We start from the raw sequence: 57,671 nt of genomic DNA on the forward strand, positions 1-57,671 counted from the left end.
TGCCTCATTTTTGGAGACCGCTATGTCGGATTTTGACGCGGCCATTGAGCGCGCCGTTTTTATTGTCAGCCTGAATGCTGGTGTTCGGAAAATATCGGCTTTTTCAGGGACGACGATTTAATACGTTAGATTAACGAAAAACCTGTTAGCTTGATTCTTTGTAACCGCCACTTACCTAAAGTTAATTGCCGTGTTTACTTCTAATTCCAAAATCTGTGCGACTCATCACGAAACGAGGCGATTATTTTCCCAGGCCGGGCCTATTAATTGCTGAGTGACTACTGGTTTAGTGGCGTTTGAGCCGCCAAACCAGCGACTAACTCCGCACCAGAAAAACACTAACGCTCAACATAATCTCCTTAATCTGCAAAGCCTTTTTTAATCTAATTCTAATAAAAAGCCCCCTCACTTTAGCCGATTATTAAGATCACATTAAAAGCCGTCTTTCGCCTAGCAAGGCTGACCACTTAACATATACTCATAGCGGCGGGGGGAACGTCTATTACAATCAAATTAAGGTGGTATTTATGATTAGATTCAAAAATTTTATGGCCTGTGCCGTGGTTATGCTGATGGCATATTCACCGCTAAGTCATTCGGCAATAATGAGCTTACCGGGCATCCCCGAATCCGGAAACCCTAACTTCGAAAACGATGCGCAGGTTAATTTATTTGACCTTGGCGGCGACAATTATTTATTTGCCGCAACCAACTCCGGAGCTCCTTTAACCTTTAACTTGGGCTCTGAAAGCGTTGTTTCCAGCACATCCCATCCTGCATATTTTGTGTTAACCGCACTATTTTCGGGAGATGGCTCATACATTCCCAACACTGGGGCGTTATCGATTTCCGGAGAAATTCCATATCCTTTTGCGAATCTGCCTGGAGTCTTTATTAGCGGTGACTTATTGACAGCAAAATTAGATCATTTTGCTTTTGATTCGGATACGCTTGGCTTTTCCACTAATCAAATAAGCGGCTTTGGCACATTGTTTGGTTCAGCAGAAAGCGTATATCTCTCGGCAACCGGTCTTGCTAGCGCACTTGGGTTTGGTAGCGGCGCATTAATTGCCACGAGCACGCCGCTTCACGCTAGTGCCATTACGACCGTACCCGTACCGGGCGCCGGATGGTTGATTGGTTCAGCTTTTGGTTTATTCACCTTGCTGCGCAAAAACCGGTTAAATACCGAAGTCGCTTGCTAACCTAAAGAGGCATTAACAAGGAGTTTTTGCAAGATTACAACGAGAGTTGCGCTATTGTAATCAACTAGAAAGGGCCAAACATGGCCCTTTTTTTGGCTATTAGCATCATTTTGGCATCATCCTTTTTCAGGACAGTACCTTTAAAAGCGTGCTCGTATGAATGTATAGCCAGATCAGAATAAACAGTCTTGTTTAAATAGGGCAACGGCTCTGATAATTCCAGCCCTATAATATGGGTCATTTTCGAAAACGGCTTGACCTGTTCCGGCCTTTTTTATTGGCCCACCATGCCTATACTCAGCTATCAATCTGTCTCTCCCTTCATTCCAGTAACCAATGGAAACATTTTCATAGGTTACAGCGGTGGCATCGATTCGCATGTCTTGCTGCATCTCTGCGCCGGTCAAGCCGAATTACAATCCCGCATTACCGCCGTTTACGTTCATCACGACTTGCAAGCCCAGGCGGATGACTGGGCGGCACATTGCTGTCATCAAGCTCGGACATTAGGCGTGGGTTTTCTGTGTCTCCCCGTCAATGCTAAAGCCGCTCGCGGTGAAAGCCCGGAAGCCGCGGCCAGGAACGCCCGTTACCAGGCATTAAGGAAATTAATCCAGCCGGAAGATTTGATGTTATTTGCCCAGCATAGAGAGGATCAAATGGAAACCGTACTGCTGCAATTATTTCGCGGTGCCGGTATCCAAGGCTTGGCCGCCATGCCGCTAGCCACCCCGTTTGGCCGGGGCAACTTGATAAGACCGCTGTTACACACCGCCAAATCGGCCATCCGTGATTACGCACACTTCCACGACTTGCCTTGGATAGAAGACCCCAGTAATCAATGCAGCGATTTTGACCGCAATTTTCTGCGCAACGAAGTGGTGCCGCTATTAAAACAACGTTGGCCGTCTTTGGATAAAACCGTGGCGCGCGGCGCTCAACATTGCGGTGAAGCCTCGGCCCTTTTAAACGGCTGGAGTTCATCGCAGCTCAGCCGGCTGATCAATCATGAAAGCAACCGCCTGAGTATAGCCAAACTCCAAGCATTAGAGGACGCGGAAATTAACGCTCTGTTACGGCAATGGTTCAGACTGCTGGGCTTAAAACCACCTAGCCAGGCTTTGCTGCAAACCGTCAAACAACAATTTCTCCACTCCGGCCCCGACACATACTCACAGCTATTCACGCAGGGCCATGTCCTGAAAAGATACCGGCAAACCTTGTATTGCCTGACCGAGAAATCCTTTACTCCGCTACCCAGCGCGCAGGACTGGCCGGCCCATCAATCCAGCATGCAATTAGCTAACGATAGCACCTTATCTTTAACGACCGCCGACTCGGGGATCAGTCAGGCGCTTTGGCATAGCAGTCAAATTACCTTGAGGCCTCGCAGTATTGGTGAAAAACTCAAACTACCTAACCGAGCCGGCCGGCACGACTTAAAAAAATTGTTTCAGGAAGCCGGCGTCCCGCCTTGGGAAAGACAGGCCCGCCCCCTGATTTACCTGGACAATCAACTGGCCGCAGTAGCCGGTATATGGATAGCCGAATGGGCTTTCGCGCAAATGGACGACGGCTGCTACCAGATCGCTTGGCAAGCAACTCAAAGCGTGTGATGATTGCAATCAGGCAATATTGAGGGATGCAAGATGGAATTAATTCATTCCGCGATCATCGGCATGATGATTGTGATACCAACAATCTTGATCTACAAAAAAGCCGGCCTTAATCCGATATGGGCCGTACTGGTATTCGTACCCATTGCAGGCTTGCTGGCTGTATTTATGCAGCTGTGTTTCCAAAGCTGGCCTAACAGCAAGCGGGAGGATTAACCATGACCCTGTTTTTTATTTTATTGCCGGCATATATTCTGTTTTGCTTGTGGCTAGGCTACCGGATTTTGCAAAAAGCCGGTTTCGATGGGCGCTGGACGTTGATTTTGCTGGTGCCGGTAGTGAATATCATCATGATTTGGATTTTCGCCTTTAGCCATTGGCCGAATCTAAAAGCGGGCGTCAAACAAGATTTATGAGTGACAAAAACGTCATCAGACTGCCTACCATCCTCATTCCAGTGATTTTTTTTATAGTCTTCGATAGTATTGCCCTGATACTTAATTTCTGGATTTCGGACCAACTGGAAAAAAACGCCGTAGCGATTAATTTGTCCGGGCGGCAGCGTATGCTGACTCAACGCATGGCCAAATCCCTGATGATGTTGCAAATTGCCGATAACGACATCGACAAAAAAAACGCCTTCGAGGAATTTTCCAATACCGTCGATTTGTTCGACAAAACCCTCACCGGCCTTATCAAAGGCGGCATGACCCTGGGCGGCGACGGCGAACCAATTTTTCTACCGCCTACCCAAGCCCAAAACACCACACCGATAATCGCCTCAGCCGAACAATTATGGAAAATTGTACGACAAGCTATATTACCCGCACTGTCATTCGACGCCTTAGCCTCAAAGCAAAACACCAAGCAGGCCCTGCAAGCGGTACAGACCTATAATCTCAAGTTAATGGGACTGATGAATGACCTCACCACGGCGCTGGAACAAAATGCCACCGAGGAAGTTTTTTTCCTCAGAACATTACAGACCAGTCTTTTAATATTGGCGCTGCTGAACTTCAGTTTAGTCTGCAAGCGACTGCTGGAACAGGTCGGGCAATCTCAAAATAATCTGCACGCGCTGCAAAATATTATAGATTCGATAGCAACCGGCGTTATTCTTTACGACAGTAACCGCATGATTCGTTCAGCCAACAAAACAGCGGAACAATTGTTCGGCTACGGTCCTTCTGCGTTAACCGGCAAACCGTTAGACCAACTGATAATCTCCGACCGGGAACGGACCTTGGGCATCAAACGCGACAACAGTCAGTTTGTCGCCAAAATCAATACCCAAACCCTGTTCGAAATGAATCAGAAAATCGGCTTGTGCACCATTGTCGATGTCAGCGAACAGGATCATAAAGAAAAAGCACTCATCCAAATGGCTTTTTACGACACCCTAACCGGCCTGCCAAACCGCATTTTAATGATGGAGCGCTTGCAGCAGGAATTGTTACGCAGCAAGCGCGAATCCAAATTTCTGGTGGTAATGTTTGCCGATCTGGACGGCTTCAAACCCGTCAACGACAAACTGGGCCATGCGGCAGGTGACCAGTTATTAAAACAAGTCGGCAGATGTTTCCAACAATGCTGCCGCGACGTCGACACAGTCGCCCGCTATGGTGGCGACGAATTCGTGTTCATATTGACCGGTTTACAAAATCAACAGGCAGCCACGCAAACGGCTAAAAACATCATCAACAGCATTCACCAATCATTTCAGGTCAATCAACAAACGATCAAGATCGGCATCAGCATCGGCATAGCCATCTATCCCAGCGATCATTCGGAAGCAGCATTGCTGATTAAATTCGCCGACGAAGCGATGTATTTGGCTAAACAACAAGGCAAAAACCGTTTTGCATTTGCCTCGGAATCACACTAAAAATTTTCCGCGCGGTTTCCTGGCGTTTAAATAAGCGCGCCCGGTTAAACAGCAATTAAAAAGGCATACCAACCGCAAAACTGCTAAAATCAGCGTCTTTTCCGACCCCTTGCTATTCGCTAAACAGGGCGCATAACATTCATGACAAAATTCATATTTATCACCGGCGGCGTGGTGTCATCTTTAGGAAAAGGCATCGCTGCTTCTTCTTTGGCCGCAATTCTTGAAGATCGCGGCCTCAAAGTCACCATTACCAAGCTTGACCCTTACATCAACGTCGACCCCGGCACCATGAGCCCGTTTCAGCATGGCGAAGTATTCGTCACCGAAGACGGCGCCGAAACCGACTTGGATTTAGGCCATTACGAGCGGTTTTTAAAAACCACCATGGCCAAGAAAAACAACTTCACCACCGGCCAAGTCTACGAACAAGTCTTGCGCAACGAGCGCAAAGGCGATTATCTCGGCGCTACCGTGCAGGTTATTCCGCACATTACCGACGAAATCAAGCGACGGGTTTTTGCCAGCGCCGAAGGCAAGGACGTAGCGCTGATCGAAATCGGCGGCACCGTCGGCGACATCGAATCGCTGCCTTTTCTGGAATCCATCCGCCAAATGGGTGTCGAACTGGGTCACGACCGGGCTTTGTTTATCCATTTGACCTTGGTGCCGTACATCAAATCCGCCGGCGAATTAAAAACCAAACCTACCCAGCATTCGGTCAAGGAATTACGCACCATCGGTATTCAGCCGGACATTTTGATTTGCCGCTCCGAACAACCGATTCCGGCCAGCGAACGCAAAAAAATTGCCTTGTTTACCAATGTTGCGGAAAAAGCCGTGATTTCAGCCATTGATGCCGACACCATTTACCGCATTCCGTTACTGCTACGCGAACAGGGCCTGGACGACATCGTCGTCAACCAATTACGTCTGGACGTACCGCCGGCGGATCTGACTTCCTGGGAAAAAGTGGTCGACGGTCTGACCCACCCAACCGATGAAGTGAATATCGCCATCGTCGGCAAATACGTCGATCACACCGATGCTTATAAATCACTGAATGAAGCCCTGATTCATGCCGGCATCCATACCCGGCATAAAGTGCAGATCAGCTACATCGATTCCGAAACCATTGAAGCCGAAGGCACTTCGCAATTAAAAGATGTCGATGCGATCCTGGTACCGGGCGGCTTTGGCGAACGCGGCGTGGAAGGCAAAATCTCCACCGTGCGTTTTGCCCGCGAAAACAAAATCCCTTACCTGGGTATTTGTCTGGGTATGCAGTCTGCCGTGATCGAATTCGCCCGTAACGTGGTAGGTCTGGAAGGCGCGCACAGTACCGAGTTCCTGCCAAAAAGCCCGCACCCGGTGATCGGTTTGATTACCGAGTGGATGGACGAAGCCGGCGAAATGGTGACCCGTGACAAAGATTCCGATCTGGGCGGTACCATGCGTTTGGGCGCGCAAAAATGCCGTTTGAAATCTGATTCGCTGGCGTTCCAGTTATATCAAAAAGATGTCATCACCGAACGCCACCGCCATCGTTACGAATTCAACAATCAATATTTGAAACAGCTGCAAGAGGCTGGCATGCGCTTTTCCGGCAAGTCGCTGGATGGCCGTCTGGTGGAAATTGTGGAATTGCCGGATCACCCCTGGTTTCTGGCTTGCCAATTTCACCCCGAATTCACTTCGACACCCCGTAACGGCCACGCACTGTTCTCCGGTTTCGTCGAAGCAGCAGCCAAACACAAAAAACACCCTCTCGGGTCATAAACAAGGGCACTCATGAAATTATGCAATTTTGAAGCCGGGCTGGATCAGCCGTTTTTCCTGATCGCCGGCACCTGTGTGATCGAAAGCGAACAAATGTCGCTGGATACCGCCGGCACCTTAAAGGAAATTGCCGACCAGCTGAACATTCCTTTTATCTATAAATCCTCGTTCGACAAAGCCAACCGCTCGTCGATGAGCAGCTTTCGCGGCTTAGGCCTGGAAACCGGTTTACAAATACTGGAAAAGGTCAAACAACAAATCGGCGTGCCGGTATTGACCGACGTGCACGAAGATACCCCGTTGGCCGAAGTTGCCAGCGTGGTGGACGTGATGCAAACCCCGGCGTTTTTATGCCGACAAACCAATTTCATCCAAAGCGTGGCCTCCCATGGCATTCCGGTCAATATCAAAAAGGGCCAGTTCATGGCGCCGTGGGATATGGGCAACGTAGTCGCCAAGGCCAAAGCCACCGGCAATCAGCAAATCATGGTTTGCGAGCGGGGCGTCTCGTTTGGCTATAATAATCTGGTGTCCGACATGCGTTCCTTGGCAGTGATGCGCGATACCGGTTGCCCGGTGGTATTCGATGCCACCCACTCCGTGCAGTTACCGGGCGGACAAGGCAATTGCTCCGGAGGCCAACGCGAGCATGTGCCGGTACTGGCCCGTGCCGCGATCGCGGTCGGCATAGCCGGCTTATTCATGGAATCGCACCCGAAACCGGATGAAGCGCTCAGCGACGGCCCCAATTCCTGGCCCTTGCATCGCATGAAAGAATTGCTGGAAATGTTAGTAAGCATAGACCGGGCTGTTAAATCCAGCAGCCTGATTGAAACCACTTTATAAACAATTGAAAATCAAACCAAAGGCAAGCTAATGGCAAGAATAGTAGATGTAAAAGCAAGAGAAGTATTGGATTCACGCGGCAACCCAACCGTTGAAGCGGAAGTATATTTGTCCTCCGGCATCGTCGGCAGCGCCATGGTACCGTCCGGCGCCTCCACCGGCGAACGCGAAGCGATTGAATTGCGCGACGGCGATAAATCCCGCTATTTGGGCAAAGGCGTATTGAACGCGGTTAACTTCGTCAACACCGAAATCCGCGACGCCGTGATCGGTATGGACGCCGACAACCAAGCCGCTCTGGACCAAAAAATGATAGATCTGGACGGCACCCCTAGCAAAAGCCGTTTGGGCGCCAATGCTATCCTGGGCGTATCCATGGCCGCCGCCCGCGCTGCCGCTCAAGAAGCCGGCGTACCGCTGTACAAATTCCTCAACAAATCCGGCGAATTCATCATGCCGGTACCGATGATGAACATCATCAACGGTGGCTCACATGCGGACAACAGCGTTGACTTGCAAGAATTCATGATTCTGCCTGTCGGCGCTCCCAGCTTCCGCGAAGCCATCCGTTACGGCGCGGAAGTGTTCCATAATCTGGCCAAAGTATTGAAATCTCGCGGCCTGGCGACTACTGTTGGCGACGAAGGCGGTTTCGCGCCAAACCTGTCTTCTAACGAAGAAGCCATCGAAGTGATTCTGGAAGCCATCGAAAAAGCCGGTTACAAAGCGGGTGAAGATATTTATCTGGGTATGGACGCAGCAGCTTCCGAGTATTTCAAAGACGGCAAATACGTATTGGCTGCCGAAGGCCGTAGCTTCGACTCAGCTGAAATGATCGACTTCCTGGCTGCTTGGGTGGACAAATACCCTATCATCTCTATCGAAGACGGCCTGGACGAAAACGACTGGGACGGCTGGAAACTGCAAACTGAAAAACTGGGCGGCAAAATCCAGTTGGTCGGCGACGATTTGTTCGTTACCAACCCGGCGATTTTGAAAGAAGGTATCGACAAAGGTATCGCCAACTCTATCCTGATCAAAGTTAACCAAATCGGCACCTTGACCGAAACTTTGGCGGCTATCGATATGGCTGCTGCTGCGGGTTACAGCGCGGTGGTTTCTCATCGTTCCGGCGAAACTGAAGACACCACTATTGCCGACCTGGTTGTCGCTACCGGCACCGGCCAAATCAAAACCGGTTCTTTGAGCCGTTCCGACCGTGTAGCTAAATACAACCGTCTGATGAAAATCGAAGACGAGTTGGGCGATAAAGCCAAATACGCCGGTCGTAGCGCGTTCAAAATGCTGTCTTGATCTAAAATGTAGGTTGGGTTTACCCTACGAGCATAAAGCCGTAGCGTAACCCAGCATTTTTGGCCAACGTGTTAGGTTACGGCTACCGAGCTCGGCAACTGCTCCATGCGTTGCTCTACCTCCTGCATCCATGCAGTCGTAACCCAACCTACCTATTTTGAGAAGCCGCCATTAAATCCATTTTCATCCTCATCATCGCACTGATTATCCACTTCCAGTACCGGTTGTGGCTGGGCGATGCCAGCGTTTCGCAAATCAACGCCTACCGGCAACAACTGGATGAGTTGAACAAGGAATCGCAGGAAAAGAAAGATCGCAACGATGCGCTGTATGCCGAGGTACTGGATTTGCGCCGCGGTTTGGAAACCATAGAAGAACGCGCCCGCTACGAACTGGGCATGGTCAAGGAAAACGAAACTTTCTTTCAAGTGCTTGAATAGCATGAACCAATCTTTCAAATGTTGGGCCGTGGTGCCCGCGGCCGGCGTTGGCAAACGCATGCAAGCCGACCGTCCCAAACAATATCTGCCGCTGGCCGGCAAAACCGTCATCGAACACACCCTGACCCGATTATTGCAATCCGGCGCCTTTCAAGCCGTGGCCGTGGCGATTTCTGTTGAAGACCCCTACTGGCCGGAGCTGGACATATCCAAACATCCCAACGTGATGACCGCTCCCGGCGGCAAGGAACGCGCCGATTCGGTGCTGTCTGCGTTGAAAGCCCTGGAAGGCAAAGCAACCGAACACGACTGGGTGTTGGTACACGATGCCGCCCGCCCCTGTTTAACAGCCGAAGACATTCATCTGCAAATCAATACGTTAAAGGACGACGCAGTAGGCGGCATTTTGGCCCTGTCCTCGCACGACACTTTGAAGCACGTTGATGGCGCCAGCATCACCGCCACCATAGACCGCAAACATGTCTGGCGCGCCCTGACCCCGCAAATGTTCAAATACGGCATGCTGCGCGACGCCTTGCAGCAAACCGAAGGCAACCCGGCCATCACCGACGAGGCCAGCGCACTGGAAATGCTGGGCATGCAACCGAAAATCGTCGAAGGCCGCCCGGACAACATTAAAATCACCCGCCCGGAAGATCTGGCCCTGGCGCAATTTTATATGGAGCAACAAGCATGATACGCATAGGACAAGGTTACGACGTACACCGATTCAACGACGGCGACCATATTATTCTGGGCGGGGTGAAAATTCCTTACGAAAAAGGCCTGGAAGCCCATTCCGATGGCGACGTGGTATTGCACGCTCTGGCTGACGCTATCCTCGGTGCCGCTGCTCTGGGCGACATAGGCAAACATTTTCCGGATACCGACCCCAATTTCAAAGGCGCGGATAGCCGGGTATTGCTGCGCCACGTGTATAAAATCGTGCAGGAAAAAGGCTACAACTTGATCAATGCCGACGTCACCATCATTGCTCAAGCCCCGAAAATGCTGCCGCATATAGACGCCATGCGCGCCAACATCGCCGCCGACCTGAACGTGGACATCGACTTCATCAATGTCAAGGCCACCACCACCGAAAAACTGGGCTTCGAGGGCCGCAAGGAAGGCATCGCCGTGCAGGCGGCCGTATTAATCGAAAAATAGCTGGTAGGCCAGGGTGTGCGATAGCGTTCCCTGGCAATTTCGTAGCCACAACTTTAGGAATATCACGTAACCACTATCGCGGCAACATGACCTACGTTATTTTGCATACCCAATGACAGACTTTAGTTTACCCGAATGGCCCTACGCCTACAGCGGTCCGTCCGGCACAGGTAACATCAAAACCGAACCCGAAGATTTCGTGGTCGAGGAAATATTGTCTTTCGAAGCGGAAGGCAACGGCGAACATGTGTTTTTGCATATCGAAAAAATCGGCGAAAACACCGAATACATTGCCCGCCTGCTGGCGCGGCATGCCGGGGTCAGGCAACGCGATATCGGTTACGCCGGCCTGAAAGACCGTCACGGCCGCACCCGGCAATGGTTTAGCGTCTGGTTGCCCGGCAAGCTCGATCCCGACTGGTCGGCGCTGGAAACCGACAATCTGAAAATACTGCAAAGTCTTCGCCATCCACGCAAACTCAAACGCGGGGTGCTGGCCGGCAATCGCTTTAGTTTGCGCATCCGCAACTGGCAAGGCGACCGTGAGCTTTCAGACAGGCAGTTGCAACAGATCAAAAACCAAGGCTTTCCGAATTATTTCGGCGAGCAGCGTTTCGGCCATCAAGGCCGCAATATCGACAAAGCCTTGGCGATGTTCGGCGGCGTCAGAGTCAAACCCGAGCAACGTTCGATTTACCTATCCGCAGCACGTTCGTATCTGTTTAATCTGATGCTGGCCGAGCGAGTTCAGCAGCAAACCTGGCTACGCGTGTTACCCGGCGATGTGTGTAAATTGCAGGGCAGTAATAGCCAGTTTGTAGCTGAAACGCCGGACCAAATCCTGCAACAGCGCATGGCTAGCGGCGATATTCATGCCACTGCCGCACTGTGGGGCAAAGGTCTTAACCCCGCCGGCGCCAAAGTGGCTTTTCTGGAAAATGCCATCGTTGCCGACCAACCGGCATTGGCGGCGGGCTTATTGAAAGCCGGTCTGGAACTGGACCGTCGCGCCTTACGCGTCCTACCTGAAAACTTGAACTGGCAATGGACAGACGATAGTTTACAAGTCGATTTCAGCTTGCCCGCCGGCAGTTATGCGACGGCTTTATTACGTGAACTGATCCGGACTGCGATTTAGGTCTGTCCATTCATCAAACAGCGTCGTAGGGTTTGCTGAACAACGCGCTGCGCATCCTAAGCTGGTGGGGAGCAAATCATGCAGAAAGCGCTTCGGCCAGCGCTCGAAGTAGTTTTGCCCCATCACCACGCCATGCGCTGCCGTGCATGCACGCTAGTGTTTTCGGATTTGTCGCGGCCAGCCTCTCAAGCATCACTCCTGCGTGCTTCGTGTATGAGAAGTAATCCATCGCCTGACGGAATGCCTCGCTCGGCCCAAGAATGTCCGACTCCGTGACGGGCGGGAGATCGGCGCCGCCCTGCGTGAACAAGTCGCCGCATAGTAACGTAGCGGTTCGTTCCTCCATCAGAAAACCGCATTCCCACGCGTGCGGCAGATGCGGCGCGTCCAGCCAACGCACGCAGTGCTTGCCTAGAACAAGCAACTCTCCGTCGGCAAGCGCGCGGGGTGCCCGATCAGCGAGGTCACTAATCGATACCATGGCTGCAACCGTACCGCACAATGGTACGGACTGCGGAGCAACGACAAGCCATTCATTGAGCGAGCCGCACTCATCGGCCTCAACATGGGAAAATCCAATGTAACGAAGGCTTTCGACGGGCAAAACGCTTCCCACCGCTTCCCGCACCAGCGGAAACAGCTTTCGCGGACCGGTGTGAAACAGCAATGGCTCGTCGCCCGCGATGAGGTATTGATTGAACGAAAATCCGCCCGCACCTTCGATTGAGACCGGCGTGTTAATGCGATAAATTCCGTCAGCAACCTCATGTACATTCGTACCGGACTGACTATTGGTAACGGTCATCAGACCCTCCTTTTACCCCGACTGGGTATTAATGGCGTTCAGTTGTTTATCGACCAAAACGAAAGAAATGGACCTCCCGCCCCCAAGCGGTGTCACATTGCTCCCGAGAATTTTAACGGCGCCAAAAGAAATCCCTCTCATCATCCCGGCTAGCGCCTTATTGCAGTAGCGCCGTTTCAATCGGCCTACTGCAATGCGCAAGCGCCACTAGCGCCGTCACGCACATAATAGCCGATAGATTGAGCACCGTTGGCTGCGGCAATAATGTTATTGCCGACACTTAAAAAGACCGCGGTTGATATTCGAGCGAAAGCAAAGCCAACAAACCTTGTCAAAACATCGAGACAAACGCCAGCCCTATACTATTTATTACAGCTTGTCTACTGGACAATTAGGCAAACGGTTGCTACTGTTAATTGCGTGCGTGACATCGCTCACATCTTAAATGCTATGGGTGATGACGCCCGCATTGTTATGCATATCGGCAAACAGGAAATCTGCTTTGCTTAATCAAGAACAACACAATTGCATAGCATCTCTACATTAAGTCACTCCTTAAACCCGACGGGAGGTAAACATGAGTACTTCATTCAATCTAGTACGCCCTACACATATACGCTGGCTTGCAATCCTTTCCACACTATCGTTCACGCTTGCGAATTCGGCTTACGGCATGGAGGTCAAAGCATTTGCAATCGGTGACTTTGTCCCATCCAGTTCCGGAGGCTGTGGCGGTAGCGATCGCACAACATGGCCCTCAATGGTGGATGCGTGGTATGACCATATGGCAGTGCACGGACATACCAAAGACGGCCAATACACGGACGGCAATATGACCATTCAACGCTTTTGCGATCCGGACTCGATTGGCGGTTGCCTAGATCATCTTTATTTAGACGAAGCCGACGCCGCCATGATAGCCACTCACGGCGCCGACAGTGGCGACCACTGGCAGGGAACCATGCGCTACAGTTATGCCAATAACTGTGCCTTAGACGCCGGCGGCAACGCAATCGACATGAATGTGGGAGATGTCGATCTGGAATTTTTACACTTATCCTCCTGCAACAGCGCAGATGACGACAACCTAAATCCAGCAGGCAATCTTGGAGTAAGAGAAGCTTTAACCGACCCGGTAGACGGTGGTTACGCTCATTTATGGACGGGGTTTCATGGCGTCATGTATATCGGTAGCGGTTATATCAGCGACTATTCGGATTTTGCCCACGATGCGCATTCGGTTGGAATCGCCTACTCCTGGGTTACCAATCACTATCGTCCTGATTCAGTTGACTGCGATTGGTACGACCCCTTCGGCTGGTTTGGAACCTGTCAGGACATTTGTCCGGTAGCGGTTTCGCAAGGCCAAACCAATGCTCGAGCCTGGAACGGTATTCAATACGAACGTTATAACAACGTTTATTCAGATCCAACCGGTAATAATTATTGGTATTGGATGGGATATTTGGGATGTGATTCGGTCAACGAAACAGGATTTAACCCCTAGCACCGGCTTTCACACATATTGATTACACCCATCTAAAATCAACATAGCGGAGGCAGTTATGTTTCAGAGCACACAAAAAATACTTAAACGATTGATATTCTTGATTTTTGTCTTGAGCTTCAATCAGACATACGCCCAAACAGCACCCTTATCTATCGAAGAAATCGTTGCACAGCTGGAAAAAGCGACCCCATCCATCATTGGTAACGAAAATTCCAAACTAGTCATCGACATGATGGGCGCAAGGTTAGGTAAACCCATCAGTGACGGTTTAAACATAAAAAGTTCGATTTCTAAAGTTTTCGGGCGACGCTTACCCAAATTCGACCCGGATTGTTCGCGTAAACTTACTGAAAGCGGTGATATTTCGCACGATCTTTGCACTGCATCAAGCGGCGATAAAGCCGGCGGGGGTGCCTATTTAGAATTTAGCTGGAGTAAAAGTCTTGATCTTGGCAGCGTAAAATATTTACGTCGAGATGCTGACGGCAGCATTGATCCGGCGAATATACCTCCCGTCAAACTGTCCGACGACGAGGCCTACAATAAAGCGATTACCTTCTTAAATGACGTTATGGGCGTCCCGATGGAAGAAATTCCAGTAGCGCCGACAAATGCTGTTCGCCGCTTGCCCGTCAGAACATTAGCAGTTGGTCAAATAGGACCTAAAGGCGAAAAGAACGTTGTCGGCATGGCCAAAGTTGTTAACATTCCGCGAGGCCTCATGGCCAATATCAAAGACCCGGCGAGCGGTCGAGAACTTCCGTATCTACCCGCTCCAGGCAGGGCAATAGTGGTATTAAATGATTTAGGCGTATTACAGGCCAACGTTCAAAATTGGAGCAATCTGGAAAAATCGGCCATGGTAGATCCCAAAAACGCAAAGTCAAGAGATGATTTAATTAAGGAAATCGCCGAATCGATGCTGCAAAAAAATCTAACTAAAATTGGCAAAATTTCAGTGGTACCCGTCATTAGCAGTTTAGACCCCAAACTTAGCGCATCCACCAATGACGATAAGCATTTGGCTGGGTTATTACTACCGGCGGTACAAGTATTTGTTTCAGTGACGCCTAGAGATCCCAGCGAAGATGAGCAAAATCGCTCAGGTCCGGATACTGCGGGCTTTGCCGAAACATTTGCGCTTGTCGATTTTCCTACTGAAAATGCCCCCGACGACGATGATAATTAAATTATTCGGCTCACTAAAGACTTTATTCTTACATCTGAGTATTCCAAATAGATTTTTCCAAATCAATTTTGTGGAGAGGACATAATGAAATATAAAAATCCGTTTAATCTTTTACCAATAAAAGCCCTACTAATAATCGGCAGCGTAGGCTTGGGTTCGGCTCAAGCGTCGGTGAGTCTACCTGGCGGCGATATATTTTTAAATGGCGCTTTTGATGAACTCAGTTATGGCAGTACCGGCTTGGCTTATATCACGCCATTTTTGTATACGGGCGAACTGACGGTTACCGAGAGCCCCACTACCACCGCAACTACCACTGATTTGACCTATAGTTACGCCCTCAACAATCTTGGCAGTTCCATGGCCACGATTACCTACCGGATCGGGAATACCGGCTCGGATGCTTTTACCGATCTAAGATTTATTTTAGATGCGCAAGTTGATGGTTCGGGAAGTTTTTCAGATGTTGGCGAAACTGTTCCGGCGCCATGGGGTGCTGCTTTAGCCGGCGATCCGGACCAATTTCAAATCGCCGATTTCAATGACGACTTGCCGAATACTATCGGTGCAAATAATGGCTTAAACGGTAGCGATACTTGTGGCGGCACCTGCGATGTCGATTTTGCTTTACAGTGGAATTTAGCGCAGATCAATCCCGGCGACATTTGGACTATTATTGTCGGCTTATCCGATAACGGCCAATCGCTATCCAGCCGTTCACTTAGGGCTACATCGACAGACACGGCAAACACAGCCCTCACCCTCTCTGGGCATGCCAATGTAAGCCAGGTACCGTTACCGCCAACATTCGTCCTGTATTTGCTTGGTTTGGGTGCAATGAGTTTCAGCAAGTTACGCACCGGCAGGCTCTAAAACAGGATCGCCGGCAGCATTGGTTTCAGACAAATTAAAACCAATAGCATAATTCAAACACAACGTCTTTAACCCTATTAAAGTATTCCGGTTTGTTCAACAGCAGGGACGCTGTTGCCGACGGGATCGCTCTAAAAATCACCTCAATACAGAAGATTTCTAAAAGGCTTATAACAATCTCGCCGGCAAGTGGAATGGGATATTAGTACCTTAAAATCACCTTGGGTATGGAAACCTCCAGCCGTCAAATGACCACCTAATCCATGCTTTCATAACCAAAACCAAGGCATGAATCAAGAGAAGAAGTAAAAAAATGCCGCAAATGGATCAAGTCATGCAATCAAGCAAAAGACCCAACATCCGTTGCGGCTTTCAATTTGATGCCAGCAAAATGAAAGACCCGACCCTAAAAAGCTTTAATTGGTTTGCATTTAGCTGGTAGGTCAGGGTGCAGGATAGCGTTCTTTGGTTAATTTGCGCTTTTAGCTTCGAATGTCAACTAACTGCTGTCGCGGCAACATGACCTACCTGACTGACCAAATGCCCTGTTTCACAAAGATTATTAAATCCCGAAGTCCGATCAGCTACCGGACTTCAGAGCCGATTAGAACTTAATGTCCAATAACCGCAACCTTACCCGCATCGGCTAACAACGTTTTCAACTCCGGCAAACAAGATCCGCAGCCGGTACCGGCACTCAGGCATTCGCCTATACCGGCCACGTTGTCCAGTTTATGTTTGGCTATGGCCTGTAAAATGGTTTTTTCGCCGACGTTAAAACAAGAGCAGACGGTACGCCCTACATCCTGCTCGCCTTGCGGCGGCAGGCCGCCGAGCAGGCTCAGGCGTTCCCTGCGGGTTAATTCCGGCTTGGCAAACAGGCTGCACAGCCAACCCGGTTCCGGTAGCCCGCCTTGAGCGGTGACAAACACACAGGCCGATAATCGCCCCGCTTCGATACTGGCCATTCGGTAGTCGCCGATCTCGATATCGCTAAATTCCAGGGATTCGGACGGTTCCTGTAACTCATTCGCTAACAGCGTTTTACTCCAGCTCCGCAACTCGTCGATTTCAGTCTGCCCAGCCAAGTGATAACGCCAATAGCCATCGCCTTTGACTTTGATTTGATATTCGACACCGCCAATCCGTAAGGCTTGCCGCGACAGCAGCAAGGCTTGCCAGCGCGGTTGCCAGGCTTCGATCCGTACCGGCGTTTGTTTACTTTCCGGTTGCCCGGACAACGGATCGACCACCGGATTGACTAAGGCACCCACCCTGCCCCGACTACTGAATTGTTCGGTCCAATGCATGGGCACGAATAAACTGCCGGACTGCTGCGAGACAGTGATGTCCACCCGCGCCAACATACTGCCCCAGCGACTGGTAATCAGCGCCATACCCGCATGCTTCAAGCCGGTGCGCAAGGCATCCTCGGGATGAATCTCCACCGTCGGTTCCGGCTTATGGCTGTTCAATTTGGCGGCTAACGCGGTACGGGTCATGGTATGCCATTGATCCCGCAGGCGACCAGTATTCAAGGTAAACGGATAGTCGGCATCGGTGGCATGAAACGGCACCCTTGGGCTGATTGGAATAAAACAGGCCCTGCCCTGTTCCGTATAGAATCGGCCGTCGCTAAACAACCGTGCTGTGCCGTGCATGGCCTTGGCTGTAACCGGCCATTGGATGGGCGGCAAGGCGTCGAACTGGGGTTGATTGATGTCGGCAAAGGCGGAAATATCGAAATCCCTAATGCCATGTTCGCTATCGTTTTCAAACCCGGACAAGGCCGCATGTTCTCTAAAAATTTCGGCACTGCTTTGATAGTCGAAGCCGGTAAAACCCATGCGCTGCGCAATCTGGCAAACGATCCACCAATCCGGCCGGGATTGGCCGGAGGGCGCGAATAGCGGCCGCTGCCTGGAAATACGCCGTTCCAGATTGGTCACCGTGCCGTCTTTTTCGCTCCAGCCGGTGGCCGGCAGCTTTACATGGGCAAACGCCATGGTATCGGTATTGGCGATGCAGTCCGACACCACTACCAGCTCGCATTGCTGCAGGGTGCGTTTGATCTTGTCCGCGTTGGGCATCGATACCACCGGATTAGTGGCCATGATCCATACCGCTTTGATCCGGCCGTCAGCAATGGCATCGAATAATTCCACGGCTTTAAGGCCCTGTCGATTGGCGACACGATCACTGCCCCAAAACCGCCCGACTCTATCCACATGTAGCGGATTTTCCAAATCCATGTGCGCCGCCAGCGTATTGGCCAGCCCGCCCACTTCCCGCCCGCCCATGGCGTTGGGCTGCCCGGTCAGCGAAAACGGCCCGCAGCCGGGCTTGCCGATCTTCCCGCTGGCCAGATGGCAGTTAATGATGGCATTGCATTTGTCCGAGCCGGAACTGGATTGGTTAATACCCTGCGAATAAACCGTCACTACTTTTTTTAATTTGGCGAACCAGGCAAATAACTGGGCCAGATCATGCGCAGGTAAGCCGCAAGCCGCCGCCAATTCGTCGAAAACCACGGCGCTGTCCTGGGCCGCGGCCAAGGCCGGCACGAAATCCTGGCAGTGCCGGTCAATGAAATCCCTGTCCAGCGAGCCCGTCTCGGCCAGATACGCCAACAATCCATTAAACAGCAAGGCGTCCATGCCGGGCTTGATGGACAGATGCAGATCGGCAATATCGCAGGTGCTGGTGGCGCGCGGGTCGATGACCACAATCTTCAAGCCCGGGTTGCTTTCCTTGGCGCGGCGGATGCGTTGAAAGGCGACAGGATGGCACCAGGCGGCATTGGAACCGACCAGCACGATCAGCTCGGCTTGCTCCAAGTCTTCGTAACTACACGGCACGGCATCGGCGCCGAAAGCGCGTTTGTAGCCTACCACCGCCGACGACATACAGAGCCTGGAGTTGGTATCGATGTTGGCCGAACCGATGAAGCCTTTCATCATTTTGTTGGCCACATAGTAATCTTCGGTCAATAATTGCCCGGAAACATAAAACCCCACCGCATCCGGACCGTGTTCGGCGATGATGGCGGCAAAACGTTCGGCAACATGGGCCAATGCGCTCTCCCAGTCTGTGGTCCGGCCGTTGATTTCCGGCTGAAGTAAGCGGTTCTCCAAGCTGACGGTATCACCCAACGTGGCGCCCTTGGAACACAAGCGGCCGAAATTGGCCGGGTGCTGCGCATCGCCCTTGATGCTGACAATATGCTTTTCGGGGTCGACCAGCGTGGCTTCAATGCCGCAACCGACACCGCAATAGGGACAAGTAGTTTTGATACTGGACGGACTCATGGTTTCTTCCTTAGGCGATTTCCCGAGCAAAATATACCCAACTGATTGGTGTTGTTGTCTATCTACTTAAACTCAAAAAAGTGACATCGCCCAGCTATGCGCGCTTTTTCGAACCTTATCGCCAAACAAGATTCCGCCGCGATAGGGGTGTATTTATGCCTGACATTTTCCTTTATGCCGCTAAATCAACCGGATTGAAAATCAGCCGGTCGCGCATAGCGACAACATTAGTCCGGTTTTTGACCAGATTCAAATACCAGGCGCTGCCACTGGTATCGCCGTACATAATCATGCCGGCGATGACGTTGTCTTTTAGGACGATTTTGCGATACACGCCTTGGGCATGGTCGATCAGCACCTGCCGATGGCAAGTGGAGTCGCCTTCAAAATCGCCGACCGAAAACAAATCGATCCCGGTCACTTTCAACATGGTGGCCGACAATAAAGTCCGGTAGGCGGCCGACGCGCGACCCGCCAAGTGTTGCGCGCAGACCTTGGCCTGTTCGTAGACCGGCGCCACCAGGCCGAATATTTCCCCACGATGCTCCACGCATTCGCCCACCGAATAAATATTTTCGTCGCTGGTTTGCAACGTGTCATTCACCAGAATGCCCCGTTCGCAGGCCAAGCCCATGGCTTGCCCCAGTGCGATGTTGGGTTGAATGCCGGTGGCCATTACCAAAATATCGGCCGGCAGCAAACTGTTATCGCTGAGCCGCACACTGCCGATGTGCTCATCTTGACTGATAATTTCGCTAATCGTCACACCCAGCCGAAACTCGATGCCTTTATCTTCCAGTTGCCGTTGCAGAAATCCGGCCGCCTGTTTATCCAGCTGCCGGTTCAATAAATGCCCGGCACGATTCACTACCGTAACCTGCATGCCGCGCTGCATCAAACCATTGGCGGCTTCCAGGCCCAGCAAGCCGCCGCCCAGCACCACCGCGTGCTGTTTGGTTTGGGATTTTTCTATCATGGTTTGCACATCGGCGATATCCCGAAACCCCATAACGCCTTCCGTTTCCCGCCCCGGAATGTCCAACATCAGCGGTAAGGAACCGGTCGCAATCACAAGCTTGTCGTATTCGGCGCTCGTGCCGTCCTTGGCTATTACCCGCCGGTTAGCCCGGTCGACAGCGACGACGGCCTTGTCCGTTCCGCAATACAGGGTTATCCGGTTGCGCCGATACCAGGCAAAGTCGTGAATCATGATGTCGTCTACGCTTTTGGCCCCAAACAACAACGGCGTCAGCATGATACGGTTATAGTTGCCGTGCGGCTCGGCGCCGAACACGGTAATTTCGTATCGATTCGGCGCCAGTTGAAGTAATTCGTCAACGGTGCGCATGCCGGCCATACCGTTGCCGATGACGATAAGTTTTTGTTTGTTCATGTTGGTACTCGTTGATTTAGTATGTCGCTAACGCGACGGTTTAGTTGGTAGTCGGTTTTCGGGCCGGCCTTATAACCAGTGGCGACGAAGGCGACACAATAAAATTCCTCTTTACAAAAGCAGGAAAACCAGAACTCAAAAGCTGACATTCGCCTGCAACCAGATTTTCTGGGTATCGGTATACGCGGTGTTATCGGCGTTGAAATTGGCGTATTTCGCCAACAAGGAATAATGCTTACCGAATTTTTTCAGGATGGAAAAATCCCATTCGGTACCGTATTGCACCGAGCCGGTGTCGTCCTTGAAATCGTGGAATACGCCGGTAATGATCAGACTGTCGTTCATCATTTTGTAGCTGGCAGTTGCGAATACATCGCGAATACCGTTGGCCGGCGTGGCCAGGAACAAATCCGCCCAGCCCTGGAAAGCGTGATTGGTACCCAACGGGGTTTGGAACGCTTTGGTGGAAGTGCCCACCCCTCTGCCAAGACCATTTAATTGCTCCATCGCACCGGAGACTGTCAGGTTATAAGCGCTGGCACCAGCCATCAAATTGATCCGGTCGACCTGATAGCGGTTGGGGTTGTCGCCATAATCGGACTGATTGCTCCATTCCGCGGTATATATGGCATTGACCTTGTCGAAAAATCGAGGCGATTTTCCGTCGAAACGCAACCCGTAAGTCTGCGTGGATTTAGCATAGTTCGCGCTTTCCCGATAATCCAACCAATAGCCGTATCCGACCAAATTCCCCCACTCGCCCACTTTGTAGTTCAGGTTCAAAATCGGTGCATTCAAGGTATCGGTAGTAGAGGCGACGCTTTGCACATGATCGATATAACCGGCATTGACGGTCAGGCCGAAAATCGTCTGGTTTTTGTGGGTAATCAGAATCGAATCGTAGGTTTGTTCCATTTGCCGCCAGCCGACGTTACCGATAAAACGATCATCGTCCAGCTTGATGCGTTGGCGACCGACTTTAACCAAAGTATCGGGAATACCTTTATAACTCAGCCAGAATTGATTCAATTCGCTTAAGTCAGGGTCGACCACCGTGGAATACTGAGTACGGCGATTACGGGTACTGTTGTAATCCTCCTGCAAGGCATAATTACCCTCGTATTCCGCGTAGGCCTGCAAGTCATAAAAAGTCGGCGATAACAAACCCAGCCGCAACCGGGCGGTATTGGCATTAGCGGTTTGCGGATTACCCGCGCCTTTATCCTGATCGACATTTTCCCAGCGATAGTTCAAGTCCATTTTGATGGCGCCGTTATTACCGTAGTGATAAAAATTCAAGGCATCTTCCACTTCCTTGGTGAAGTCGGCCTGCGCCGGCGTGCCCGCCAAGGACATGGTTAGCAAGGCTCCCGGCGCCAAGCGGGAAGATAACGGTTTGCTGGTTTGCGTCGGCATAAAGCCCCCTAGACTGGATGAAAAAAATCGCTTGGTTAACATAGATTGACTCACAAAGATTTAATGGGGGTGATCGCATTCCGACAGGAAGGTCAGCAGACTTTCCCGGTATTTGTAGTAATCAGGGTGCTCTAACAGTGCTTTGCGACTGCGCGGCCTGGGCAGGTCGATTTCCTGAATTTTGCCGATTTTGGCGTGAGGACCGTTGGTCATCATCACTACCCGGTCGGCCAGTAAAATGGCCTCGTCGACATCGTGGGTGACCACAATGGCGGTGACGTGGGTGCGTTCCCAGACTTCCATCAGCACTTCCTGCAATTCCCAGCGAGTCAGCGAATCCAGCATGCCGAAGGGCTCATCCAGCAACAGCAATTTAGGCGACAAGGCAAAGGCGCGGGCAATGCCCACTCGTTGCCGCATGCCGTTGGACATCTCTGCCGCTTTTTTGTACAGGGCATCGGTCAGACCCACGCGGGTCAGATAGTATTCGACGATATCTTCGCGTTCGGTTTTGGAGGCGTGCGGATAAACCTTATCCACCCCCAACATGACGTTTTCGAACGCAGTCAGCCACGGAAACAGGCTGGGAGCCTGAAATACCACGCCGCGATCCGGGCCGGCACTATCGATTTCGCGGTTATCCAGAATAATGCCGCCTTCCGAGATATCGGTCAGGCCGGCGGTCATCGACAGCACGGTGGATTTACCGCAGCCGGAGTGGCCGATGATGGAAATGAACTCGCCCTTTTTCATCTTCATATCAAAACCGTCCACCACCTTGACGGTACTATTGCCGTCCGGGGTAGGGTAGATTTTCGATAATCGGGTGAATTCCAGATAACGAGGCTTGCCCAAATCGCTGGGCTTGGGCTTTAGAGCCGTAGTATCCAGTTTCCAGTCGTTACTGGTATTGGGACGCACAGCGGGTAATTTGATTTTGTCGCACTCTTCTGCTTCGGCTTTCCGCATGCCGATGTTCATCAAATAACGGGTGATATCGGCCCGCAGGCGCTTGAACGCTTCGTTATGATTTAAGGCGGTACGATCGCGCGGACGCTCCAGATCGACATAAAAATCGGGACCGAAGCAGGCATCCGGCCCCGGATTCAGCGGTATTACCCGATCGGCCATATAGATGGCTTCGTCGACGTCGTTGGTGATCAGAATCACGGTTTTTTTGTCCTGTTCCCAGATTTGCAGGATTTCGTCCTGCAAGTTGCCGCGGGTCAGCGCATCGAGCGCACTGAGCGGCTCGTCCAGCAACAGAACGTCGGGATTAGCGGCCAGGGCGCGGGCTACATTGACTCTTTGCCGCATGCCGCCGGACAGTTCGGCAGGCTTTTTATCCATGGCCCGACCCAAATTGACCATCTTCACGTATTTTTCGGTGTGGGCGCGGCGTTGTTCCGGCGTCCAGTCCTTGAAAATCGCATCCACCGCCAGCGCCACGTTTTCGTATACGGTTAGCCACGGCATCAGGGAATAGTTTTGAAACACCACGCCACGATCGGGGCCGGGTTCGCTGATAGGCCGGCCGTTTTTCAACAACAGGCCGCTATCGGCTTGCAGCAAACCGGCAATCATGGATACCAGGGTGGTTTTGCCGCTACCGGAAAATCCAACAATGGCAATAAACTCACCGGCTTTGATCGTTAAATTGATGTTACGCAAAATCGAAGTTTTATCTTTACCTTCGCCGTAAGTTTTGCAAACACCTTTTAACGCCAGTAAGTCTGGCTGCGGGTTCTCAATCAGTTTAATCGTTGCGTTTTCCTGTTTGTGAACGGCAAGGTCGATGATTTTTGCCTGGACTGCTGCACTCATAAATTTGGCCTCAGATTTTGCTGAATGAAAACAAGGTTTGTAGCGATTGCATGATGCGATCGAGGATGAAGCCGATAATGCCGATAGTGAACACCGCCACCATGATGCGGCCCAGGGAATTGGAGCTGCCGTTCTGGAACTCGTCCCAAACGAACTTGCCCAAGCCGGGGTTTTGCGCCAGCATCTCGGCGGCGATCAATACCATCCAGCCCACTCCCAGCGACAGCCGCATGCCGGTAAAAATGTAAGGCAGCGCGGAAGGTAAAATGATGCGTTTGATTTGGGTCGACCAATCCAGCCGCAACACTTTGCCGACGTTCACCAAGTCGCGGTCGATTGACGAGACGCCGACCGCGGTATTGATCAGAGTCGGCCACAGCGAGCACAGCGTGACCGTTACCGCCGAAGTAATAAACGACTTGGCGAACCAGGAATCGTCGCTGGTGACATACACGGCGCTGACCACCAAAGTCACAATCGGCAACCAGGCCAGCGGTGATACCGGTTTGAAAATCTGAATCAAAGGGTTGATGGCGGTATTGATTAACGGGCTCATGCCGCACAAAATCCCCAGCGGTACGGCCAGAAGCGTAGCGATCAAGAATCCAGCGAATACCGTGTATAAGCTGGTGATAATTTGGTCCAGGTAGGTAGCTTTGCCGGTATAGGGTCGAAATTTGATTTCGGCGTGAGGATCTTCGGCCAGTTTTTCCTGATTACGCAGCTCCTGGCGTTTATAAAACTCGACCATTTTGACTTTTTCGGCAAAATGTTCATCCACCAAGCCGTCCACTTCATGCCAGACCGCCGCTGGCCCGGGAATAGCGCCCAAGCTGGTGTTAATACGGGATGCTGTCACGCTCCAAAGCCCCAGAAAAACCACGAAGGCTATGATGGGCACCCCCATAATCAGCCACAATTGACGCAGCTGTTGGCCGGGATTTTCGCCGGCCGCAATTTTGACCACCGGCACAAACCAGGTCAGACCGGTGATGTTGAAAAATTTGATTAGCTTGTTACTCATCGTCGTTACCTTTAATCGAAGTAAATCCGTAACCCATGGTAGATTTATCCCCTTATGCCGCGCCGAGCACCGGGGTGACTTTTATCGTTCCTACGCTCCGGGTGGGAACGCATCTTGAACCGCTTTGCAGTTCGGGACGCTGGAGCGTCCTTTACCGGGTTCCCACGCAGAGCATGGGAACCATAAAACTTGGCAACTAGCCGAAACCCATAAAAAGGACACATCCCTGTATCAAACGATTTCCCTTTCCGAGCACTCACTAGAGACTATTAATCCACCACTTTGCCGCCGGCTACGGTTTGCTTGGCTTTTAAGCCGATGGCGAATTTGCTTAGGTAATCATTCGGCTTGCTGGCGTCGTAAACGATGCCGTCGATAAACCCGGCTTGCGGCGGTTTGATACCGGTTTCGCCAGCAGCCGGAAAATCGCTGGCCTTGGCTTTGCCCTCGGCGACCAATTCCTTGGCAGCAGCCGTGTAAATGTCGGGCCGATAAACTTTCTGGGCGGTTTCCAGATACCAATTGTCGGGCTTGAATTCGTTGATCTGGCCCCAACGGCGCATTTGGGTCAAATACCAGATGGCGTCGCTGTAATAGGGGTAAGTGGCATTGTTACGGAAGAAGGTGTTGAAATCCGGCATGGGGCGTGTGTCGCCTTTTTCGTATTCGAACGTGCCGGTCATACTGTTACCAATCACCTCGGCATCGGCACCGACATATTGGCTTTGCGCCAACATTTCCACGGCCTCCTTGCGGTTCTTATTATTGTCCGCATCCAGCCACATCGCGGCGCGAATCAAGGCTTTGACTACCGCTTTATGGGTATTGGGATTTTTGTCGGCCCAGGCTTGACTGACACCGAACACTTTTTCCGGATTGTCTTTCCAGATTTCATAATCAGTCACCACCGGCACACCTATGCCTTTGAATACGGCCTGCTGATTCCACGGCTCACCGACGCAATATCCGTAAATGGTGCCCGCCTCGAGGGTCGCCGGCATTTGCGGCGGCGGCGTTACCGATAAAAGTGCGTCGGCATTGATTTGCCCGCCGATATCTTGCGGCGGTGCGTAATAGCCGGGTTTGATACCGCCGGCAGCCAGCCAATAGCGCAATTCATAGTTATGAGTGGACACCGGAAACACCATGCCCATGTTGAATGGCTTACCTGCCTTCTTATATTGCTCGACCACCGGTTTAAGCGAATCGGCTTTAATCGGATGCACCGGCTTACCGTCTTCCATCGGCACATGCGCTTTCATTTGCTTCCAGATGTCGTTGGATACTGTGATGGCGTTGCCGTTTAAGTCCATACTAAAGGCGGTGATAATGTCGGCTTTGGTGCCAAAACCGATCGCCGCTCCTAAAGGTTGACCAGCCAGCATATGCGCGCCATCCAACTCGCCGTTGATTACTCTGTCCAACAGGACTTTCCAGTTGGCCTGCGCTTCCAATTGCACGAACAACCCTTCCTCTTCAAAAAACCCTTTTTCCGCGGCCACCGCCAACGGTGCCATATCGGTCAATTTGATAAAACCGAATTTCAAATCTTCTTTTTCAAGCTTGCCTGCCGCATGCAATCCGGGGGCAACTCCCAGTCCTGAAACAACCAGGCACGCCGATAGGGCCAGCAATAATTTCTTAGAGGTAGATCTTGGAGCGGTCTTCATAACGAGTCCTATACAAAAACGACGGAAAATAAAAAAGGCGTCGCCGTGATACGGGTAAACCCCATACACGACAGACGCCTTTGTCCGGTTTGCTCTACTTCGAGCTGAAAATGCAACTCCTACATTGGAGCATTGCTTACACAACAGCAATAGCAATGCCAAGCTGCTATTTATTCTAAGAAATAATAAATAACTCTATAAAAATCAGATTGTTAAAACAGAACCGCCATTCAAGATTTCAATTATCCGACGCTGAATTTGTATCGCAACCCATCATCTGCGCACACAAATGAAACAGAACACGGATTTTTTGCACATCGGTGGTGCGACGCCTCATCGCCTGATGATCGTATGAGACTGAAGCTGAATCGGAGATCATCGGGCGAGTTGTCGCAGTTAACCCGGATAGTGGATCTTAAGGCCGTAAACCAGAAACAACCCGACCATTAATGCCTTTATCCATCTCCCTATTAGAACAACCAGCGGAAATCCCCCATGAATCCATCCACCCTAAGTCGAACCCAATGCGCCGTTGTATTGTTTATTTTGAGAAAAATAAGCATCGACCCCATCCCGATAACCAGCAGTATCTGTTTATATATGGCTATTTTTCGACCGGTTTGGTTTAAAAGACTGGTGGAAACTATCTATGCGGATATCAACGGCAAAGACTGATGCCTTAAGCATTAGAGCCGAAGAATATCGTAGAAGGCTGGATTTTCGAAGGGCAGGCAGCCGCAATTTCGGCAACTGCCCGAACTCTTAGGACAACGGCTGAAATCACTTAAACAGCTCCGCCATGGTAATCACATTTTTTGCCATCTCGCCCAGCGAAACCTTTCTATCCATCGCCAGTTTGCGCAAGGCATGGTAGGCCTGATCTTCGTTGTAGTTTTTAGACTTGATTAATATCGCTTTGGCCCGATCTACCAGCTTGCGCTCTTCGAGCTGGTTCTTGGTTTTTTGCAGCTCGTCTTTTAAGGCTTTTTGGGCCTTGAAACGGGCGATGGCCACATCGATGATGGCTTTGACGCGGCGGGGTTCCAAACCGTCGACGATATAAGCGCTGACACCGGCTTTGATAACTTTATTGATGGTCTCTGTCTGCTGATCCTCGGCAAACACAATCACCGGCACCGAGTGCTCGTGATTGATGGTTAAAATCATCTCCAAGATCTTTTCGCTGGGCGCGTATAAATTCAACACCACTGCATCCGGCTGTAAGCTTTTTACCACCTCCAACAGGTTTAAGTTCTGCAACTTTAAAGTGGCCACTTGGTAGCCATGTTGGCTCAGGCTTTGCTCCAAAACCAGGTCGGAATCGAATTCATCGACTACCAGGACTTTGAGTGGGGTCATGGCTATTCCAGTTCGATTTTAATCACAGAGCCGTCAGGCAAGATTTGGGTAATAAAATTTTTCGGCTCTTCCAGATAGGCTATCAACCCCAATAACAGTACACAACATCCTCCCAACAGTAAAAAAAAGCCGGTATAAGTGAGAAAGGTCAACAGAATCAGAAAAATGATGGCACCGGCATTACCGTACGCCCCGACAATACCGGCTACCTCCCCGATTATGGCGCGCCTGACCAACGGCACAAAGGCGAAGATGGCCCCTTCGGCGGCTTGCATAAACAAGGCGCAAACCAAGGTCACCAGCACCGCCAAACCTATCGACCATTGCGCGGATATCAGCGCCATTAACAAGTACCCGCCCGCCAATCCGCCGGTGAACAGTAAAATAGCTAATTTGCGGCCGATTTTATCGCTCAACCAGCCGCCGGCCGGGCGAGCGAAAATATTGGTCATCACAAAACTCGAGGCTAACAAGCCGGCATCCAGCATGGAGATATTTTGGCTGACGCTAAAGGTTTTAAAGAAAAACATTGGCAACATGGACAACACCGCCAATTTGGAACCGAAGGTAATCAAATAGGCAATGGCTAAAATGACCACTTGCCGGTAACGGTAATGATGAATACTCGAAATCGGCTGGCTCAAACGTTCGGCGTTGGTATTGACCAGCTGCCGGGCATGCCACAAAAACACCAGCCAGATGCAAATATGCAGCAGCAGCGGCCAGCCGCCGGCCAGGATGGGCTCGTCCGGACCGGCTAATTTCCATACCAATAACGATAGTGAACCGTACAGCGGCAACAGGCTCAATATATATAGAAATAAATCGTTGATACTCGTGACTTCCATACTGCTGGCCCGCTTGGTTTTCAAGCCCGCAAGTTCAGGTGGGAAATTCTCTACATTTCGGTAATAGACCCAGGCGAACCCCAAAGCCAGGATGCCGGTGAAGGCGATCGCGTAGCGCCAGCCATTTTCGGGGCCGAAATATAAGGCCAGTCCCGGCAGTAATATCGCCGCCGCCGCCGAACCGAAATTGCCCCAACCGGCATATATACCTTCCGCTATCCCCATCTGACTGGAAGGAAACCAATCGCCGATGATACGCACGCCGACCACAAAACCCGCCCCAATAAACCCAAGCAAAAAGCGCGACCATGCCAATTGGGCAAAATCCTCGGCCAGCGCAAACATAAAACAAGGCAGGCTACAAACCGCCAGCAGAACACTGTAACTGATCCTGGCCCCAAACCGGTCCACGACCAGCCCGATAATCACCCGGGCCGGGATCGTCAACGCCACATTCAACAGCAGTATAATTTCGACTTCGGCATCGCTGATTCCCAAATCCTGCTTAATCAGCATCATCAAAGGCGCGTGATTAAACCAGACTACAAAACTGATGAAAAACGCCATCCAACTCAAGTGCAGAATTTTGCTTTTTCTCTGCATGGTCACCAGTTTAAAGGGGGCGAAAGGCATAAAGATTCCTGAATAAACACAATGCAAATCAGCATGCAGCTTACGTGCCAACCAACCAAACCAGCCGATCTCGCTCGTTTGGCGGGTAGGTAACCCCATTCTGGTGCCATTTAGTCACAAAATTGCCTTATTTTGGTGCAATGTTTTAGGCGCCCCACAAACCGAAAACGGGCAAGCCACTGAATTTAATAGTATTTTATTTTTGGCATTCATATTGCTTTTGAAGAATTAAGTCTCCCGCTGAGCTTACCTTGTCATTGTTAGTTGGACAAAGGCGTCCTGATTGAATGAGTTCCTCATTTCAATTCAGGCCGCCTTTTTTTTTGCCCAAAATTTTGACCTAACCCAGCTGGTAAAGATTTTGCGACCCCGTCTTTCAGGCGGAGAAACACATCAATGTTTTATAAAGAGGTCAGGTATGAATACGAAACAAACCCTGGTTGTTATAGGCAACGGCATGGTCGGCCAGCATTTTCTGACCAAGCTGGTCGAAAGCGCAGCCAAAGATCATTTCCATATTGTCACTTTTTGTGAAGAACCCAGAGCCGCTTACGACCGGGTACATTTGTCGGAATACTTTACCGGGAAAAGCGCCGAAGACTTATCCTTGGTCAGCGCCGATTTTTTCGCCGAACACGGTATCGAAATTCATCTGGGCGACAAAGCCGCCACTATTGATCGCCAACAAAAACAGGTCACCTCCGCCAAGGGCGTGGTCATCCGCTACGACAAACTGGTATTGGCGACCGGCTCTTATCCTTTTGTGCCGCCGGTACCCGGCCATGAAAGGGCCCAATGCCTGGTCTACCGGACCATAGAAGATTTGGAAGCCATTAAAGCCGCCGCGGAAAACTCCAAAATCGGCACGGTGGTGGGCGGCGGCTTATTAGGTCTGGAAGCCGCCAAGGCTTTAACCGATTTAGGTCTGGAAACCCATGTAGTGGAATTCGCCCCCCGGTTGATGGCCGTGCAATTGGATGACGGCGGAGGGGCGATGTTGAGACACAAAATCCAGGCCCTGGGTGTCAAAGTACATCTGAATAAAAACACCAGCCTGATCGATGATGGCGAACAGTGCCTGCATAAAATGAATTTCGCCGACGGCGAAGTGCTGGAAACCGACTTGATTCTGTTTTCCGCCGGCATCCGCCCACGCGACGATATTGCCCGAGCCTGCGGACTGGAAATCGGTCCGCGCGGCGGCATTGTCATCGATAATCAATGCAAGACCTCCGACCCGCATATTTATGCCATAGGCGAATGCGCCTTGTGGAACGGCCAGATTTTCGGCTTGGTCGCGCCCGGCTATACCATGGCCAGAACCGTCGCCGCCGATTTATCCGGTACGGAAGCCAGTTTTACCGGCGCGGACATGAGTACCAAGCTGAAGTTAATGGGGGTGGATGTGGCCAGTATCGGCGACGCCCATGCCAGGACCCAGGGCGCAATGGTTTACACCTATCAAAACGGCTCCAGAGAAATATACAAACGTTTGGTGGTCAGCCAGGACAAAAAACAATTACTGGGCGCGGTACTGGTGGGCGAGGCCTCCGGCTACAGCACCTTGTTGCAATACTGTTTAAACGGCATCGAGTTGCCGGAAAATCCGGATGCGCTGATTTTACCGCAACGCTCCGACGAATCGGTCGGCTTGGGGCCGGATGCCCTGCCCGCCTCGGCGCAAATTTGTTCCTGCCATGACGTCAGCAAAGGCCAAATCTGCGGCGCCATCGAAGCCGGCTGCACCACAATCGGACAACTCAAATCCGCAACCAAAGCCGCTAGCGGCTGCGGTGGTTGCGCGCCTTTGTTGAAATCGGTATTGGATTGCGAACTGATCAAATTGGGCGTGGAAGTCAGTACCGATATTTGCGAGCATTTCCCGCACACTCGCCAGGATTTGTACAACCTGATCATGGTGGAACAAATCAAGACCTTCGACGACTTGCTGGACAAGCACGGCCGCGGCCTGGGCTGCGAAGTCTGTAAACAGGCGGTGGGCTCGATTCTGGCGTCGTATTGGAACGACTATATTCTGGAAAAACCTCACATCGGTTTACAGGACACCAACGACACCTATTTGGCCAATATGCAAAAAGACGGCACCTATTCGGTAGTGCCACGGGTGACCGGCGGCGAAATCACCCCGGACGGCTTGATTGCACTGGGGCAAGTAGCGAAAAAATACGGTCTATACACTAAAATCACCGGTGGTCAACGGGTGGATTTATTCGGCGCCCGCGTCGAGCAATTACCCTTGATCTGGAACGAGCTGATCGAGGCCGGTTTCGAATCCGGCCATGCCTACGGCAAATCGTTGCGTACGGTCAAATCCTGCGTCGGCAGTACCTGGTGTCGGTTCGGTATCGACGACAGCGTCGGCCTGGCTATTGAGCTGGAAAATCGCTATAAGGGTTTACGTGCACCGCACAAAATCAAATTTGCCGTTTCCGGCTGTACCCGCGAATGCGCCGAGGCGCAAGGCAAGGATATCGGCGTGATTGCCACCGAAAACGGCTGGAATTTGTACGTCTGCGGCAACGGCGGCATGAAACCAAGGCACGCGGATTTGTTTGCCACCAATCTGGACAAGGCAACCTTGATTAAATACATCGACCGGGTGCTGATTTTTTATGTGCGCACCGCGGCGCGCCTGCAACGCACATCGGTGTGGATGGAAAACATGGAAGGCGGTCTGGATTATCTGAAAGCGGTGATTCTGGAAGACCGACTGGGACTGGCCGACGAATTGGAGCAACAGATGCAACACGTCATCGACACCTATCAATGCGAATGGAAAACCACCCTACAGGACGAACAAAAACTGAAACGATTCCGCCACTTTGTCAACAGCGACCAAGCCGACGACAACGTGGTATTCGTGGAGGAACGCGGCCAAGTGCGCCCGGCCAATGTCGAAGAACGCAAACACTTTAAACTGATCGAAGAGGCGGCATAATGAGTAAATGGATAGATGTCTGCCATATCGACGACCTGCAACCGGATTCCGGCGTCTGCGCTTTGGTGGAGGGTCGGCAGATAGCGATTTTTTACCTGCCGAGACTAAATGCCGTGTACGCTATCGGTAATTTCGACCCCTTTAGCGAGGCCAATGTGCTTTCGCGCGGCATGGTGGGCGATTTGGGCGGCCAGCTCATGCTGGCTTCACCTATGTACAAGCAGCATTTCAATCTGCAAACCGGCATTTGTTTTGAAGATGCCGCTATCAGTGTACCCGCTTACCCGGCTCGGATCGACAACGACCGAGTCGCAATCCGGATGTCGGAGTAAATTATGAAATACCACTATTACATTGCCGATGCGTTCACCAATCAGCTGTTCAACGGTGCGCAGATTGCGGTGTTTCCCGCTGCGGATGGTTTAAGTAGCGAAACCATGGCCGCGATTGCCAAGGAACTCAACCTGACTGAAACGGTGTTCGTGTTCCACGAACATGGCGCTGAAAATCGGCGCCGAATGCGTATTTTTTCACCGTTGCGGGAAATCGATTTCGCCGGCCACCCGATTATCGCCACGGCTTTTATATTGGCCGAATGCGGCGATATCGCGCTCAGCCAAGCGCTGACTAAAATCGTTTTGGAGCAAAATAGCGGACCGGTCGAAGTGAATATTTCCAGCGAGGCGGGCAAACCCAGTTTCGTGCAACTCAGCCGCAGCGACAGCGCCATCATCGATAGGTTTGCCCCTACCGATGAAGAATTATGCCAGTTTCTGGGCTTGCAGATCGCCGATCTGGATCATAAAAAATATTCGCCGCGCCTGGTTTCTTGCGGGTTTCCGTATTTAATCGTACCGGTGTGGAATTACGAATCGGTACGCAAGGCCCGCTTCAATTATCCTAACTGGAGTCAATCGGCCGCCCCGCAAACCGCCGCACAGGAAATCCTGTTATTTGCGCCCAAATCGCCCAACCCGGATGCCGATTTCAATGCCCGCCTGTTGGGTCCGAATATCAGCTTGCAGGACGACCCGCCGGTCGGTAGCGCCATGCCGGCCTTTTGCAGTTATCTATGTTCCTTTGAACGCACCCAAAAAGGCACCCATAGCTTCTCGGTTGAGCGTGGCGAAATGTCGACCCGTCGCAGCCTGCTGCAGCTGGAAATGGATAACAAACAACAAGAAAAACTGACCATTCGCATTGGCGGCCAGGCAGTCATTTTTGCGGAAGGCAGCATCAATATTCCGGCGTGATTGCACCCGGACTGTTCCAGCGTCGGCAGACAGAAAAAATGCAAAATTCGGCCGGAAACCAAGTCATTGGTTTGCTGGTTCCGGAAAAAACCGCTCCGTTGACCGCTGGAATCATCAAACCGGTACTCAGTCCGAAACGCGCTAGCACCAAGCGGCAACCCGATGTTAACTGCCAGCGTTGCCGTAACGGCTTGGATAAGTTATCCGACTGGCGTTCTGCGACAACGCAGTCCTAATAATCTCCGTTCTCACCACCGCGCTGCACGGTCCGGCTAGCTGCCAACGGCTAAATAACGCCGAAATAGCAAGTTAGTATTGCCCTGTTCTGGACCGGCAAACACATTTTGGGTCGACCGCCATGGTGGATCGATTGCCCCACTTAATTGTGTACCGTACTTCGGCTTATCTTTTCATCATTCTGAATGGCATTGGCATAAGAAATAGCGATCCTGCCACCCTATTGCCAGCGCCCTCAGCAGCCGCGGAAAAAACCGATAGAAACGCCTAAGACCGGACAAGGCATAAGTGGGAAACCATCATGATTCGCTCCGGTGATACAAAGATCGGCATGACGCATCGATATTGCGTTGCCTGGCAAACCATATTGGTGCATCATTACTCCAATAACGCCTCATTTTGGGGCGAATATCGCCTGCCGGGAGAGTGAGCATGCCGAGATACCGCCCTATCGTTGCAATTGCCGCCTGTCTCGGTTTAGGGTTTTGGCCCCACTTAGCCAGCGCAGACCAATTAAATGCAGCAGATTCGGCTTGGATCTTGACCGCCTCGGGACTCGTGTTATTCATGACCGTGCCCGGCCTGGCCTTGTTTTATGGCGACTTGGTACGCACCAAAAACGTGCTTTCAGTATTGATGCAGTGTTTTGCGATTACCTCTTTGGTATCGGTTTTGTGGTTGTTCGGCGGATACAGTCTGGCATTGAGCGATGGCGGCAGTTGGCAGAAGGTATTGGGCGGTTTTTCCGAATTTTCTTTGCTGGGCATAAACGCCGACAGCGTCAAGGACAATCTGCCGGAAACCGTGTTCTGTATGTATCGCCTGACCCTTGCGATTTTTGCGTCCGCCTTGATCGTAGGTGACGTCGCCGAACGTATGAAATTCTCTGCCTTACTGTGGTTTGTGACCTGTTGGGAGTTTTTGATTTATGTACCCGTCTGCCATTGGATCTGGAGTGGCGGATTGAGCTTTGCCATTTTGAAATTGCTCGATAAAACCCTGGGGCTGCGCGTCAGTATCGGCGATGAAACAGAGGGCCTGGATATTTCTCGGCACAACCAGCAAGGATACAACCAGCAAGGATACAACCTGCGATCCACCCATCCCTTAAGCCTATAACCGATACCCAGGAGTCAGTCATGCGCGCTTTGAATAAAACCTCCTGTTTAAAAGCTACCGCACTATTTTGGGGCTTTATCTGGTTTGCCGGATTTTCGAATACCAGCATTGCCCTAGATATCAATCAAGCATCCCAGCAAATTAAAACACGCGCTTGCAAAGATAATCTAACCGTCGATCAGGCTTTGGAAAAATCGATAAAAAGCCATTCGCAACGGGATATCGGCTGGCGTTCATTTCAGGAGGACGACCATTACGATGTTGAACGTGCCGTATTGATTAACAAAGCCATGGAGCTACGCTACCGTTGGCGAGTATTTGCAGACGGCAGTATTCAACCCCAAAGCAAACGTGCAGAAAATTTATGCCGTCTCGATACAGACTGATCGCACCATAACAAGACGCCCACCCAGATGAGCGCACCATATTGGGTCAACAAGTTTATCTTAACCCTATCCCTGCCCGCATCCCTGCATTGTTATTTGCGGCACATTAATTGCTAAATAATAAGACAGCCATTCTTAAACCATTTGTTACTGTGTATAAAAAAATACTCGACCATCTCAATGAGGCGATCCTGCTCTTCGATCGAGAGTTTCGCTTAACCTATATTAACCCTGCCGGCGAAATACTGTTTGCCGACAGCGCCAAACATTTGGTGGGTCACCTTGCCCAAAAACTGTTTAAAACCGCCCACCCCTTACTGTTCCGTGATTTATTACTGCGCTTGAACCAAAACGAACCGCTGGTTGACAGAGAATTGATACTTGAATGTATGAATCAGCCCATCACGGTCAACATGAGTGCCACGCCGATTCTGGAAAACGGGGTTCTATCGGAGGTTTTGATTGAATTGCAACAAGTAGACCGGCATTTACGTATCACAAAGGAAGAACAGTTATTAGCCCAACAAAATACCAGCCGCATGCTGGTGCGCGGCCTGGCGCACGAAATTAAGAACCCGCTCGGCGGCTTGCGAGGCGCGGCCCAATTGTTGGCTCTGGAACTACAAGATGCCGAATTGAAGGAATACACCCAAATCATCATTGCGGAATCCGATCGGCTACAGGAGTTGATGGACAAAATGCTCGGCCCTAACAAACCAGCCCATAAACACCCGCTGAACATCCATGAAGTGCTGGAGCGCGTGCGACATTTAGTTGCCGTGGAAGCCGGCAGCAACATCAGCCTTAAAACCGATTACGACCCCAGCATTCCTGAGCTGTTTGCGGATAAAAATCAAATGATACAAGCCTTGTTGAACATTGTCCGCAATGCGATTCAAGCCTTGCAATCCGCTGGCCAAATTATTCTAAAAACCCGTATTCAGCGCCATATGACCATAGGTCGCAAACTCTACAAGCTGGCGGTCAAAATAGACATTATCGATAACGGCCCCGGTATACAGCCAGGCTTGATGGGACAAATTTTTTATCCAATGATTACCGGCCGCGCCGAAGGCACCGGCCTGGGATTATCCATTGCTCAATCGTTGATTAACCAGCACAACGGCTTAATTGAATGCGAAAGCGAACCCGGAAACACCGTTTTTTCAATTTTTTTACCCATCATGGATCAGTCCGAGAAAACAGCACCCAGCCGATGATGGGCTTGTTTGGATAATGATGACTACTTTACGATATGGAGACGATCATGCCACTGCCAGATAAAGTCTGGATTGTCGATGATGACAAATCGATACGCTGGGTGCTTGAAAAAGCCCTGCAAAAAGCCAGCATCGAAACGCTTTGCTTTTCCAACGCGGCCGACTTATTAAAAGAATTGGCGCACGACTTGCCGCACGTCCTGATTACCGACATCCGCATGCCGGGCATGGACGGCTTTGAACTGTTAAAGAAAATCCAACAGGATTATCCGTCCTTGCCGGTGATTATCATGACGGCGCATTCCGACCTGGAAAGCGCCGTCTCGGCCTTTCACGGCGGTGCATTCGAGTATTTGCCCAAACCGTTCGACGTCAATGAAGTGGTCGAAACCGTGCATCGCGCCTGCCTGCACAGCAAACAGCAAAACAACACTGAATCACCGCCGGAGGGGATGGGCGATACGCCGGAAATTATTGGCGAAGCGCCCGCCATGCAGGAAGTATTCCGTGCCATAGGCCGGTTGGCACGCTCGCACATTACCGTACTGATCAACGGCGAATCCGGCACCGGCAAAGAATTGGTTGCCAAAGCCCTGCACCGGCATAGCCCGCGTTCCCAGCAGCCTTTTGTGGCGCTAAACATGGCAGCCATTCCCAAGGATTTAATGGAATCGGAGTTATTCGGCCATGAAAAAGGCGCATTTACCGGTGCCCAGGCCCGCCGTATAGGCCGCTTTGAACAATCTAACAACGGCACCTTATTTCTGGATGAGATCGGCGACATGCCGGCCGAATTGCAAACCCGTCTGCTGCGGGTACTGGCGGATAACGAGTTTTATCCGGTGGGCGCGCATGCAGCGGTCAAGGTAAACGTCCGCATCATTGCCGCGACCCACCAAAATCTGGAAGTGCTTGTGGCGCAAGGCCGGTTTCGGGAAGATTTATTCCACCGCTTGAATGTGATCCGCATTCATATCCCACCCTTGCGCGAACGCAGACAGGACATTGGCTTGCTAATGCGACATTTTCTGTACCAAAGCGCACGGGAATTAGGGACGGAAGTCAAAACTCTGAAACCGGAAGCCGAGGCCTTTTTAAGCAACTTGCGGTGGCCGGGCAACGTCCGCCAGCTGGAAAACACCTGCCGCTGGCTAACAGTGATGGCATCTGGCCGGGAAATCCATATCGAAGACTTGCCGCCCGAGTTGAGCCAAAGCCCGGCCGACCCCCAAGGCGAAGCCGGTCAACACGACTGGGAAGACCTGTTGCAAAGCTGGATTAAGCAACAGCTGGCCACGGGCAAGCACGATATCGCCAAACAGGCCATAGCCAGCGTGGAAACGTTATTGATACAAACCGCGCTGCAACATACCCACGGCCGCAAACATGAAGCCGCGTTATTACTGGGTTACGGCAGGAATACCCTGACGCGCAAACTGAAAGAATTGGACATAGAGGACTAACCTCAGCGCCATTTAGAATTTTTATCTGCTTAAAACATCGGTGTATACTCCTGCCAATTGAATCAACATTTTCAACACGGCAGGGTTTAAATCTCATGGCAGATAAAATGGTAAGCAAACATCTGGTAAATCTTGAAAAGCAATTTGCCACGACGGACCCTGTGTTACAAAAAGCGGTGAAAGTGTTCCAGGAGCTGGACGAACTGGAATTCGAAATGGCGTTGATCGATCCCGAGGAGACCACGGCCCGCAGAAGTTCTTGGTGGCCGCTGATCAGTACCTTGGGCGGCTATTCTCCAGCCAAATCGGAATTTTTAAACCGCTTCCTCGGGGTACCCCTGCACACCACCCGGCATAAATTCACGGTCTTGCAATACACCCCGCAAACCACCAGCGCCACCCTGCCCGGCACGGCATTGGACGCCGATCACCGTTTGCCTTTTTACCAAGTCAGCCGCGATATTGAGCAAACCAACCCCGGCGAAGGCAGCAAGGTTAATAGCTACCTGGAATTGGTTACGGTCAACAGCAACAAATTAAAGAATAAACTGATCATCGACACGCCGGTATTAAATCCGGCTACCGAAAATGCCGTTAACGGCTTATTACGCCAACACGTGATTGCCATATCAGACTTGGTATTGGTGTTTACCGATTTATTCGAAACGGACCCGGAATTCAATAAAGATGTGATCGCCAGCATCATAAAGTATCAAGACACCAACAAATTTTTGTTTGTCATCGATCATTCCGAGCTCAGTCTGGACCAGAATAAATCGCAGGAAATCATCGCCTCCTGGCAGCGGCGCTTGGCTGAATTCGGCATTTTTACCGGTCACTATGTGGTGTTGTCGCAAAACGGCGACGACTCGCAAATCGAGCAACGCGTCAACAACTTGAATAACGACCGCTCCTATCGCATTTTAGAATCGTTGGAAAACAGCATACGCTCTGTCGACGATGTGGTGATGGACGAAGTGGAATCGGCAATTACTCTTTGGAAAGAACGTTGCAATGCCACCACGTTGATCATCCTCAGCTTTATTATCATGCTGATTTTATTTGCCGAGATCGCCGTCGGCATATTGGACCTGTTTTTCGACCCCATCATCGGCCCGCTTATCATTTTGGCGCTGATCGCATTTCTAACACCCATACACATGATCGTCAGCCGGGTACATGCCAAATTTATTATCAATCAGCTACATAAACGCCAGAAAAAATTGAACCTTAGCGAGGATTTAGCGGGATTATTCGAAAAAAGCCTGAGTTTCTGGCGAGTAATATTGCCCATTACCCAACCGGTTGGCAAAACCAAGAAAAATCGCAAAAAACTGAATCATTTATTGGAACAAACCAAAGATTTAGTTCAGGCCCTTAACGATCAGTTCAGTCGCAGCCAGTTTCAAGAATACCCGTCCTCTTATGAGCCACAATCCGGCGAAGAATATTGATCATTTAATTCGTAATAGTTATGGACATTATCAAACAGTATCTTGCTCTGTGTTGGTTTGATGTCTCACCGCTTGAGCTACCGAGATCGACATCATTTTTTAAAAAGAATTTAATCTTTAACTTTTTGATGTTCATTTTCATCCATTTCAATATGACGGATGATTTTGAGTCGATATCGGAAGTCTTTATCGAAACCCTGTTAAACCTGAGCTTCATCGCTCTGGCACTTTGGCTTAATCGCTCGATGCACACTTATATTCAAGTGGCCTCGGCAATATTGTTTTGCGAAAATTTCACATCACTGTTTTTATTGCCCACCATATTCTGGGCAACCGTTGCAGAAGACTGGTTAAGCTACGGCGCCCTGGCGATTATCCTATTTTGGACTTGGGCCTTGATTGGCGCCATTTTCAAAAAAATATTGCACATCAATGTGTTTGCCGGCTTGGTCATGTCGCTGTTTTACTTGTTGTTTAGTTTCGGCGGCGGGTTTGCCATCAACAGCTTTTTGACCGGTTAACCGGCTGCCATCGATAGTCCGCCGGCCAAATCAAATTCCTCAAGCGAATTGAGTGCTCTTAAAGCCGTTTGCTCGTTACGCAAGCCGCCTACATGACTTTCACTACTCAAACGAATCCGAGCCAGCCGCGAGAATATCCAGACTCGCAAAGCAGATAGCAATCACTAACAAATTCGAACGCCACTACTACGGATATTTGTCATCCTTGTTGTGATTTCTAAAAGCTGCAACTGTCTCACAGTATGCTGTTGGCTTTTTCAGTTTAATCCTGCACCAGGGAATTCGGTGCTAAGGACGCTTCGCTATCGGACTTCTGTAATGAAACTTTTCCATACTTGGTAAACGTTATGAACAGACAATCATTCATCGCATCGGCTGTATTCACTATCTTGGTGAATTGCACCATAGCAACAGCAGACCAAACAACACCGATTAAAGGCGAATCAAGCAAGGTAGCAGCAACTACTGATAATGGGATACCAACCGGACCGCTCTATTTTTCGACGCGTAAAGATGCGGAGAACGCTTTAGTGGGGTACAACTATGCCCTGACCTTACTCCAAAATGGCCGAGTGCAAGCAATTGTTTCCGGATTGAACGGCTCCGGCCAGGAAAACCCACTCAGTGTAGTGCAAGCTGAATCGCAAAAATCCGTATCCAAATTCAGCGATCAAACGCAGCTCGATGAAACAGAAACGCCTTTTCCTAAAATTTCTCTGAAAGAGAAACTCAACGGCCAGTCGGCGATTGATGCATTGGGGGACAAATTGCCTTTGGTGGCAAAAGCGTATGACATGTCCGCGGAGCGCCTGGAAGATATTCTTAAAACCGATCAGACAGCCTGGATCGATGAGGGCGGACGACTACTTTATGTTGAAGCAGATACAAAACCAATTCCTAGACCAGAACCTAAGGATACTGACAACAATGGCGAAGACACCGCGAATGCTACAACGATTAGCGGTACGGAAACTTTCGCCTCGACAGCGTCTTCAAGCAAAGATGCTTTTACTCTTCATAGTAAATCCGGCTCGAACCGGGTTATCTATTTGGATTTTAACGGCCATGTTGCAACAAATACGGCCTGGTCCAGCGGAACCCTGACCGCGCAGGCTTATGACATTGATGGCAACCCCGGTGCATTTAGCGATGCGGAATTAAGTAACATTAGAGAAATCTGGCAACGTGTAGCGGAAGACTATGCGCCGTTTGACGTGGACGTAACAACCCAAGAGCCAACGACCGACGCGATAAGACGAACCAGCAACACCGATACACAATACGGTACGCGCGCGGTGATTACCCGGTCCATGCCGGAGCTGTGTAGCCAATCCTGCGGCGGCGTGGCCTACGTCAACGTATTTTCGTACTACTCGTCCAGCACGCCGGATCGCTATCAACCCGCTTGGGCGTTCTTTGATAAATTAGGTAACGGTTATCCCAAGTATGTAGCCGAAGCAGTGTCGCATGAAGTTGGTCATAACCTGAATCTCAACCATGACGGCACATCCACCGCTGGATATTATACCGGCCAAGGTAGCGGTGCAACCGGCTGGGCTCCGATTATGGGGGCTAGTTACTACAAACCCGTCACGCAATGGAGCAAAGGCGAATATCCAGGCGCCAACAATTTGCAAGATGATATTGCAGTCATCAGTGCGGCAGGCACGCCTTTACGTCCCGATGACTACCCCAGCACAAATGCGAGTGCGGCACCATTGTCAGGCGAGGCAACTGCGGTATATCAAACGGGCATCATCGAACGCAATAGCGACATCGATGTATTCACCTTTCAAACCGACGGCGGCAATGCGCAATTCAATATTGCCTCGGGCTCTATCGCGCCTGATTTAGATGTAGCTGTGAAGTTAATGGATTCTTCTGGAAATACAATAGCCTCGATCAATCCGTCTGACAGCCTGTCGGCATCATTGGCCGCGACCTTGGCTGCCGGCCGATATTTCCTGCAAATCGATGGAGTTGGGCATGGCGATTTAACAACTGGTTACTCTGATTATGCGAGCCTTGGCCAATATCTGATTACCGGAAGCTATCCCAAAAACACAACCACATTAAGCCAGCCAACAGCGGATATTTCAGCCTTGCCAAGCTTTGGCGATGCGCCTTTAACAGTCGCGTTCAATGGGAGCGGATCGACTGACCAGGATGGTAACATCGCGGCTTATGATTGGAATTTTGGTGATGGGTCAGCCAACGCCAATACAGCCGGACTAAGCCATATTTACACTGCACCGGGTACGTTCACGGCAACATTGACTGTTACCGATAATAGCGGCTTGAAAAACAGCACGACGCAAACGATTAGCGTGACCCAATCTACCGCCGACCTGAGCATGAAAGTCGGTAGTACCTCATTAACGCGCAAACCGCTCAGCAGAGGCAAGTCTCAATGCGTCGCGAACGTCATCGTTAAATACGACGCATCGTCCGTTGCGGGTGCGACTGTTTATGGTTCGTGGAGTGGCTCGGTGAAAACAAGATCCGGTTACAAAACGGTGACCGGCTCAACATCCGGCAGCACCAAGTCTGACGGCACCGTTACTATCGGTAGCTCGAATCTACCAAGCAGCATCTCTGGCACTTGCGCATTTACTGTTACCAACGTCGTCAAGAGTGGATACACGTATGACGGCAGCGGCCAAATTGCAGGCAGCTTTTCCTGGTAATCGTATGCATCAAAAAGAAGGCGCGGTAATCGCGCCTTCTTGTCTTATCGCTTGCGTGGCAAATCAAATTGGGGCTTTTATATTTTTTACAGCCTTACTATCCTGCTTCAGTTTGAATATGATGCCGCCCAACGGCGGCAATCTCAAACTGATAGAGTGAGGAAGATTCATCCAGGGTATGGGATCGGAAGTAATTAAGGTGTTGACCACATTGCTGCCGTCGTAAACGCCCGAATCGGAATTAAAAATTTCTTGATAGTCGCCCGCAACAGGTACGCCAATTCGATACTGCTCCCTGACTACCGGGGTAAAATTGAGCACCACTATCAATTCGTCCGCCCCATCCTTGCGCCGGTAACTAATCACGGATTGTTCCGCATCATGGCAGTCTATCCAGTCAAAACCTTGATGATCGAAATCATGTTTATACAAGGTAGGCTGGGCTTTATATAAATCGTTTAATTCTTTCAGCAGCGTTTGGATACCTTTGTGGTGCGGGTAATCCAGCACGTACCAGTCCAATTGGCTGCTAAAATCCCACTGAGTGCCCTGACCGAATTCGCAGCCCATGAACAACAGTTTTTTGCCCGGATAGGTGAACATCATCGTGTATAGCAAGCGCAGATTGGCGAAGCGCTGCCATTCATCGCCCGGCATTTTATTCACCATGGCACCCTTGCCATGCACCACTTCATCGTGAGAAAAAGGCAAAGCGAAATTTTCGGTAAAGGCGTACAACATGCCGAAGGTCAATTTGTCGTGATGATAGCGCCTGTGGATGGGATCTTCTTTCATGTACTCGAGGATGTCGTTCATCCAGCCCATGTTCCATTTCATCGAAAAACCTAAGCCGCCGGTCCATGTGGGTCGGGTCACGCCACCCCATGCGGTCGATTCTTCCGCCATCATCACGGTACCCGGATGCTGTTGATGGGTGACTGAATTTAATTCCCTGAAGAAGTCGATAGCTTCCAGATTTTCATTACCGCCATATTGATTCGGTATCCATTCGCCGTCTTCGCGGGAATAATCCAAGTAAAGCATGGAAGCCACCGCATCGACCCTTAAGCCATCCAGATGAAACTCCTCCAACCAGAAAATCGCGCTTGAGAGTAGAAAGTTTTTGACTTCATTGCGCCCGTAGTTATAGATCAAGGTACCCCAGTCACGATGCTCGCCCTTGCGGGGATCTTCATGCTCATACAACGGCGTGCCGTCGAAGCGAGCCAGGGCGAATTCGTCTTTAGGAAAATGGGCCGGCACCCAGTCCAGTATCACGCCGATGTTGTTCTGATGGCAAGTGTCCATGAAAAAACGAAAATCGTCCGGTGCGCCGAAACGGCTGGTGGGGGCAAAATAACCGGTGGTTTGATAACCCCAGGAGGCATCCAGCGGATGCTCGGTGATAGGCATTAACTCGATATGGGTAAAACCAAGCGCTTTGACATAGTCGACCAGTTGGACGGCCTGATCGCGATAGTTTAAAAAATTGCCTTCCGCATCATATTTCCAAGAACCCAAATGTACTTCGTAAATCGACATGGGTTCATGCAGCCAGTCATGCCCGCCTCGACTGTCCATCCAGGCTTGATCATGCCATTGATAGCTTGCTTCGCGCACCACTATCGATGAGGTTTTGGGCCGCAACTCGAATTGCTGGCCATAAGGGTCGGTTTTGGTCAGCACTTCGCTGGTATTGCGGTTTAATATCTCAAACTTATATAAATAGCCTGCATCCAGGCCGGGATAAAACAGCTCCCAAATACCGCTACTGCCCAGGCTGCGCATCGGATGACAGCGACCGTCCCAATGGTTGAAATCACCAATCACACTGACACGGCCGGCATTGGGCGCCCAAACCGTAAACAAAACGCCGGAGATTTCATCGACACTATGCAGGTGCGCGCCCATCTTCCGGTAAGCATGCCAGTGTTTGCCCTCGGCGAATAATTGCCGATCGAAATCCGGTAACTGCACTCCAAAATCGTAGGGGTCGTAACCGGCATGTTTACCGCCGTCCTTGTCGATCCAGTCCAGCCGGTAATGATCGGGCAATTCGCCGGGCTGGGCTAGATATTCAAAAAAGTCGGTTCCGGGCAAGCGCGGAATATCCGCCCCGCCATCCGCAAAACCAACCGATTCCGCGTAAGGTAAATAAAGTCTAATTTTAAAAGACTTACCTTGTTGGTGACGACCCAAAACCGAGAAAGGATCATGATGTCTAGCCTCCCGGATTTTAATCGCATCGGCATCGAGCGTGACGTTTGATAGATTTCCCATTTTGGAGCCTCAAGGTCAAAAGATAATGAGCCCCGATGTTATCAAATATAGGCATGAGAGATAGATTATTCTTTATGCCCAATGCCGACGGATGCAATGAACCGCACAAAAGGGTGTATTTCGAAATTATTCGGGGTGATTGGCCAGCGTTTAGCAGCACAATCCGATGGCTCCCAGACATCTTGCTCAGCTGGAGTCTACTGAACTCCGGCAAAGCTTCCCTAATATCACCAGCGAGCATGCGCGTATTACCTTGGAGGTAGGAGAAGATTACAACTGTGTTGCCTATGCGGTAGATGAAACGGAACATTATGAACCCGGTTCCGTCGCGGAAATGCGCCGCTTTATGAATTTACGCGGATATCGATTTTCTGGGGGTCGACCCCAGCTATGTTCCTCATGTGACACGCCACTGTCGCGGGCCGTGGCCGGTGGGTGTACCACCCGTGGTCGATTTATGGGAGTCCAAACTCGGCCCCGATGACATGGCCATCACTCACTGCCGCCGCGATCTTTGTGCAAGCGGAACAAACATGACCCAACTCGGGAATATCATTGCTTCCTTCAAGCAACGCTAGAAGATTACTGTCCAGCCAACGTCGTTTCATGCAACTGGATATTGATGAGCTTGACCGCCGCCTGTATACCCGCAAACACCTGATTGACATGAACACCGCGCGTTTTGCGCAACTCATTGCCGCAATCCCAGGTGATCACGCATTCGGTCAGCGCACTGGCGTGGCCGCCCTTGGGAATGCGAATTTCATAATCGGCCAGAGCAGGCAAAGTATAATCGTAATGGACCATAACCTTGCCAATGGCGTCTATAAACGCATCGAAGCCGCCACTACCGGCACCGGTGGCCTGATGCTTCTCGCCCTTTACATCGACGCGCAGGCTGACGGTGGATTGCAGATCCATGCCACTATTGATAGCGCAAGCCAACAATTTAATATGTTGATAACTTTTGCTTTCCAAAACGTCGGCGATAATAAACGGCAAATCGTCGGTAGTAATGGTTTGTTTGGAATCGCCGATACTGACGATGCGCGCCAGCACTTTCTTTTGGTCCTCTTCGGAAAGATCCAGCTCCAGTTGCTCCAGATTTTTTTTCAACGACGCCTTACCGCTCATCTTGCCCAGCGCATAGTTGCGAGTGCGCGAAAAGCGCTCCGGCCCCAGCTTGGTTTTATACAATCCGCCTTTTTGGTCGCCGTCGGCATGAATTCCGGCGGTCTGGGTAAATACATCGGCACCGACTATCGGCGCATTGGCGGCGATACGTTTGCCGGAAAAATTTTCCACCATGTCGCTGATACGCACCAAGTGGCTTTCGTCTATGCCTAGTTCAATCGCCATTTTGTCCCGCAACACCACGGCCACTTCCGCCAGCGACGCATTGCCGGCCCGCTCGCCCAGGCAGTTGATGGTGCAATGCACGGCGCTGACGCCCGCGCGCACTGCAGCCATGACATTGGCGGTGGCCAAGCCGTAATCGTTATGCGGATGAAAATCGAAAGATAAGGCGGGATAACGTCTGCACATGTCGCTGAGACTGTTGAATACTTCCTCCGGCGCCATCACACCCAAGGTATCAGGCAACATGAAATGACTCACTTGACTGTGTTGCAGCCTATCCATAAAGCCGTAAACATAGTCCGGACTATTTTTGTAACCGTTCGACCAGTCTTCCAGATAAAGATTGATTTTCAGACCTTGTTCATGGGCGTAATCGATAGTTTGCAGTACATCGGCGCAATGCTGGTCCAGGGTTTTACCTAGCTGTTCCCGACAGTGTTTTTCGCTACCCTTGGCCAACAGATTGATCACCTTTCCGCCGGTAGAGCGAATCCAGTCCACACTGCGGGTATGATCGACAAAACCCAGCACTTCGACGCGCTGGTCAAACCCCTCTTCGGCCGCCCAACGATTGATTTGGGTGACGGCTTCTTTTTCACCTTCAGAGACTCGCGCCGAGGCCACTTCGATACGGTCGACACGTAAAAACTGCAACAATGCCTTGGCGATGCTGACCTTTTCCATCGGTGTAAAAGCCACACCCTGGGTTTGCTCACCATCTCGCAGGGTAGTGTCCATCAGCTCTATCTTTCTGCTGGCCGCGACGGCGGTTAAGTGTCGAGTATTCATGTTTAACCAATCTTTGAACTTAAGCCGGACATTTTCGCTTAAATGACAGGCGCTTGGCAACGTAAGGGGATCAGAGAAACTAGCGGCAACAGTTTTGTTTAAGAAACGGCGGTGTATTTTCAGACAGCACCGCTCAGCTAAAGTAACGTAAAATAAGCGGGTTAAAATATGTTTAATTCACTTAGAAATCAGTAGAAAAAATGAAGCATTATAAAATCGCAGTATTGGCCGGCGACGGTATCGGCCCTGAAATTACTCAAGAAGCACTTAAAGTTCTGAAAGTTATCGAAGAACGTAACGATGTGACCTTTGAATTAATGCCCGCATTATTTGGCGCTTGCGCTTACTTCGAAACAGGCGATGCGTTTCCGCAAGCCACTATCGATATTTGCGACCAGGCTGATGCGATTTTGAAAGGCCCGATTGGTTTAAGCCATGAAGAATCCAAAAAGATTCCGGTCGACAAGCAACCCGAACGCGGCGCATTGTTGCCGATGCGCCGCCGTTACAATACTTACGCCAATTTCCGCCCGGTTTCTCTGCCGAAATCCCTGGCGCATTTTTCCCCTTTAAAACCGGAAATCATCGGTGAAGGCATCGATCTGATCATGGTGCGCGAGCTGATCGGCGGCCTGTATTTCGGCGATAAAGAACGCGGCATCAATGACAAGGGTTTGCGCTATGTGCGCGAAACGCTGGAATACGATGAAGAACAAATTCGCCGCATCATGCACGAAGCGTTCAAACTGGCCAGTAAACGCCGCAAGTTATTGCACAATATCCATAAGAGCAACGTACTGCTGTCCAGTGTATTGTGGAACGAAGTGATGGAAGAAGTCGCCAAGGATTATCCGGACGTCGAAGTCGTTAATTATTTGGTCGACTCGGCAGCAACCGCATTGTGCCTGAAACCGACCCAGTTCGATGTCATGGTGATGGAAAATATGTTCGGCGATATACTCAGCGATCAGGGCGGCGGTGTACTGGGTTCTTTGGGCTTGATGCCATCCGCCTGTATCGGCCCTGAAAAAGCCTATTACGAGCCATCGCACGGTTCAGCGCCGGATATCGCCGGTAAAAATATCGCCAATCCTTATTCGATGATAGGTTCGGTGGCGATGATGCTGGAGAACAGCTTCGACATGGCGGCAGAAGCCAAAAATGTCTGGGCGTCCATGCAAGGAGTCTTTGCGGACGGTTACTCGACAGCCGATTTATCCAAACCCGGCAGCGGCGTAACCATGATCAGTACGGTTGAATTTGGCGATAAAGTTGTCGAAAAACTGCGTCAAATACCGAAGGTTTAAAGACTTTCCCAAAAAGGCCGACATATCTTATGCCGGCCTTTTATTCAAGACGCGCTCGCTTCTATTGCCGTAGAACAGGTTAACACTCTAATCGAGTGCATTATTCTTGCTTCGGTTTAACACCGTAATAATTGGACAATATACTGTAAGCCCCACGCATACCATCCTGAATGGTAGCCTTCAAAGGCAGGCAGTCGCTACTCCATTGCTTGATTTTACTATCGAAATAAAAAGCCCAATCACCTTGCCAGCATTGGCCTTTTTGGGTGACCCGTCCCGCCATGACTGCCGGCACTTCGTAACGCGCCGACACCGCCAACAAATTTCTGGAATCCGCTCCCAATACCTCGCTGACAGAAATGCGCTGCTGTTCTTCCAGATCCAGCATCGGAAAGATGACCGGCACGCCTTTGATTTTCGATGCCAGCGCCATGGCGCTTTCGAAGTCAGGCATAGTCTCCGGATTATAGAACTGCCGTTTGCCTTCTGCATCCACTACCAACCACACCAAAGTCTCAGGCCTGATTTCGCTCCAAATGCCCACCTGGCTTTTGCGCATCACTTCCAATAATTGGTCTTCATCGAACTCCACTCTGATTAAACGGGCATCGTTGCCGGAATATTGGTCGGCGGCAATTAAAGAATATTGAAATTGTTTGACGTAATGTTGGGCGCCATTCAAAACCTGCTGCACAGCCGGAAGTTTGGATATATCATCGGCCACCAACACCCGGCTCAATACACCATATAAAGCCTGTTTGATAGCCTGCTCCCGGTCGGCGGCGGACTGGCTGTTGGCAATCAGCTCAATTTCATACAGGCCTTTGACTTCCAGAGCATCCGCCGGCGCCGCGACTAGAATGGCCAGTATAAATGCCGGCAAACACACTCGTTTTCCTTTAGTAAAAATCATCGCTTGCAGCCTACCCTGACGGTGTATAAATGGGAACTATAGTACAATATCGGTTGATTCAATCTTAACTTTAGTAAGAGACCTCCATTGAGCGCAGAACAGCACGACAGCCTAAATTATAAGAGCGCGGGCGTTGACATTGAAGCCGGCAATGCTTTAGTCGACCGCATCAAACCTATCGCGGCCAAAACCCGCAACGCCGGCGTGATGGCCGGACTCGGCGGCTTCGGTTCGCTATTCGAACTCCCGCTGGATCGTTACAAAAATCCGGTTTTGGTTTCCGGCACCGATGGAGTGGGCACCAAATTGAAATTAGCGCTGGATATGAACCTGCACAATACGGTGGGCATAGACCTAGTCGCTATGTGCGTAAACGATATCGTGGTACAAGGCGCCGAACCTTTATTTTTCCTGGATTATTTCGCCACCGGCAGACTGGATGTCGACACTGCGGCGGCGGTCATAGAAGGCATAGGTAACGGTTGCGAACAAGCCGGTGCCGCACTGGTGGGCGGCGAAACCGCGGAAATGCCCGGCATGTATAGCGATGGCGACTATGATTTGGCCGGCTTTTGCGTTGGCATAGTGGAAAAAGACCGCATCATCGACGGCAGCAAAGTCAAAACCGGCGATAAATTGATAGGTATTGCCTCATCAGGGCCGCATTCCAACGGCTATTCCTTGATTCGTAAAATCATCGAACGCAGCGGACTGGCCTTGACCGATTCCGTCAACGGCAAAGCCTTGGGTGAAACCCTGCTGACACCCACCCGAATTTATGTAAAACCATTATTGGAATTGCTGAAAAATATCGATGTACATGCCATGGCCCATATTACCGGTGGCGGTATCACCGAGAACCTACCGCGCGTTTTACCGGACAATCTGAGTGCTGAAATCAAACTGACTGCCTGGCAATTACCAGACATCTTTGTCTGGCTTCAACAGCAGGGCAATGTGACTTTAGCCGATATGCTAATTACGTTTAATTGCGGCGTGGGCATGATTATTTGCGTCGACGCGAACGATGAGGCCGCCGCCCTGACCTGTTTGACTCAACAAGGCGAAACAGCCTTCAGCCTGGGTGACATAGTGCCATTCGATGGCTCTCAGCGCGTTATTTACAAATGAACTAACCTCAAATATTAACAAGGGGCTCTCATTCCGGAAGCCCCTAAATTGTTCAACACCGCTTCAAGTCATCTCAAGCTAACTTGCCAAGAAAAAACCGACTCCACCCGCTACTTCTTCAAAAGCATTGAGCGCATTCAGGGTCAGCTAGGTTTTTACCCCAATCAACCCCGTACATCGATCAATTCTTAGTCCATCAAAAGGAGCGATGAAGCCATTTCAAAGCGGTTTATTCCGGGAAATACCCAATAAGCCGAGTAAACCCGAAGCCATCATAAGATAAGCTGTCGGCACCGGCACAGAAGTCACTGTTGCGAGCGGCGTCCCGTCCATCAACAATTTAAATTGCCCATCCCACGCCAAGGGGCCGCTGAAATTCAGCCGTATACTGCTGACATTGGAAAACACGCCGTTATTGGAAAAATCGTTAAAATGAACCAGAAAATCATCGGCGCCGGTAAACGTTTTAGTGCCGGAACCGGCAACGCCGTTAACAATAATTTCCGCACTAACATTCAAATCAATTCTAACGACCTCTAAAAGCATTCCAGTCCCAAACTTTGTAAAATCAACCGGATCAAAATCCCACTGAATAGAAGCATGTCCGGCCGATGCAGGGCCATTCGCTATTTTCAATAAGCCATTTTGCGATTTGATAGTGATTTTCGACCCCGAATTACTTGTGGTTGCTTCGCCAATAAAAGTACGTGACAGGTTTAATAAGTCGCTACCGGCAAGCCCGTTAATAGTGTCGCTGGTTGAGCCCGGCCGATCCCCTTCGTCGCTGATGCGCTGATACTGTGAAAAATCATCCAAAGTCAAGACACTGGCAAACACAGCTTGACCGGTAACGCCAACTATCAATACCAGGAATATGACTAACTTTTGCAGAATTAGACTGTGCATTTTTTCGTCCTTTAAAGTGGTTTATGCCATTATTCAGCCAGCTTTGGGGGTCTTTACAACTTTGCAATACCTTGCACGAGCTAAAGCCGCTAAGCCAAAGGTCAGCAGGAAAAGAGTAGAGGGCTCAGGCACATTCTTGCTATCCGCCGTCAGCGAACCAAACTGGCCATCCCAACTTTGAGCGCCGCGAAAATTAAGCCTCAGACTGGTCAGGTTATTAAATGCAGCGGGATTTGAGAATTGCGCGAATTCGATTTCATATAAACCTTGGAAGCCTAAATTGGCAAAATCGAATACTGACGTTCCATTGGCAATCAACTGAATTTCTGAACTCAAATCGATAAGACTGATATTGAACAGTAATCCATCTGCAACAGAGGCCAAATTAACGGCGTCGAAACTGTAAAAAACGCTCGCCGTTCCAGCCGAGTCACTATCATTTGAGATATTTAAAAAGCCGTTACCGATATTGACTTCCGTTTCGGCATCATTCGGAGAAGCCGCGGCGGTAATGATTCGCGTCAGATTACCCAACTGAGTGCCCGTGACATTTACGGGACCGGTAGAACCATTAAAGACGGATTGAGCCGTTGTAAAGTCATCAATCAAAACCGCTGATTCGGCATCACCGACAACAGCCGTCAATGCTAACAATGGCACTAAATGCAGGAATTTCCGTTTCAACCAGTTCAATGTTTTGCTCCGTATTAATAGTCTAAAATTTCCGGCATTTGAAATATGCCGAACACCTTAAGCCATAAGCAGGTAACAAGCCATAAGTTTAATTATTATTAAAAAACAATGTATTGTATATATTTAAAACACTTTACAGTGTAGTCTAATGCCATTTTTGTCAGCCAGACTGCCAGTCACGACATCATTATTTGACAGAGTCAAAAAAATGGCTTTTAAAGAACAGCCCTATAAACTTCCGCACCAGAAGGAACAGACCGATGAAGAACGTAACTATTTCGTTGGCTTTTGCGGATTACGGACAATAGTGCGTCAATGGCGCAACCGGGCAGGCAGTCCAAAAATTAAATCAACGGACAACCCCATGCCCTATTCCCCGAGCTCATTAGGCTGACAATTGGGCGGTAATCACCAGCCCAAATACCGGATCTATAAATTCGTTTCGCAATACGGCGGTATCGATACGACTAATACGGTAGCCTGCGTTTTGTAGCGTACCCCGAACATAGGCTTCGGAGTGAGCGTAGCGGCCTTGTACATTTAAACGAAAATCCGTCTCTGCCGCCCCCTGTTGCAGTTTTTCTACCGTAAAAATAAACCAGCCGTTCGGTTTCAGTGCCGAAACCGAGGCTGTCACGGCCTCCGACAAATCGCCGAAATAGCAAAACGTATCCACACAGGTAATAACATCGAATAGAGTTGCCGTTTGCAAAAAATACGCAGTCAATTCCGCTTCATGCAAGACATCATATACATTTCTAGCTTGCGCTTTAACCAGCATCTTGGCGGACAAATCGACGCCGACCAGACGCTTCACCAGCGGCCTTACCAATACGCCACATAAACCAGTGCCACACCCGGCGTCCAGCAACTCCCAGCTCTCCGCCGCCGGGCCTATCCGTTGCAATGCCGTATGCACCAAAGAAGGCGCTTGGTAATCCAGGGTTTTTAAGATGTTATCGAAGCTAGCGGCAAAGCGATCGAATGTTTCCCGGACATAGTCGTCGCTAGCGCGTATCGGGGTTTTGTCACGGGTATAAGCTGCTAACAGGTGCAGAGCGGTGGGGTTGTCCGGGTCGAAGTCCAGCCATTGTTGCAAAACTTCAACGCAACAATCCAGCTTACCCATCATATAAAAGGTTCGGGTCAATCGCTGATAGGCCATGGCATCCGCCGGATGCATGCGTATTGCTTTTTCATACATCGCGACCGCATCATCGTAGCGACTCAAATTGCGATAGACATTGCCTAGATTTTGGTAATGATGCGCGACATCCGGTTCATAGCGAATGGCCTTCAGCAGAAAGGCTTCCGCGTCTTGGGCTCGCCCCAGATCTTTCAGAGCTATGCCGAGGTTGGCGTAAGCGGAAGCAAACTGCGGATTTAGGTCGATCGAGCGGCGAAAACATTGCTCGGCCAGCTCGGGCTGCCCAATCTGCAAATAAATATTGCCTAAACTATTTTCGGCATCAATATAGTTTGGCGCCAACCGCAAGGCTTTTTTAATGTACTCGACCCCTTCCTCGGCAAACCCCTGCTGATTTCTCAGCATGCCGAAGAAATGTAATAAATCAGGATCGTTAGGCAACATTTCCAACAATTGTTGATAAATCTTTTCAGCACTATCCAGTTGATTTGCTTGATGCAAATGCACGGCAAACTGGAAGGCTTCGTCCAGGCCCATTTCCTGTTTAATCGGTTGGCTATTATCCAAGTTTTTATCTAGCTGGCCCATATTTTAACCCAAACAGGTAAGAAGAAAATTTCCTCTATTCACCACAGCACTTTGCCCGAATAACCGGCAATATTTATTCTTGTTCTACACTGCGCGTATTGGGGTCAACAATAAAATGCCGGCCCTTCTCATCTTTGATATGGAGCTTACCACTAAAGAATCCTTTTGACATTGACACAATAAAGACATCTTGCACATCACCTTCCAGACTAGAATTATAGGTAATATCATAGACTCTCAATACCCACAGCTCTTTCCCGTTGGAAGTATCGAAAGCCGCGATATATCCACCATTCTGTTTTAAGCCGCGTTCCTTTCCCCAGTGGATTACTTCATACCGAGTTTTACCGATCACGACAGGATCGATATCCGGCGGAGCTAGACGTTTAGCCTTTAATTGACCACCCGCCATCTCATTGCTTTGATTAGTCATAACCTGTTCGGCAAACGCGCCCTCTATTCCAACCACTATCGCAAACACTATCCAAAACACACGTAATAACATATTTAACCCTTTCAAAGGCACCGCCCTTTGTCAATCAACCCGCAACTACTGTCCGGTCGTCCGTATTAACGCTATATTGACGCCCACGCTCGTCAATAATTTTAAGTACGTTACCAAACCAGCTCTTTTTCATAGACTTAATAAATAAGTCCTGTACATCGGATTCAAGCTCAGGATCATAGACAATATCGTAAATCTTAAGAGTCCATAACTCTTCTCCACTGGTTTTATCAAACGCCGCGATATATCCTCCATTTTGGGCAAACCCTCTATCCTTGCCCCAATGTATCGCCTCAAAACGCAGGTTTTTGATGGTCACGGCCGGCACATCCTTAGGCCCCAACCTTTTTGCCATTAACGTATCTTGATTGGTCATGTTTATTGCCCTTACTGATATTCGATTGGCTACACTTGTTTGGTGCAGAATTATTTCCAGGTGTTCGCTAAGTCGGAAGCGGATAAATAACCCGCCAAGTCCAGCATGAAATACCCCCAACTATCCGCGTTATCTATTGTTTTGGCAAAGGGTAGCTTGGCCTTATCCGGTTTTAACCCCGAACTATCATAACGGTGATCTTGCGTACTGACCTCATGATGAGATAACTCATGCAGAATGGTTTCCGCGCAAAGCCAAAGTTTTCCACTATTGCCTTTTAGGCGGGTAAAAGCGCCCTCTAAATAAATCACCGGAAATCCGCCCCCTTCGCCACCCCGAAACGCAGCACCAAAATAATCATTTCGCTGCTTACGCCAATCCAAGTAATCAGTAAACACCAGACTGGTTGAATTACATGCGGCAGAGATTTTTTTGATGCCGGCTGAGAGCTTGCTGATCGCATCGTTCATTTCTGTATCGCCGCAAGTCTCGTCTAAAAACCAGCGTTTTATAATTTCTTTGGTAGCGGCTTTTTTGGCATCAACCTTGACCTGAGCATCCATGGCTATTTTGAGCGACAACCCCAATGCATCGCACATTAATCCGCGCTCTTCGTCACTGAATATCTCTTTCTCATCGCCAAGTTTTGAAGTTGCCGTTTTTTCGGTACATCCCGCTAATTCAGTAAAAACATCCTTATTGTGTTTCTTAGGGGGCGAATAAACCCAGACATCCTGCCCACCTTTTTTGTGTGCATGATAAACATGCTTAACCATCTTCAACGCCGCCGCACGTTCCGTCCAATTCCCTGCCGAAAGTTTATTCTGCGCAGCATTGTAAATAACCTCGCCCGGCCCACCCCCTAAAATAAACACCGCAACAGCGTTAGTGTGCTTGGCATCATCATGAAGTTTCTTACGCAATTTTGCCGGCAAGTCGGCACGCCCGGAATCAAATCCAGAATCACCAAACATTAAGGCTATTGGACAAGTTTTGGTCAGATAATCATTCCAATCCGGTTCTGCGAACTTCTGTTTAGTTAATACATCCTTAGCCTTTGTATAAACCGGCGTAAATTTACTCATTATAAAACTCCGAATTAATCCGCTAAATCATTAATATAAGCAACCAAACGAATAAAGCACCTGATCCAACATCACGTATCAACTCAAGATACTTCGCGGATGAGAGTCGTCCAGATTTCGTATTGCTTACTCCAGTTGTTTAGATAGTAAGGCGGCTTCGCGATAGCGCAACACCTCTGACGGTTAATCGAAGTTTAGTGGATTGCCTAGCTGCGAAACCACTTTACAATAATCAACCATGCGGCCATTTCCAGCTGATTCTTGATGCACACGCACGGCAAACCGGACGGCTTCGTCCCTCATGTCCTGCTGGGCGGGTTGCCCGCCCGCCGAATTGATATTACTTCGAGTCATCTTAAAATCACCGAAAATCGAACGACTCGCGCCGGTAAGCGCCAAAATTGATTTAGCCGCACGACACGATCAATCGCTAGGCGTTGAAGATTGTTTTGCAGGATCGACTATAAATTTTTTACCGCGCTCGTTTTCGATCAACAAAGTGCCATCCGCCTGTAATGCCATTGATTTGAAAAACACGTCCTGCACATCGCCTTCTTTTTCCGGCTTGCGCAGGTTGTCATAGACCTTAAGCGTCCAAAGAGTGGAACCCGTGGATTCATCGATAGCGACCAAATATCCGCCCATCTGTTCGAATCCAGCCAACAAACCGTTTGGTACTTGTTCATATCGCACCCCATTGTGAATAATAGGGGTGACAACCGGTGCCGGAATCCGACTTCCTGATTTAGTCATGGTAACTTCCTTTATTTGAGTTGATGTTGATTCACTGGCAGAGCACGCCATGCAACTCGCCAAACAACCGAGCAGTGCTATATGTCTAGCGATCAAGTGCATTTTTAACCACTCCGGCTGTGAGCGCGCCAGCACAATCAGCGCAAAACCATGCCCAGCTATCGGCATTTTCAATGGCCTTGGCCGCACTCAATTTCTTGGGATTGATACCTTGGTGCTCATAAGCGTGATCTTTAGTCTTCACTTCCCTGTGCGTGAGCTCATGCACCACAATCCGCGCCCAATTTGTCAGGCCGGTTAATGTGTTCGAGGTACCGAAAAACTCTTCCTCAATGTAAACCACGTCCATGGGGTCGCCCCAGACAAAAGCCTCGGTACCCTGATTTTCGGTGGTGCCTCTTTCGGAAACGGAGTCGGTGTAAATCAGTTGGCCCGACTTGAGTTTAGCGGCGATTTTTTTTAGGCCTGCGTTGAGTGTACTTGCCGCCGCGATCACATCTTCATCCTTACTGGAACTGTCCGCAAACCAGCGTGCAACAATCGCAAAGTTTTTATCCTTCTTAGGATTGCCAGCAACGGCCATAGCCTTATGCACCCATTTCAGACCTTCTTGGGATGCATGACTGATATGCTTGCGTTGTTCCAGGGAAAAGCGCTCGTTGCGGTCATTCAACTTCGAGGATACGCCACCCAGCCCGCCGGCAAGCGATTCGCAAGGCCAATCGGTAAACAAGGTGGGAATTGACAAACACCAAACCTTGTGCCCGCCAAATCGCTTGAGAAAGTAAGTGTGCCGCAAGGTTTTGAGCGCACCCAATCGTTTGCCCAGCTCCGCATCCACCACTACACCCGCCCCCGTGCCGCTCAAGGTTTCACCGGCAGCTCCGAACAACGAGACCGCTTCATTCGAGCCATTAGCTTCCGCCTTGGCAAGTTTTTTACGCAAATCTTCGACCAGACTCGCTTCGCCTGTATCAAATCCATCCGCACCCGCCAGTTTGCGCGCCCTGATAATCAACGCCTGCCAGTCCTTATCCGTGGAAAATTTATTACTCGCCAAAGCTGCAACGATTTTTCCATAGGCTTCGGAAAATCTGCTTGCCATTACATGCCTCCTTCAGTGTGTTGCGGCTTAGTAACCAGGTCAGGCATTTTGCATTTCCATCCAATCATGGAAAAATTAATTTCACTCAAACCCATACCCAAACTCCCCATCCTGCACAGTCACATGCACCCGATCAATCGGCTTACCCTCGACCATGCGGACCAAAAACTCTTCGCTGATTTTCGGTAACACG

At 50.3% G+C, this 57,671-nt stretch carries 54 protein-coding genes (1 of these 54 running past the window's edge); 32 read left to right on the forward strand and 22 right to left on the reverse strand.

The features are described from left to right. Positions 1-527: 527 nt before the first annotated feature. The 12 genes from M0R33_RS17945 (at position 528) to truD (ending at position 11,390) form a co-directional block, all read left to right on the forward strand. Positions 528-1,205, forward strand: a complete 678-nt coding sequence (locus tag M0R33_RS17945) for a hypothetical protein (RefSeq protein WP_292572444.1) — start codon at positions 528-530, stop codon at positions 1,203-1,205. 287 nt (positions 1,206-1,492) lie between these two features. Beyond that, entirely contained in the window at positions 1,493-2,821 is a 1,329-nt protein-coding gene (gene tilS / locus M0R33_RS17950) for a tRNA lysidine(34) synthetase TilS (protein WP_292572448.1), read from the forward strand. Between the two features lie 33 nt (positions 2,822-2,854). Then, the gene (locus M0R33_RS17955) at positions 2,855-3,037 is read left to right on the forward strand and encodes a hypothetical protein (protein ID WP_292572452.1); all 183 of its coding nucleotides are present in this window, start codon (positions 2,855-2,857) and stop codon (positions 3,035-3,037) included. A 2-nt stretch (positions 3,038-3,039) separates the two neighbouring features. After that, entirely contained in the window at positions 3,040-3,237 is a 198-nt protein-coding gene (locus M0R33_RS17960; RefSeq protein ID WP_292572455.1) for a hypothetical protein, read from the forward strand. Next, positions 3,234-4,706, forward strand: a complete 1,473-nt coding sequence (locus tag M0R33_RS17965; protein ID WP_292572458.1) for a diguanylate cyclase — start codon at positions 3,234-3,236, stop codon at positions 4,704-4,706. The genes M0R33_RS17960 and M0R33_RS17965 overlap by 4 nt, the downstream gene beginning before the upstream one ends. Positions 4,707-4,847: 141 nt before the next feature. Further along, the gene (locus M0R33_RS17970) at positions 4,848-6,485 is read left to right on the forward strand and encodes a CTP synthase (protein ID WP_292572460.1); all 1,638 of its coding nucleotides are present in this window, start codon (positions 4,848-4,850) and stop codon (positions 6,483-6,485) included. A gap of 12 nt (positions 6,486-6,497) precedes the next feature. Then, on the forward strand, positions 6,498-7,331 hold the full coding sequence (kdsA, locus tag M0R33_RS17975) for a 3-deoxy-8-phosphooctulonate synthase (RefSeq protein ID WP_292572463.1): 834 nt from the start codon (positions 6,498-6,500) through the stop codon (positions 7,329-7,331). Between the two features lie 30 nt (positions 7,332-7,361). After that, positions 7,362-8,645, forward strand: coding sequence for a phosphopyruvate hydratase (gene eno / locus M0R33_RS17980; RefSeq protein ID WP_292572466.1), 1,284 nt, complete (start codon positions 7,362-7,364; stop codon positions 8,643-8,645). A gap of 206 nt (positions 8,646-8,851) precedes the next feature. Further along, on the forward strand, positions 8,852-9,085 hold the full coding sequence (locus tag M0R33_RS17985) for a septum formation initiator family protein (RefSeq protein WP_366044223.1): 234 nt from the start codon (positions 8,852-8,854) through the stop codon (positions 9,083-9,085). 1 nt (position 9,086) lies between these two features. Next, positions 9,087-9,782, forward strand: a complete 696-nt coding sequence (ispD, locus tag M0R33_RS17990; protein WP_292572468.1) for a 2-C-methyl-D-erythritol 4-phosphate cytidylyltransferase — start codon at positions 9,087-9,089, stop codon at positions 9,780-9,782. Continuing rightward, positions 9,779-10,252: a 2-C-methyl-D-erythritol 2,4-cyclodiphosphate synthase gene (ispF, locus tag M0R33_RS17995; RefSeq protein WP_292572471.1), complete on the forward strand. Its 474-nt coding sequence runs from the start codon at positions 9,779-9,781 to the stop codon at positions 10,250-10,252. Before ispD ends, ispF begins: the two co-directional genes overlap by 4 nt. A 112-nt stretch (positions 10,253-10,364) precedes the next feature. Next, positions 10,365-11,390 (forward strand): tRNA pseudouridine(13) synthase TruD, encoded by a 1,026-nt coding sequence (truD, locus tag M0R33_RS18000; RefSeq protein ID WP_292572474.1) that lies wholly within the window; start codon positions 10,365-10,367, stop codon positions 11,388-11,390. A 76-nt stretch (positions 11,391-11,466) separates the two neighbouring features. Here the strand turns inward: truD and M0R33_RS18005 are convergent, their stop codons facing one another. Continuing rightward, complete coding sequence (locus tag M0R33_RS18005; RefSeq protein WP_292572477.1) at positions 11,467-12,195, reverse strand: hypothetical protein; 729 nt, start codon at positions 12,193-12,195, stop codon at positions 11,467-11,469. Between the two features lie 249 nt (positions 12,196-12,444). Between M0R33_RS18005 and M0R33_RS18010 the strand changes: the two genes are divergently transcribed. From M0R33_RS18010 to M0R33_RS18025, 4 genes are all read left to right on the forward strand, one after another. Then, a complete protein-coding gene (locus M0R33_RS18010; protein ID WP_292572480.1) occupies positions 12,445-12,705 on the forward strand; it encodes a hypothetical protein in 261 nt (86 codons plus the stop codon). 67 nt (positions 12,706-12,772) lie between these two features. After that, positions 12,773-13,702, forward strand: coding sequence for a DUF6345 domain-containing protein (locus M0R33_RS18015; protein ID WP_292572483.1), 930 nt, complete (start codon positions 12,773-12,775; stop codon positions 13,700-13,702). A gap of 58 nt (positions 13,703-13,760) precedes the next feature. Then, on the forward strand, positions 13,761-14,894 hold the full coding sequence (locus tag M0R33_RS18020) for a hypothetical protein (RefSeq protein ID WP_292572485.1): 1,134 nt from the start codon (positions 13,761-13,763) through the stop codon (positions 14,892-14,894). 84 nt (positions 14,895-14,978) lie between these two features. Continuing rightward, positions 14,979-15,767: a hypothetical protein gene (locus M0R33_RS18025; RefSeq protein WP_292572488.1), complete on the forward strand. Its 789-nt coding sequence runs from the start codon at positions 14,979-14,981 to the stop codon at positions 15,765-15,767. 611 nt (positions 15,768-16,378) lie between these two features. Here M0R33_RS18025 and M0R33_RS18030 read toward each other — a convergent pair. From M0R33_RS18030 to M0R33_RS18055, 6 genes are all read right to left on the reverse strand, one after another. Then, positions 16,379-19,075 carry a nitrate reductase gene (locus M0R33_RS18030; RefSeq protein WP_292572490.1) on the reverse strand — a complete coding sequence of 899 codons (2,697 nt, stop codon included), beginning with the start codon at positions 19,073-19,075 and terminating at the stop codon, positions 16,379-16,381. A 172-nt stretch (positions 19,076-19,247) separates the two neighbouring features. Next, complete coding sequence (locus tag M0R33_RS18035) at positions 19,248-20,468, reverse strand: FAD-dependent oxidoreductase (RefSeq protein ID WP_292572493.1); 1,221 nt, start codon at positions 20,466-20,468, stop codon at positions 19,248-19,250. 135 nt (positions 20,469-20,603) lie between these two features. Beyond that, positions 20,604-21,884 (reverse strand): alginate export family protein, encoded by a 1,281-nt coding sequence (locus M0R33_RS18040; RefSeq protein ID WP_292572496.1) that lies wholly within the window; start codon positions 21,882-21,884, stop codon positions 20,604-20,606. Positions 21,885-21,944: 60 nt separating this feature from the next. Beyond that, positions 21,945-23,708 carry a nitrate ABC transporter ATP-binding protein gene (locus M0R33_RS18045; RefSeq protein WP_292572499.1) on the reverse strand — a complete coding sequence of 588 codons (1,764 nt, stop codon included), beginning with the start codon at positions 23,706-23,708 and terminating at the stop codon, positions 21,945-21,947. Positions 23,709-23,718: 10 nt separating this feature from the next. Beyond that, positions 23,719-24,732, reverse strand: a complete 1,014-nt coding sequence (locus tag M0R33_RS18050; protein ID WP_292572502.1) for an ABC transporter permease — start codon at positions 24,730-24,732, stop codon at positions 23,719-23,721. Between the two features lie 269 nt (positions 24,733-25,001). Next, positions 25,002-26,402: a CmpA/NrtA family ABC transporter substrate-binding protein gene (locus M0R33_RS18055; protein WP_292572505.1), complete on the reverse strand. Its 1,401-nt coding sequence runs from the start codon at positions 26,400-26,402 to the stop codon at positions 25,002-25,004. A gap of 495 nt (positions 26,403-26,897) precedes the next feature. Between M0R33_RS18055 and M0R33_RS18060 the strand changes: the two genes are divergently transcribed. Beyond that, positions 26,898-27,077, forward strand: coding sequence for a hypothetical protein (locus tag M0R33_RS18060; protein WP_292572508.1), 180 nt, complete (start codon positions 26,898-26,900; stop codon positions 27,075-27,077). A gap of 105 nt (positions 27,078-27,182) precedes the next feature. Here the strand turns inward: M0R33_RS18060 and M0R33_RS18065 are convergent, their stop codons facing one another. Both M0R33_RS18065 and M0R33_RS18070 read right to left on the reverse strand, forming a co-directional pair. Next, positions 27,183-27,761: an ANTAR domain-containing protein gene (locus M0R33_RS18065; RefSeq protein WP_292572512.1), complete on the reverse strand. Its 579-nt coding sequence runs from the start codon at positions 27,759-27,761 to the stop codon at positions 27,183-27,185. Positions 27,762-27,763: 2 nt separating this feature from the next. Then, the gene (locus tag M0R33_RS18070) at positions 27,764-29,242 is read right to left on the reverse strand and encodes an MFS transporter (RefSeq protein ID WP_292572515.1); all 1,479 of its coding nucleotides are present in this window, start codon (positions 29,240-29,242) and stop codon (positions 27,764-27,766) included. A gap of 418 nt (positions 29,243-29,660) precedes the next feature. On the opposite strand from M0R33_RS18070, the gene nirB reads away from it, so the two are divergent. The 12 genes from nirB (at position 29,661) to M0R33_RS18130 (ending at position 42,541) form a co-directional block, all read left to right on the forward strand. After that, the gene (gene nirB / locus M0R33_RS18075) at positions 29,661-32,201 is read left to right on the forward strand and encodes a nitrite reductase large subunit NirB (protein WP_292572518.1); all 2,541 of its coding nucleotides are present in this window, start codon (positions 29,661-29,663) and stop codon (positions 32,199-32,201) included. After that, complete coding sequence (gene nirD / locus M0R33_RS18080) at positions 32,201-32,533, forward strand: nitrite reductase small subunit NirD (RefSeq protein WP_292572522.1); 333 nt, start codon at positions 32,201-32,203, stop codon at positions 32,531-32,533. Before nirB ends, nirD begins: the two co-directional genes overlap by 1 nt. A 3-nt stretch (positions 32,534-32,536) precedes the next feature. Further along, positions 32,537-33,454, forward strand: coding sequence for a PhzF family phenazine biosynthesis protein (locus tag M0R33_RS18085; protein ID WP_292572525.1), 918 nt, complete (start codon positions 32,537-32,539; stop codon positions 33,452-33,454). Positions 33,455-33,492: 38 nt separating this feature from the next. Next, positions 33,493-33,690, forward strand: a complete 198-nt coding sequence (locus tag M0R33_RS18090; protein ID WP_292572529.1) for a hypothetical protein — start codon at positions 33,493-33,495, stop codon at positions 33,688-33,690. 302 nt (positions 33,691-33,992) lie between these two features. Then, positions 33,993-34,121, forward strand: a complete 129-nt coding sequence (locus tag M0R33_RS18095; RefSeq protein WP_292572532.1) for a hypothetical protein — start codon at positions 33,993-33,995, stop codon at positions 34,119-34,121. A gap of 2 nt (positions 34,122-34,123) precedes the next feature. After that, positions 34,124-34,810, forward strand: coding sequence for a hypothetical protein (locus tag M0R33_RS18100; protein ID WP_366044210.1), 687 nt, complete (start codon positions 34,124-34,126; stop codon positions 34,808-34,810). Positions 34,811-34,830: 20 nt separating this feature from the next. Then, positions 34,831-35,196, forward strand: coding sequence for a hypothetical protein (locus M0R33_RS18105; RefSeq protein ID WP_292572535.1), 366 nt, complete (start codon positions 34,831-34,833; stop codon positions 35,194-35,196). Positions 35,197-35,348: 152 nt separating this feature from the next. Then, positions 35,349-36,416, forward strand: a complete 1,068-nt coding sequence (glnL, locus tag M0R33_RS18110; protein ID WP_292572538.1) for a nitrogen regulation protein NR(II) — start codon at positions 35,349-35,351, stop codon at positions 36,414-36,416. 47 nt (positions 36,417-36,463) lie between these two features. Beyond that, the gene (ntrC, locus tag M0R33_RS18115; protein WP_292572542.1) at positions 36,464-37,879 is read left to right on the forward strand and encodes a nitrogen regulation protein NR(I); all 1,416 of its coding nucleotides are present in this window, start codon (positions 36,464-36,466) and stop codon (positions 37,877-37,879) included. A 95-nt stretch (positions 37,880-37,974) separates the two neighbouring features. Continuing rightward, entirely contained in the window at positions 37,975-39,333 is a 1,359-nt protein-coding gene (locus tag M0R33_RS18120) for a hypothetical protein (RefSeq protein WP_292572545.1), read from the forward strand. A gap of 128 nt (positions 39,334-39,461) precedes the next feature. After that, a complete protein-coding gene (locus M0R33_RS18125) occupies positions 39,462-39,854 on the forward strand; it encodes a hypothetical protein (protein WP_292572546.1) in 393 nt (130 codons plus the stop codon). Between the two features lie 347 nt (positions 39,855-40,201). Next, positions 40,202-42,541 carry a PKD domain-containing protein gene (locus M0R33_RS18130; RefSeq protein ID WP_292572548.1) on the forward strand — a complete coding sequence of 780 codons (2,340 nt, stop codon included), beginning with the start codon at positions 40,202-40,204 and terminating at the stop codon, positions 42,539-42,541. Positions 42,542-42,604: 63 nt separating this feature from the next. Here the strand turns inward: M0R33_RS18130 and glgB are convergent, their stop codons facing one another. Further along, complete coding sequence (gene glgB, locus M0R33_RS18135) at positions 42,605-44,821, reverse strand: 1,4-alpha-glucan branching protein GlgB (protein ID WP_292572552.1); 2,217 nt, start codon at positions 44,819-44,821, stop codon at positions 42,605-42,607. Between the two features lie 582 nt (positions 44,822-45,403). After that, a complete protein-coding gene (locus tag M0R33_RS18140) occupies positions 45,404-46,969 on the reverse strand; it encodes an alpha-isopropylmalate synthase regulatory domain-containing protein (protein WP_292572555.1) in 1,566 nt (521 codons plus the stop codon). 200 nt (positions 46,970-47,169) lie between these two features. Between M0R33_RS18140 and leuB the strand changes: the two genes are divergently transcribed. Then, positions 47,170-48,276: a 3-isopropylmalate dehydrogenase gene (leuB, locus tag M0R33_RS18145; RefSeq protein ID WP_292572558.1), complete on the forward strand. Its 1,107-nt coding sequence runs from the start codon at positions 47,170-47,172 to the stop codon at positions 48,274-48,276. 100 nt (positions 48,277-48,376) lie between these two features. Here the strand turns inward: leuB and M0R33_RS18150 are convergent, their stop codons facing one another. Continuing rightward, positions 48,377-49,189: a DUF2066 domain-containing protein gene (locus tag M0R33_RS18150; protein ID WP_292572561.1), complete on the reverse strand. Its 813-nt coding sequence runs from the start codon at positions 49,187-49,189 to the stop codon at positions 48,377-48,379. A gap of 87 nt (positions 49,190-49,276) precedes the next feature. Here M0R33_RS18150 and purM point away from each other — a divergent pair, with 87 nt between their 5' ends. Further along, positions 49,277-50,320 (forward strand): phosphoribosylformylglycinamidine cyclo-ligase, encoded by a 1,044-nt coding sequence (gene purM / locus M0R33_RS18155; RefSeq protein WP_292572563.1) that lies wholly within the window; start codon positions 49,277-49,279, stop codon positions 50,318-50,320. A 219-nt stretch (positions 50,321-50,539) separates the two neighbouring features. On the opposite strand, the gene M0R33_RS18160 is transcribed toward purM, so the two are convergent. Next, positions 50,540-51,142, reverse strand: coding sequence for a hypothetical protein (locus tag M0R33_RS18160; RefSeq protein ID WP_292572567.1), 603 nt, complete (start codon positions 51,140-51,142; stop codon positions 50,540-50,542). A gap of 117 nt (positions 51,143-51,259) precedes the next feature. After that, positions 51,260-51,919, reverse strand: a complete 660-nt coding sequence (locus M0R33_RS18165) for a PEP-CTERM sorting domain-containing protein (protein ID WP_292572570.1) — start codon at positions 51,917-51,919, stop codon at positions 51,260-51,262. A 208-nt stretch (positions 51,920-52,127) separates the two neighbouring features. On the opposite strand from M0R33_RS18165, the gene M0R33_RS18170 reads away from it, so the two are divergent. After that, complete coding sequence (locus tag M0R33_RS18170; protein ID WP_292572573.1) at positions 52,128-52,313, forward strand: hypothetical protein; 186 nt, start codon at positions 52,128-52,130, stop codon at positions 52,311-52,313. On the opposite strand, the gene M0R33_RS18175 is transcribed toward M0R33_RS18170, so the two are convergent. From M0R33_RS18175 to tssH, 8 genes are all read right to left on the reverse strand, one after another. Beyond that, on the reverse strand, positions 52,305-53,654 hold the full coding sequence (locus M0R33_RS18175; protein WP_292572576.1) for a tetratricopeptide repeat protein: 1,350 nt from the start codon (positions 53,652-53,654) through the stop codon (positions 52,305-52,307). The genes M0R33_RS18170 and M0R33_RS18175 overlap by 9 nt on opposite strands. A 73-nt stretch (positions 53,655-53,727) precedes the next feature. After that, entirely contained in the window at positions 53,728-54,174 is a 447-nt protein-coding gene (locus tag M0R33_RS18180) for a hypothetical protein (RefSeq protein WP_292572578.1), read from the reverse strand. Between the two features lie 19 nt (positions 54,175-54,193). Next, entirely contained in the window at positions 54,194-54,535 is a 342-nt protein-coding gene (locus M0R33_RS18185) for a hypothetical protein (RefSeq protein WP_292572581.1), read from the reverse strand. Positions 54,536-54,585: 50 nt separating this feature from the next. Continuing rightward, positions 54,586-55,620: a M35 family metallo-endopeptidase gene (locus tag M0R33_RS18190; RefSeq protein ID WP_292572584.1), complete on the reverse strand. Its 1,035-nt coding sequence runs from the start codon at positions 55,618-55,620 to the stop codon at positions 54,586-54,588. 183 nt (positions 55,621-55,803) lie between these two features. Continuing rightward, positions 55,804-55,974 (reverse strand): hypothetical protein, encoded by a 171-nt coding sequence (locus M0R33_RS18195; protein ID WP_292572587.1) that lies wholly within the window; start codon positions 55,972-55,974, stop codon positions 55,804-55,806. Positions 55,975-56,043: 69 nt separating this feature from the next. Beyond that, the gene (locus M0R33_RS18200; RefSeq protein ID WP_292572589.1) at positions 56,044-56,373 is read right to left on the reverse strand and encodes a hypothetical protein; all 330 of its coding nucleotides are present in this window, start codon (positions 56,371-56,373) and stop codon (positions 56,044-56,046) included. Positions 56,374-56,458: 85 nt separating this feature from the next. Beyond that, on the reverse strand, positions 56,459-57,478 hold the full coding sequence (locus M0R33_RS18205; RefSeq protein ID WP_292572592.1) for a M35 family metallo-endopeptidase: 1,020 nt from the start codon (positions 57,476-57,478) through the stop codon (positions 56,459-56,461). An 81-nt stretch (positions 57,479-57,559) separates the two neighbouring features. Beyond that, a protein-coding gene (gene tssH, locus M0R33_RS18210; RefSeq protein ID WP_292572595.1) for a type VI secretion system ATPase TssH crosses the window boundary here: on the reverse strand, positions 57,560-57,671 show its end. Its footprint extends 2,606 nt past the window's final position; the window shows 112 of its 2,718 coding nt (coding positions 2,607-2,718); its start codon lies off the right edge, out of view; the stop codon is at positions 57,560-57,562.

This window comes from Methylomonas sp., assembly GCF_023228165.1.
Classification (GTDB): Bacteria; Pseudomonadota; Gammaproteobacteria; order Methylococcales; family Methylomonadaceae; genus Methylomonas.

What these genes read in the sequence shown, in the direction of transcription:
- M0R33_RS17945 (WP_292572444.1), top strand. Translation starts at nt 528, where the DNA reads ATGATTAGATTCAAAAATTTTATGGCCTGTGCCGTGGTTATGCTGATG.
- tilS (WP_292572448.1), top strand. Translation starts at nt 1,493, where the DNA reads ATGCCTATACTCAGCTATCAATCTGTCTCTCCCTTCATTCCAGTAACC.
- M0R33_RS17955 (WP_292572452.1), top strand. Translation starts at nt 2,855, where the DNA reads ATGGAATTAATTCATTCCGCGATCATCGGCATGATGATTGTGATACCA.
- M0R33_RS17960 (WP_292572455.1), top strand. Translation starts at nt 3,040, where the DNA reads ATGACCCTGTTTTTTATTTTATTGCCGGCATATATTCTGTTTTGCTTG.
- M0R33_RS17965 (WP_292572458.1), top strand. Translation starts at nt 3,234, where the DNA reads ATGAGTGACAAAAACGTCATCAGACTGCCTACCATCCTCATTCCAGTG.
- M0R33_RS17970 (WP_292572460.1), top strand. Translation starts at nt 4,848, where the DNA reads ATGACAAAATTCATATTTATCACCGGCGGCGTGGTGTCATCTTTAGGA.
- kdsA (WP_292572463.1), top strand. Translation starts at nt 6,498, where the DNA reads ATGAAATTATGCAATTTTGAAGCCGGGCTGGATCAGCCGTTTTTCCTG.
- eno (WP_292572466.1), top strand. Translation starts at nt 7,362, where the DNA reads ATGGCAAGAATAGTAGATGTAAAAGCAAGAGAAGTATTGGATTCACGC.
- ispD (WP_292572468.1), top strand. Translation starts at nt 9,087, where the DNA reads ATGAACCAATCTTTCAAATGTTGGGCCGTGGTGCCCGCGGCCGGCGTT.
- ispF (WP_292572471.1), top strand. Translation starts at nt 9,779, where the DNA reads ATGATACGCATAGGACAAGGTTACGACGTACACCGATTCAACGACGGC.
- truD (WP_292572474.1), top strand. Translation starts at nt 10,365, where the DNA reads ATGACAGACTTTAGTTTACCCGAATGGCCCTACGCCTACAGCGGTCCG.
- M0R33_RS18005 (WP_292572477.1), bottom strand. Translation starts at nt 12,195, where the DNA reads ATGACCGTTACCAATAGTCAGTCCGGTACGAATGTACATGAGGTTGCT.
- M0R33_RS18015 (WP_292572483.1), top strand. Translation starts at nt 12,773, where the DNA reads ATGAGTACTTCATTCAATCTAGTACGCCCTACACATATACGCTGGCTT.
- M0R33_RS18020 (WP_292572485.1), top strand. Translation starts at nt 13,761, where the DNA reads ATGTTTCAGAGCACACAAAAAATACTTAAACGATTGATATTCTTGATT.
- M0R33_RS18025 (WP_292572488.1), top strand. Translation starts at nt 14,979, where the DNA reads ATGAAATATAAAAATCCGTTTAATCTTTTACCAATAAAAGCCCTACTA.
- M0R33_RS18030 (WP_292572490.1), bottom strand. Translation starts at nt 19,075, where the DNA reads ATGAGTCCGTCCAGTATCAAAACTACTTGTCCCTATTGCGGTGTCGGT.
- M0R33_RS18035 (WP_292572493.1), bottom strand. Translation starts at nt 20,468, where the DNA reads ATGAACAAACAAAAACTTATCGTCATCGGCAACGGTATGGCCGGCATG.
- M0R33_RS18040 (WP_292572496.1), bottom strand. Translation starts at nt 21,884, where the DNA reads ATGCCGACGCAAACCAGCAAACCGTTATCTTCCCGCTTGGCGCCGGGA.
- M0R33_RS18045 (WP_292572499.1), bottom strand. Translation starts at nt 23,708, where the DNA reads ATGAGTGCAGCAGTCCAGGCAAAAATCATCGACCTTGCCGTTCACAAA.
- M0R33_RS18050 (WP_292572502.1), bottom strand. Translation starts at nt 24,732, where the DNA reads ATGAGTAACAAGCTAATCAAATTTTTCAACATCACCGGTCTGACCTGG.
- M0R33_RS18055 (WP_292572505.1), bottom strand. Translation starts at nt 26,402, where the DNA reads ATGAAGACCGCTCCAAGATCTACCTCTAAGAAATTATTGCTGGCCCTA.
- M0R33_RS18060 (WP_292572508.1), top strand. Translation starts at nt 26,898, where the DNA reads ATGAATCCATCCACCCTAAGTCGAACCCAATGCGCCGTTGTATTGTTT.
- M0R33_RS18065 (WP_292572512.1), bottom strand. Translation starts at nt 27,761, where the DNA reads ATGACCCCACTCAAAGTCCTGGTAGTCGATGAATTCGATTCCGACCTG.
- M0R33_RS18070 (WP_292572515.1), bottom strand. Translation starts at nt 29,242, where the DNA reads ATGCCTTTCGCCCCCTTTAAACTGGTGACCATGCAGAGAAAAAGCAAA.
- nirB (WP_292572518.1), top strand. Translation starts at nt 29,661, where the DNA reads ATGAATACGAAACAAACCCTGGTTGTTATAGGCAACGGCATGGTCGGC.
- nirD (WP_292572522.1), top strand. Translation starts at nt 32,201, where the DNA reads ATGAGTAAATGGATAGATGTCTGCCATATCGACGACCTGCAACCGGAT.
- M0R33_RS18085 (WP_292572525.1), top strand. Translation starts at nt 32,537, where the DNA reads ATGAAATACCACTATTACATTGCCGATGCGTTCACCAATCAGCTGTTC.
- M0R33_RS18090 (WP_292572529.1), top strand. Translation starts at nt 33,493, where the DNA reads ATGCAAAATTCGGCCGGAAACCAAGTCATTGGTTTGCTGGTTCCGGAA.
- M0R33_RS18095 (WP_292572532.1), top strand. Translation starts at nt 33,993, where the DNA reads ATGATTCGCTCCGGTGATACAAAGATCGGCATGACGCATCGATATTGC.
- M0R33_RS18100 (WP_366044210.1), top strand. Translation starts at nt 34,124, where the DNA reads ATGCCGAGATACCGCCCTATCGTTGCAATTGCCGCCTGTCTCGGTTTA.
- M0R33_RS18105 (WP_292572535.1), top strand. Translation starts at nt 34,831, where the DNA reads ATGCGCGCTTTGAATAAAACCTCCTGTTTAAAAGCTACCGCACTATTT.
- ntrC (WP_292572542.1), top strand. Translation starts at nt 36,464, where the DNA reads ATGCCACTGCCAGATAAAGTCTGGATTGTCGATGATGACAAATCGATA.
- M0R33_RS18120 (WP_292572545.1), top strand. Translation starts at nt 37,975, where the DNA reads ATGGCAGATAAAATGGTAAGCAAACATCTGGTAAATCTTGAAAAGCAA.
- M0R33_RS18125 (WP_292572546.1), top strand. Translation starts at nt 39,462, where the DNA reads ATGTTCATTTTCATCCATTTCAATATGACGGATGATTTTGAGTCGATA.
- M0R33_RS18130 (WP_292572548.1), top strand. Translation starts at nt 40,202, where the DNA reads ATGAACAGACAATCATTCATCGCATCGGCTGTATTCACTATCTTGGTG.
- glgB (WP_292572552.1), bottom strand. Translation starts at nt 44,821, where the DNA reads ATGGGAAATCTATCAAACGTCACGCTCGATGCCGATGCGATTAAAATC.
- M0R33_RS18140 (WP_292572555.1), bottom strand. Translation starts at nt 46,969, where the DNA reads ATGAATACTCGACACTTAACCGCCGTCGCGGCCAGCAGAAAGATAGAG.
- leuB (WP_292572558.1), top strand. Translation starts at nt 47,170, where the DNA reads ATGAAGCATTATAAAATCGCAGTATTGGCCGGCGACGGTATCGGCCCT.
- M0R33_RS18150 (WP_292572561.1), bottom strand. Translation starts at nt 49,189, where the DNA reads ATGATTTTTACTAAAGGAAAACGAGTGTGTTTGCCGGCATTTATACTG.
- M0R33_RS18170 (WP_292572573.1), top strand. Translation starts at nt 52,128, where the DNA reads ATGGCTTTTAAAGAACAGCCCTATAAACTTCCGCACCAGAAGGAACAG.
- M0R33_RS18175 (WP_292572576.1), bottom strand. Translation starts at nt 53,654, where the DNA reads ATGGGCCAGCTAGATAAAAACTTGGATAATAGCCAACCGATTAAACAG.
- M0R33_RS18185 (WP_292572581.1), bottom strand. Translation starts at nt 54,535, where the DNA reads ATGACCAATCAAGATACGTTAATGGCAAAAAGGTTGGGGCCTAAGGAT.
- M0R33_RS18190 (WP_292572584.1), bottom strand. Translation starts at nt 55,620, where the DNA reads ATGAGTAAATTTACGCCGGTTTATACAAAGGCTAAGGATGTATTAACT.
- M0R33_RS18195 (WP_292572587.1), bottom strand. Translation starts at nt 55,974, where the DNA reads ATGACTCGAAGTAATATCAATTCGGCGGGCGGGCAACCCGCCCAGCAG.
- M0R33_RS18200 (WP_292572589.1), bottom strand. Translation starts at nt 56,373, where the DNA reads ATGACTAAATCAGGAAGTCGGATTCCGGCACCGGTTGTCACCCCTATT.
- M0R33_RS18205 (WP_292572592.1), bottom strand. Translation starts at nt 57,478, where the DNA reads ATGGCAAGCAGATTTTCCGAAGCCTATGGAAAAATCGTTGCAGCTTTG.